The sequence below is a fragment of the Nocardioides sp. LML1-1-1.1 genome, from assembly GCF_040676175.1.
In the GTDB taxonomy this organism is placed as follows: domain Bacteria; phylum Actinomycetota; class Actinomycetes; order Propionibacteriales; family Nocardioidaceae; genus Nocardioides.
In genome coordinates, this window is record NZ_JBEGHK010000004.1 from 220,944 (window position 1) to 277,063 (window position 56,120).

General features: G+C 72.7%; 53 protein-coding genes (2 of these 53 cut by a window edge). 20 read left to right on the plus strand and 33 right to left on the minus strand.

Translation table 11 applies throughout. The features are described 5' to 3' along the window. From MRBLML1_RS16185 to MRBLML1_RS16200, 4 genes are all read right to left on the minus strand, one after another. On the minus strand, window positions 1-645 hold the 5' portion of the coding sequence (locus MRBLML1_RS16185; protein ID WP_364517757.1) for a septum formation family protein. 54 nt of this gene lie to the left of the window's left edge; only the first 645 of its 699 coding nucleotides appear in the window; it begins with the start codon at window positions 643-645; its stop codon lies off the left edge, out of view. Next, window positions 642-1,286 (minus strand): hypothetical protein, encoded by a 645-nt coding sequence (locus tag MRBLML1_RS16190; RefSeq protein WP_364517759.1) that lies wholly within the window; start codon window positions 1,284-1,286, stop codon window positions 642-644. The genes MRBLML1_RS16185 and MRBLML1_RS16190 overlap by 4 nt, the downstream gene beginning before the upstream one ends. Before the next feature lie 102 nt (window positions 1,287-1,388). Continuing rightward, window positions 1,389-1,799, minus strand: a complete 411-nt coding sequence (ndk, locus tag MRBLML1_RS16195; protein WP_364517761.1) for a nucleoside-diphosphate kinase — start codon at window positions 1,797-1,799, stop codon at window positions 1,389-1,391. Between the two features lie 19 nt (window positions 1,800-1,818). Then, window positions 1,819-2,592, minus strand: coding sequence for a MerR family transcriptional regulator (locus MRBLML1_RS16200; protein WP_364517763.1), 774 nt, complete (start codon window positions 2,590-2,592; stop codon window positions 1,819-1,821). 189 nt (window positions 2,593-2,781) lie between these two features. Here MRBLML1_RS16200 and MRBLML1_RS16205 point away from each other — a divergent pair, with 189 nt between their 5' ends. Genes MRBLML1_RS16205 through MRBLML1_RS16250 form a run of 10 tightly spaced genes read left to right on the plus strand, consistent with a single transcriptional unit; the run spans window position 2,782 to window position 14,305 of the window. After that, the gene (locus MRBLML1_RS16205) at window positions 2,782-3,591 is read left to right on the plus strand and encodes an MlaE family ABC transporter permease (RefSeq protein WP_364517765.1); all 810 of its coding nucleotides are present in this window, start codon (window positions 2,782-2,784) and stop codon (window positions 3,589-3,591) included. Then, the gene (locus MRBLML1_RS16210; RefSeq protein WP_364517767.1) at window positions 3,588-4,430 is read left to right on the plus strand and encodes an MlaE family ABC transporter permease; all 843 of its coding nucleotides are present in this window, start codon (window positions 3,588-3,590) and stop codon (window positions 4,428-4,430) included. Before MRBLML1_RS16205 ends, MRBLML1_RS16210 begins: the two co-directional genes overlap by 4 nt. A gap of 3 nt (window positions 4,431-4,433) precedes the next feature. Further along, window positions 4,434-5,546: an MCE family protein gene (locus MRBLML1_RS16215; RefSeq protein ID WP_364517769.1), complete on the plus strand. Its 1,113-nt coding sequence runs from the start codon at window positions 4,434-4,436 to the stop codon at window positions 5,544-5,546. After that, entirely contained in the window at window positions 5,543-6,598 is a 1,056-nt protein-coding gene (locus MRBLML1_RS16220) for an MlaD family protein (RefSeq protein WP_364517772.1), read from the plus strand. The genes MRBLML1_RS16215 and MRBLML1_RS16220 overlap by 4 nt, the downstream gene beginning before the upstream one ends. Then, window positions 6,598-7,569 carry an MCE family protein gene (locus MRBLML1_RS16225; RefSeq protein WP_364517774.1) on the plus strand — a complete coding sequence of 324 codons (972 nt, stop codon included), beginning with the start codon at window positions 6,598-6,600 and terminating at the stop codon, window positions 7,567-7,569. The genes MRBLML1_RS16220 and MRBLML1_RS16225 overlap by 1 nt, the downstream gene beginning before the upstream one ends. 11 nt (window positions 7,570-7,580) lie before the next feature. Next, window positions 7,581-8,699 carry an MCE family protein gene (locus MRBLML1_RS16230; RefSeq protein WP_364517776.1) on the plus strand — a complete coding sequence of 373 codons (1,119 nt, stop codon included), beginning with the start codon at window positions 7,581-7,583 and terminating at the stop codon, window positions 8,697-8,699. Beyond that, entirely contained in the window at window positions 8,696-9,673 is a 978-nt protein-coding gene (locus MRBLML1_RS16235) for an MlaD family protein (RefSeq protein ID WP_364517778.1), read from the plus strand. The genes MRBLML1_RS16230 and MRBLML1_RS16235 overlap by 4 nt, the downstream gene beginning before the upstream one ends. Beyond that, complete coding sequence (locus tag MRBLML1_RS16240) at window positions 9,670-10,797, plus strand: MlaD family protein (RefSeq protein ID WP_364517780.1); 1,128 nt, start codon at window positions 9,670-9,672, stop codon at window positions 10,795-10,797. The genes MRBLML1_RS16235 and MRBLML1_RS16240 overlap by 4 nt, the downstream gene beginning before the upstream one ends. A gap of 23 nt (window positions 10,798-10,820) precedes the next feature. Continuing rightward, window positions 10,821-12,704: an AMP-dependent synthetase/ligase gene (locus MRBLML1_RS16245; RefSeq protein ID WP_364517782.1), complete on the plus strand. Its 1,884-nt coding sequence runs from the start codon at window positions 10,821-10,823 to the stop codon at window positions 12,702-12,704. Then, window positions 12,701-14,305 (plus strand): succinic semialdehyde dehydrogenase, encoded by a 1,605-nt coding sequence (locus tag MRBLML1_RS16250; RefSeq protein ID WP_364517784.1) that lies wholly within the window; start codon window positions 12,701-12,703, stop codon window positions 14,303-14,305. Before MRBLML1_RS16245 ends, MRBLML1_RS16250 begins: the two co-directional genes overlap by 4 nt. A gap of 78 nt (window positions 14,306-14,383) precedes the next feature. Here the strand turns inward: MRBLML1_RS16250 and MRBLML1_RS16255 are convergent, their stop codons facing one another. Continuing rightward, window positions 14,384-14,869, minus strand: coding sequence for a PPOX class F420-dependent oxidoreductase (locus MRBLML1_RS16255; RefSeq protein WP_364517786.1), 486 nt, complete (start codon window positions 14,867-14,869; stop codon window positions 14,384-14,386). Window positions 14,870-14,952: 83 nt separating this feature from the next. On the opposite strand from MRBLML1_RS16255, the gene MRBLML1_RS16260 reads away from it, so the two are divergent. Further along, window positions 14,953-15,516 carry a TetR/AcrR family transcriptional regulator gene (locus MRBLML1_RS16260; RefSeq protein WP_364517788.1) on the plus strand — a complete coding sequence of 188 codons (564 nt, stop codon included), beginning with the start codon at window positions 14,953-14,955 and terminating at the stop codon, window positions 15,514-15,516. On the opposite strand, the gene MRBLML1_RS16265 is transcribed toward MRBLML1_RS16260, so the two are convergent. From MRBLML1_RS16265 to ahcY, 8 genes are all read right to left on the minus strand, one after another. After that, window positions 15,513-16,721 (minus strand): winged helix-turn-helix domain-containing protein, encoded by a 1,209-nt coding sequence (locus MRBLML1_RS16265; RefSeq protein ID WP_364517790.1) that lies wholly within the window; start codon window positions 16,719-16,721, stop codon window positions 15,513-15,515. The two genes, MRBLML1_RS16260 and MRBLML1_RS16265, sit on opposite strands and share 4 nt — an antisense overlap. A 324-nt stretch (window positions 16,722-17,045) precedes the next feature. Further along, a complete protein-coding gene (locus MRBLML1_RS16270; RefSeq protein ID WP_364517792.1) occupies window positions 17,046-17,705 on the minus strand; it encodes a response regulator transcription factor in 660 nt (219 codons plus the stop codon). A 153-nt stretch (window positions 17,706-17,858) separates the two neighbouring features. After that, window positions 17,859-18,494, minus strand: coding sequence for a ribosome hibernation-promoting factor, HPF/YfiA family (hpf, locus tag MRBLML1_RS16275; protein WP_364517794.1), 636 nt, complete (start codon window positions 18,492-18,494; stop codon window positions 17,859-17,861). A 552-nt stretch (window positions 18,495-19,046) separates the two neighbouring features. After that, entirely contained in the window at window positions 19,047-19,766 is a 720-nt protein-coding gene (locus MRBLML1_RS16280; RefSeq protein ID WP_364517796.1) for a ComF family protein, read from the minus strand. Between the two features lie 78 nt (window positions 19,767-19,844). Then, on the minus strand, window positions 19,845-21,578 hold the full coding sequence (locus MRBLML1_RS16285) for an LpqB family beta-propeller domain-containing protein (RefSeq protein ID WP_364517798.1): 1,734 nt from the start codon (window positions 21,576-21,578) through the stop codon (window positions 19,845-19,847). Beyond that, complete coding sequence (mtrB, locus tag MRBLML1_RS16290) at window positions 21,575-23,236, minus strand: MtrAB system histidine kinase MtrB (RefSeq protein WP_364517800.1); 1,662 nt, start codon at window positions 23,234-23,236, stop codon at window positions 21,575-21,577. Before mtrB ends, MRBLML1_RS16285 begins: the two co-directional genes overlap by 4 nt. A gap of 1 nt (window position 23,237) precedes the next feature. Then, the gene (mtrA, locus tag MRBLML1_RS16295; RefSeq protein ID WP_364517803.1) at window positions 23,238-23,942 is read right to left on the minus strand and encodes an MtrAB system response regulator MtrA; all 705 of its coding nucleotides are present in this window, start codon (window positions 23,940-23,942) and stop codon (window positions 23,238-23,240) included. Between the two features lie 73 nt (window positions 23,943-24,015). Continuing rightward, complete coding sequence (ahcY, locus tag MRBLML1_RS16300) at window positions 24,016-25,455, minus strand: adenosylhomocysteinase (RefSeq protein WP_364517805.1); 1,440 nt, start codon at window positions 25,453-25,455, stop codon at window positions 24,016-24,018. A gap of 502 nt (window positions 25,456-25,957) precedes the next feature. On the opposite strand from ahcY, the gene MRBLML1_RS16305 reads away from it, so the two are divergent. Next, complete coding sequence (locus MRBLML1_RS16305) at window positions 25,958-26,188, plus strand: DUF6234 family protein (protein WP_414691261.1); 231 nt, start codon at window positions 25,958-25,960, stop codon at window positions 26,186-26,188. Between the two features lie 8 nt (window positions 26,189-26,196). Here the strand turns inward: MRBLML1_RS16305 and MRBLML1_RS16310 are convergent, their stop codons facing one another. From MRBLML1_RS16310 to MRBLML1_RS16335, 6 genes are all read right to left on the minus strand, one after another. Beyond that, on the minus strand, window positions 26,197-27,174 hold the full coding sequence (locus MRBLML1_RS16310) for a DUF808 domain-containing protein (RefSeq protein WP_364517807.1): 978 nt from the start codon (window positions 27,172-27,174) through the stop codon (window positions 26,197-26,199). A gap of 10 nt (window positions 27,175-27,184) precedes the next feature. Then, a complete protein-coding gene (locus MRBLML1_RS16315) occupies window positions 27,185-28,252 on the minus strand; it encodes an acyltransferase family protein (protein ID WP_364517809.1) in 1,068 nt (355 codons plus the stop codon). 47 nt (window positions 28,253-28,299) lie between these two features. After that, complete coding sequence (locus MRBLML1_RS16320; RefSeq protein WP_364517811.1) at window positions 28,300-29,325, minus strand: SIS domain-containing protein; 1,026 nt, start codon at window positions 29,323-29,325, stop codon at window positions 28,300-28,302. 28 nt (window positions 29,326-29,353) lie between these two features. After that, on the minus strand, window positions 29,354-29,539 hold the full coding sequence (locus MRBLML1_RS16325; protein ID WP_364517813.1) for a Trm112 family protein: 186 nt from the start codon (window positions 29,537-29,539) through the stop codon (window positions 29,354-29,356). Then, a complete protein-coding gene (locus MRBLML1_RS16330; protein ID WP_364517815.1) occupies window positions 29,536-30,915 on the minus strand; it encodes a phosphomannomutase/phosphoglucomutase in 1,380 nt (459 codons plus the stop codon). The genes MRBLML1_RS16325 and MRBLML1_RS16330 overlap by 4 nt, the downstream gene beginning before the upstream one ends. A gap of 349 nt (window positions 30,916-31,264) precedes the next feature. Then, on the minus strand, window positions 31,265-31,633 hold the full coding sequence (locus MRBLML1_RS16335) for a DUF3499 domain-containing protein (RefSeq protein WP_364518186.1): 369 nt from the start codon (window positions 31,631-31,633) through the stop codon (window positions 31,265-31,267). A 60-nt stretch (window positions 31,634-31,693) separates the two neighbouring features. On the opposite strand from MRBLML1_RS16335, the gene MRBLML1_RS16340 reads away from it, so the two are divergent. Then, on the plus strand, window positions 31,694-32,158 hold the full coding sequence (locus MRBLML1_RS16340) for a metallopeptidase family protein (RefSeq protein ID WP_364517817.1): 465 nt from the start codon (window positions 31,694-31,696) through the stop codon (window positions 32,156-32,158). Window positions 32,159-32,170: 12 nt separating this feature from the next. Here the strand turns inward: MRBLML1_RS16340 and MRBLML1_RS16345 are convergent, their stop codons facing one another. From MRBLML1_RS16345 to MRBLML1_RS16355, 3 genes are all read right to left on the minus strand, one after another. Next, window positions 32,171-33,556: a DUF5719 family protein gene (locus MRBLML1_RS16345; protein ID WP_364517819.1), complete on the minus strand. Its 1,386-nt coding sequence runs from the start codon at window positions 33,554-33,556 to the stop codon at window positions 32,171-32,173. Beyond that, entirely contained in the window at window positions 33,549-36,440 is a 2,892-nt protein-coding gene (locus tag MRBLML1_RS16350) for a glycosyltransferase family 2 protein (RefSeq protein WP_364517821.1), read from the minus strand. Before MRBLML1_RS16350 ends, MRBLML1_RS16345 begins: the two co-directional genes overlap by 8 nt. A 77-nt stretch (window positions 36,441-36,517) precedes the next feature. Next, window positions 36,518-36,772 carry a WhiB family transcriptional regulator gene (locus MRBLML1_RS16355; protein ID WP_364517823.1) on the minus strand — a complete coding sequence of 85 codons (255 nt, stop codon included), beginning with the start codon at window positions 36,770-36,772 and terminating at the stop codon, window positions 36,518-36,520. Between the two features lie 144 nt (window positions 36,773-36,916). Here MRBLML1_RS16355 and cofD point away from each other — a divergent pair, with 144 nt between their 5' ends. Genes cofD through MRBLML1_RS16370 form a run of 3 tightly spaced genes read left to right on the plus strand, consistent with a single transcriptional unit; the run spans window position 36,917 to window position 39,707 of the window. Next, on the plus strand, window positions 36,917-37,957 hold the full coding sequence (gene cofD, locus MRBLML1_RS16360) for a 2-phospho-L-lactate transferase (protein WP_364517825.1): 1,041 nt from the start codon (window positions 36,917-36,919) through the stop codon (window positions 37,955-37,957). Beyond that, entirely contained in the window at window positions 37,957-38,901 is a 945-nt protein-coding gene (locus MRBLML1_RS16365) for a coenzyme F420-0:L-glutamate ligase (protein ID WP_364517827.1), read from the plus strand. The genes cofD and MRBLML1_RS16365 overlap by 1 nt, the downstream gene beginning before the upstream one ends. Before the next feature lie 44 nt (window positions 38,902-38,945). Continuing rightward, complete coding sequence (locus MRBLML1_RS16370; RefSeq protein WP_364517829.1) at window positions 38,946-39,707, plus strand: DUF3105 domain-containing protein; 762 nt, start codon at window positions 38,946-38,948, stop codon at window positions 39,705-39,707. A 269-nt stretch (window positions 39,708-39,976) separates the two neighbouring features. On the opposite strand, the gene MRBLML1_RS16375 is transcribed toward MRBLML1_RS16370, so the two are convergent. Continuing rightward, window positions 39,977-41,056 carry a mannose-1-phosphate guanylyltransferase gene (locus MRBLML1_RS16375; RefSeq protein ID WP_364517831.1) on the minus strand — a complete coding sequence of 360 codons (1,080 nt, stop codon included), beginning with the start codon at window positions 41,054-41,056 and terminating at the stop codon, window positions 39,977-39,979. 23 nt (window positions 41,057-41,079) lie between these two features. Here MRBLML1_RS16375 and MRBLML1_RS16380 point away from each other — a divergent pair, with 23 nt between their 5' ends. After that, window positions 41,080-41,811 (plus strand): TIGR03089 family protein, encoded by a 732-nt coding sequence (locus MRBLML1_RS16380; RefSeq protein WP_364517833.1) that lies wholly within the window; start codon window positions 41,080-41,082, stop codon window positions 41,809-41,811. 27 nt (window positions 41,812-41,838) lie between these two features. Here the strand turns inward: MRBLML1_RS16380 and MRBLML1_RS16385 are convergent, their stop codons facing one another. The 5 genes from MRBLML1_RS16385 to glf all read right to left on the minus strand — a co-directional run bounded on the left by MRBLML1_RS16385 (window position 41,839) and on the right by glf (window position 49,316). After that, the gene (locus MRBLML1_RS16385; protein WP_364517835.1) at window positions 41,839-44,007 is read right to left on the minus strand and encodes an N-acetylmuramoyl-L-alanine amidase; all 2,169 of its coding nucleotides are present in this window, start codon (window positions 44,005-44,007) and stop codon (window positions 41,839-41,841) included. Window positions 44,008-44,399: 392 nt separating this feature from the next. Beyond that, on the minus strand, window positions 44,400-45,173 hold the full coding sequence (locus MRBLML1_RS16390) for an ABC transporter ATP-binding protein (protein ID WP_364517837.1): 774 nt from the start codon (window positions 45,171-45,173) through the stop codon (window positions 44,400-44,402). Next, window positions 45,173-46,084 (minus strand): ABC transporter permease, encoded by a 912-nt coding sequence (locus MRBLML1_RS16395; RefSeq protein ID WP_364517839.1) that lies wholly within the window; start codon window positions 46,082-46,084, stop codon window positions 45,173-45,175. Before MRBLML1_RS16395 ends, MRBLML1_RS16390 begins: the two co-directional genes overlap by 1 nt. After that, on the minus strand, window positions 46,081-48,126 hold the full coding sequence (locus MRBLML1_RS16400; protein ID WP_364517841.1) for a glycosyltransferase: 2,046 nt from the start codon (window positions 48,124-48,126) through the stop codon (window positions 46,081-46,083). The genes MRBLML1_RS16395 and MRBLML1_RS16400 overlap by 4 nt, the downstream gene beginning before the upstream one ends. Further along, window positions 48,123-49,316 (minus strand): UDP-galactopyranose mutase, encoded by a 1,194-nt coding sequence (gene glf / locus MRBLML1_RS16405; RefSeq protein WP_364517843.1) that lies wholly within the window; start codon window positions 49,314-49,316, stop codon window positions 48,123-48,125. Before glf ends, MRBLML1_RS16400 begins: the two co-directional genes overlap by 4 nt. 86 nt (window positions 49,317-49,402) lie before the next feature. On the opposite strand from glf, the gene MRBLML1_RS16410 reads away from it, so the two are divergent. Next, window positions 49,403-50,536 carry a phosphatase PAP2 family protein gene (locus tag MRBLML1_RS16410; RefSeq protein ID WP_364517845.1) on the plus strand — a complete coding sequence of 378 codons (1,134 nt, stop codon included), beginning with the start codon at window positions 49,403-49,405 and terminating at the stop codon, window positions 50,534-50,536. Here the strand turns inward: MRBLML1_RS16410 and MRBLML1_RS16415 are convergent. From MRBLML1_RS16415 to MRBLML1_RS16425, 3 genes are read right to left on the minus strand one after another with little or no spacing between them, the layout of a single operon-like run. Beyond that, a complete protein-coding gene (locus MRBLML1_RS16415; RefSeq protein WP_364517847.1) occupies window positions 50,445-51,335 on the minus strand; it encodes a glycosyltransferase family 2 protein in 891 nt (296 codons plus the stop codon). The genes MRBLML1_RS16410 and MRBLML1_RS16415 overlap by 92 nt on opposite strands. Continuing rightward, on the minus strand, window positions 51,332-52,240 hold the full coding sequence (locus tag MRBLML1_RS16420; protein ID WP_364517849.1) for a glycosyltransferase family 2 protein: 909 nt from the start codon (window positions 52,238-52,240) through the stop codon (window positions 51,332-51,334). Before MRBLML1_RS16420 ends, MRBLML1_RS16415 begins: the two co-directional genes overlap by 4 nt. A 10-nt stretch (window positions 52,241-52,250) precedes the next feature. Beyond that, window positions 52,251-52,640, minus strand: coding sequence for a hypothetical protein (locus tag MRBLML1_RS16425; RefSeq protein ID WP_364517851.1), 390 nt, complete (start codon window positions 52,638-52,640; stop codon window positions 52,251-52,253). A 47-nt stretch (window positions 52,641-52,687) separates the two neighbouring features. On the opposite strand from MRBLML1_RS16425, the gene MRBLML1_RS16430 reads away from it, so the two are divergent. Continuing rightward, complete coding sequence (locus tag MRBLML1_RS16430; protein WP_364517853.1) at window positions 52,688-53,452, plus strand: inositol monophosphatase family protein; 765 nt, start codon at window positions 52,688-52,690, stop codon at window positions 53,450-53,452. A gap of 12 nt (window positions 53,453-53,464) precedes the next feature. Here the strand turns inward: MRBLML1_RS16430 and MRBLML1_RS16435 are convergent, their stop codons facing one another. Further along, window positions 53,465-54,880: an LCP family protein gene (locus MRBLML1_RS16435; protein ID WP_364517855.1), complete on the minus strand. Its 1,416-nt coding sequence runs from the start codon at window positions 54,878-54,880 to the stop codon at window positions 53,465-53,467. A gap of 50 nt (window positions 54,881-54,930) precedes the next feature. Then, window positions 54,931-55,905: a threonine ammonia-lyase gene (locus MRBLML1_RS16440; RefSeq protein ID WP_364517857.1), complete on the minus strand. Its 975-nt coding sequence runs from the start codon at window positions 55,903-55,905 to the stop codon at window positions 54,931-54,933. 75 nt (window positions 55,906-55,980) lie between these two features. On the opposite strand from MRBLML1_RS16440, the gene MRBLML1_RS16445 reads away from it, so the two are divergent. After that, on the plus strand, window positions 55,981-56,120 hold the beginning of the coding sequence (locus MRBLML1_RS16445) for a LysR family transcriptional regulator (RefSeq protein WP_364517860.1). 748 nt of this gene lie beyond the right edge of the window; 140 of the gene's 888 nt are visible here — the first part of the coding sequence; it begins with the start codon at window positions 55,981-55,983; its stop codon lies off the right edge, out of view.

Genomic DNA, 56,120 nt, shown 5'->3' on the forward strand with positions numbered 1-56,120 from the left:
GAGGCAGATCAGCAGTCGGTCGCTGTACTCCCACTCCTCGGCCGTGGGTGCCACCCAGACGACCCCCAGCCCGGACCTGCGCAGCGGGAGCCCGACGAACCGCTCGAACGCCTTGCCCTGGCACAACGCCTTGCCACGGCGCTCCAGGACCTTCTCGCCCGGGAACTCGGCGTCCTCGACCCACTCCCGCTCGTAGGCCTCCCAGTCGTGGGGCTCGTCGCAGGGGACGACGCGGGTCAGCTGCTCCTCGTCGCTCCCGCCCGACAGGGCGAGGCAGTCGTCGTCGAACCCCATCTCCATCAGGCTGGCGACGACCGTGCGGTCCCCGTTGACGCGCCGCAGCGCGTCGTGCGCCGCGGCGGAGGGGCCGGGGTCCCCGACGCCGTCGAAGACCACCGCGGCGTAGGCCACGAGCGCCAGGACGCCGACCGTCACGGCGTTGACCGCGAGGGCCGCGATCGCCAAGCCGTGGTTGTTGTCCTCGCCCGTCCGCCGGCGGTGGGCGAGGACCCGCAGCGCGAGGACCGTCGAGACGATGTTGCCGACGAGCAGGCAGCCCACCAGCGCCAGGCCCAGGGCCCAGCCCGCCGTGGCCGAGCCGACCGGCGGCGGCCGGTGGCCACCGACCGGCGGACCGGCGTTCACGCCGACACCCCGATCGCAGCGCGCAGCGGGTCGCCGCCCGCGTCGCCGGCCAGGCACACGAACTCGTCGCCGTCCTCGGCCACCCACGGCTCACCGACCAGGAGCACGCCCACCGAGTAGCGCCCGGTCGCCATCTCGTCGCGATAGCCCTCCGACATCACCTGGTAGCACAGCTCGGCTGCCGAGTCCTGGAAGAACAACGACGCCTGGACGCCGTCGAGGCGACCGCGGAAGACGACCTCGGCGTCGTGCGGCTCGGTGCACGGACGGCCCGCGACCCGCGACTCGTAGTCCTGGTCGTCGAGCAGCTGGACGTCGACGCAGTCGCCGGTCGCCACGCCGTCGAGCGGGTCGCTGAGCCGCAGCAGCGGTCCGCGCAGCAGCAGGCCGCCGGCCAGCAGGCTCACGACGAGCAGTCCCCCGACGATCGCGAGCACCGCGCACCAGCGGCCGCGGCGCCGGCCCCCGGTCGTGGCGCGGATGCCGAGGATGCCGAGCACGACCGACACCGGCGCGGCGACGACGGTGCCGAGCAGCACCAGCGCGGTCACCGACCTGCCGTCGTAGGGCGGACGGGGCGGCGGTGGGTACGGGTGCGGGTACGCGTGCGCGCTCGTCGGGAAGTACGGGTTCGTGCTCACGAGGCCCCCCAGCCGCTCGCCGAGTCGAGCGGGCGGGCGGGGTGCCCGGCTGCTCCGCGGGGATCCTAGGCGATTCGGGTCAGGAACGCCGTGACTTTCTTGTCAGGCGAGCCCGGGGAACCAGAGCGCGATCTCGCGCTCCGCCGACTCCGGGGAGTCCGAGCCGTGCACCAGGTTCTCCCGGTTCGACAGCGACAGGTCGCCGCGGATGGTGCCCGGAGCGGCCTTGCGGCCGTCGGTGGCGCCGTTCAGCGCACGGACGACCTCGATCGCCTCGTCACCCTCGAGGACCGCCGCGACGAGCGGGCCGCTGGTCACGAAGTCGCGCAGCGGCGGGTAGAAGTCCCGCTCCACGTGCTCGGCGTAGTGGGCGTCGGCCTGCGCGGCGTCGATGTGGCGCTGCTCCAGGGCGACGATGCCCAGGCCCTTGGCCTCGAAGCGGGCGAGCACGTTGCCGACCAGGCCGCGCCGTACGGCATCGGGCTTGAGGAGGACGAGAGTGCGTTGGGTCACGTGCGTGACCCTAGCGGGCTCAGCCGCGGTCGAGCGAACGGGTGATCACCTTGTTGGCCGAGCGCTGGAAGCCGCGCACGATCGCCTCCAGGGTGAGCCGGCGCAGGGTGCCGATGGTGTTCTCCAGCTGGGCGGCGTCCTCGCGGGAGTGCTGGGAGTGGCTGCGCTCGCGGCGCCAGGGCTCGACGACCTCGTGGTGGAGGACGGAGGTGAGCTCCTCGGCGAGGGCCGACATGTGCTTCTCGATCGCCTCGCCGGCGGCGCGCATGCCGGCGACCGGGATGTCGACCTGGAGCAGCTCGACGGCGACGTCGAAGCCGTGGACCGGCACGAACCGGGTGACGCCGCGCTCGTCGGCGACCCGGCGGAGCAGGCCGAACTCCTCGATCAGCGCGACCTCGTCGTCGGTCAGCCTGCGGCCCGCGTGCTGGTCGAGCTGGCGGCGGGTGAGCTCGACGGGCTCCCCCACCGTCCAGGAGGTGAGCATCGCGCGCTGGACGGCGAGGTCCTCGACCCCGGCGTCGGCGGGCAGGGAGGCGAGGTACTTCTCGATCGCCTGGAGGGTGAAGCCGTGGTCCTGCAGCGCGCGGATCATCTCCAGACGCGCTAGGTGGTTGTCGTCGTACCAGGCCATCCGGCCGCGGCGCGCGGGCGGCGGGAGCAGGCCGAGGCTGGCGTAGTAGCGGGTCGTCCGGACGGTCAGGCCCGCGGCCGCGGCGAGCTCGTCGACGGTGCGCAGCGCGCCTCCCTCGTCGGGCTCTCCGCCGGGCTGGAACCCCGCTGCTGCACTCATGACTGTCACAGTACGACTGTCAAACAATTCCCGCAACGCAGACGCGCAGCGCCCGATCAGGCGCACCTGAGCGGGTTTCGGGATCTTCAACGATCGGGGTTGACGTAGGTCACACGAGCAGGGACAGTTCGGGTGTGACAGTTCTACTGTCATTCTCAGCGAGAATCCCGACGAGCGACCAGGAGCACCATGTCGGCCACCAGCCCGCCGCGCGCCCTCGTCGCGCTCGGCAAGCCGCTGGCCGAGCTGTTCGCGCTGCTCCGCTTCACCCGCCGGGTCCTCGGCGCCGTGCTCAGCACGATCACCGGTCGGCGCTTCCCCCTGGCAGAGACCGTCGTGCAGACCTGGTACGCGATCCGCGTCTGCACGCTGCCCGCCCTCGCGGTCTCGGTGCCCTTCGGCATCATCCTGGCGCTCCAGGTCGGGGTGCTGGCCCAGGAGGTGGGCGCGGTGGCGTTCACCGGCGCGGGCAACACCCTGGCCGTCGTACGGCAGGCCTCGCCGCTGATCACCGCGCTCATGCTGAGCGGGGTGGCGGGCTCGGCGATCTGCGCCGACCTCGGCTCGCGCCGGATCCGCGAGGAGATCGACGCGATGGAGGTGATGGGCCTGTCGGTGATGGAGCGGCTCGTCGTGCCCCGGATGTTCGCGATCGTCGCGGTGGCCGTGCTCCTCAACGGGGTCGTCATGTTCTTCACCATCCTCACCACGCTCTCGATCAGCGTGGTGATCCAGGACCTGCCACCGGGCAGCTACCTCGCCTCGGTCACCACGCTGGCCCAGATCTCCGACCTGTGGCTGTCGCTGGCGAAGGCCGCGATCTTCGCGGTGATCTGCGCGATCGTCGCGTCGTACAAGGGCCTGGGCGCGAGCCGCGGCCCGACCGGCGTCGGCGAGGCGGTCACCAGCGCGGTCGTCACCAACTTCGTGATGCTCTTCGCCGCGAACTTCGTGATCTCGCAGGTCTACAGCACCTTCGCGGGCGGGCCGATCGGATGAGCACCGCACGGGTCGACCCCGTCGAGGTCGTCGACAAGGCCGTGGTCGGCCCGCTGGCCGGCATCGGGCTGCAGCTCGTCCTCGCCTGGCGCGCGATCGCGGCGCTGCCGGTGGCGCTGACCCGCTACCGCGGCGAGATCGCACGGGTGCTCGCCGAGGTCACCCTGGGCTCGGGCATCTTCCTGGTCGGCGGCGGCGTCGTCGGCGTCGTCCTGCTCCTCTCGACGCTGACCGGCACCGAGGTCGGGCTGGAGGGCTACCAGGGACTCGACGTGATCGGGCTGGCCCCGCTCACCGGCTTCATCTCCGGCTACGCCAACACCCGCGAGCTGGCGCCGATGGTGGCCGCGCTCGGGTTCGCGGCGCGGATCGGCTGCGGGTTCACCTCGAGGATCGGCGCGATGCGGATCAGCGAGGAGATCGACGCCCTGGAGGCGATGGCGATCCGGCCCATCCCCTACCTGGTCAGCACCCGCCTGGTCGCGGCCTGGGTCGTGGTGCTGCCGCTCTACCTGATCGGCCTCGTCGGGACGTACGTCGCCACGGACTTCATGGTGACGACCTTCTACAACCAGTCGGCCGGCACCTACGACCACTACTTCCGGACCTTCGTCGCCCCGGTGGACGTCTTCTACTCCGCGATCAAGGTAGTGGTCCTGACCACCGTCGTCACGCTCATCCACTGCTACCACGGCTTCACGGCCAGCGGTGGCCCCGAGGGCGTGGGCCGCGCGACCGGGCGCGCGATCCGGGCCAGCATCATCTCCCTGACCGTCGTCGACATCCTGCTGACGCTGCTGCTGTGGGGCGCGGACCAGCAGGTGCAGATCTCGGGGTAGGCGATGAGCGAGTACCTCTTCCCGCACGCGCGCACCGGCCGCGCCGCGCTCCGCCTGCGCCTGGCCCTGGTCGGCCTGGCGGGCTTCGCCGCGCTCGGGCTGGTGGCGGGCGTGCTCGCGCTGCAGACGCTCGGCGTGCTGAGCGGCGACGTGCGGGTGACCGTGCGGCTCGCCACCGTCGGCGACACCCTCGGCATCAACTCCGACGTGAAGTACAACGGCCTGCGGGTGGGCCGGGTGACCGAGGTCGACCCGGTCGCGCGCCAGGCCGAGACCGGCTGGGACGGACCGACCGCGACCGTGCTGGTCGCGCCCGAGCACGCGGGGCTGATCCCCGCCACCGTCCGGGCCCGGGTGCTGCCCGGCACCCTCTTCGGCAACGAGTACGTCGACCTGGTGGCCTCCTCGACGACCACCCCCGTGGCGGCGACCGCCCGTGCGCACCTGAGCGACGGCGACGTCGTACCGGCGGACACCTCGCGGGCGACCCTGCGCCTGATGGACACCTTCTCCGCGACCCAGCGGCTGCTCGCCGCGGTCGACCCCGCGCAGTGGGACGTCGCGCTCTCCCAGCTCGCCGACTCCCTCGACGGCCGCGGCGCGCGGCTGGCCCAGCTGGTGCGCGACGGTGACGCCTTCCTGGGCCGCTGGGCCACCCTCCACCCCCAGGTACGACGCGACCTGGACCTGCTCGCCCAGGACAGCGACCTGCTGGCCGACGTCGAGCCCGCGCTGGTCGCGGCGCTGCGCGACTCCCGTCCGCTGGCCCGCACGCTGGTGCAGCAGCGGACGGCGACGACCACGCTGCTGCAGGGGGTGAGCCGCCTGCTCGACGGCAAGGACGGCGTGACCACCTTCCTGCGCACCCACGGAGCCGACACCGCGCGGATGCTCAACGCCACGGCCGCCAACCTGGAGGTCTTCGCCCAGCGCTACCCCGCGTTCGCCTCGCTGCTGCGCAAGGTGCCGCAGCTGCTGCGCAACGGCGCGGCCGCGGTCGAGGACGGCAAGATCCAGATGGAGGGCGTGCTGGCGCCCCAGCTCCTCGACCCCTACGACGCGACCGACCCGGCCGACTGCCCGACGTACCGGGGGCTGCGGGGTGCATGTCGATGAGCCGTCAGCTCAGCGAGCTCGCCCGCCACAAGGGCGCGGTGCTCGGCGTCACGCTGTTCACGCTGCTGGCCGTGGTGCTGACCGCGATGGTCGCCGGCACGCTGTCCCGTGCCCAGCGCGGCGACGCGATCACGGTGACCGCGGTGTTCCGCGACGCGACCGGGCTGCGGGCTGGCGACGACGTACGGGTGGCCGGGGTGCGGGTCGGCCGGGTCACCGGCACCCGGGTGGGCACCGGCGAGGAGACCGGGCTCGCGGTCGTCACGATGAGCGTCGGCGCCGACCAGGTGCTCCACGACGACGTCACCGCCACGATCGACTACCTCAACCTGATGGGCCAGCGGTACGTCGCCCTGGGCCGCCCCGACGCGGCCGGCGACACGCAGCGGCTGCGCGACGGCGCCCGGATCCCGCTGGCCCGGACCCGGCCGGCGCTGGACCTGACGGCGATGTTCAACGCGTTCAAGCCGGTCTTCGACCTGCTGCAGCCGGGCGACATCAACCAGCTCGCCACCAACATCGTTCAGGTGCTGCAGGGGCAGGGACCGACGATCCAGCACCTGCTGGAGCAGACCGCACGCCTCACCACCGGCATCACCGACCGCGAGGACACCCTCGCGCGGGTGGTCGACAACGTCACCCTGGTGCTGCGCACGACCGACGCGCACCGCACCGAGATCACCCGCCTGGTGCGGGGCCTGGACTCGCTGACCGCCGGGCTGGCCCGGGACCGCGACCGGATCTCCACCAGCCTCGACGGCATCGCCCGGCTCTCCGCGACGGCGGCCGGCGTGGTGGAGGAGGCTCGCGGACCGCTCGTCGACGTGGCCCGCCTGAGCCGCCCGTGGTTCGCCTACCTCGCGAGCCGCGGCGACCTGCTCGCCCGCACCGGAGCCGCGGTGCCGCAGCAGCTGGAGACCTACCTGCGCACCCTCGGCTACGGCAGCTACCTCAACGTCTACGTCTGCACGCTGGCCGCGGGCTTCGCGGGCGTGCCGACGACCCTCGACCTGGGTGTCACCGGCGACCGGCACTCGAAGAGGTGTCGCTGATGACGCGACTGGGCTGGCCGCTGCGGATCATCGCGGCGTTGGTGGTGCTCGGGCTGGTGCTGCTGGGTGTGCGCGCCCTGAGTGGTGCACCGGAGTACCACGTGCGGCTGCGCCATGCCGCCGGGCTGGAGCCCGGCGACGACGTACGGGTCGCGGGGTTGAAGGTCGGCAAGGTCACGGCCGTCGAGGCCGACCGCGACCAGGTCGACGTGTCCTTCGCGCTCGACCAGGCGCCTGCTGACCTCGGGGTCACCGACGACAGCGCAGTGGAGGTGAAGCTGCTCTCGATCCTCGGCCAGCGCTTCCTCTCGCTCACTCCGGGCAAGGGCGGCGCGCTCGCCGACGGCGGCACGATCGCGGTGGAGCACGCCGTCGACAGCTACACCATCGAGCGGTTCTGGCTGGACTCCACGCCCCAGGTGGAGTCGCTGGACCTGCGGCGCATCCAGCAGGCCGTGGACGTGCTCGCGACCGACCTGAAGGTCACTCCCGACGCGCTGCGCGACGCGGTGGACGGGATCGCCGGCGTCTCCGCGATGGTGACCGGCCGCGAGCAGCAGATCGACGACCTGCTCACCTCCACCCGCGCGGTCACCTCGCTGGTGCTCCAGCAGACCGACGCGCTGGACCGGGTGATGACCAACGGCACCGCGGTGATGCTGATGATCCAGCAGCGCAAGGAGACCCTGCGCGTGCTGCTGCGCGACGCCCACCGCTTCGTGACCGGCCTGAGCGCCGTCGTGCGGCAGAGCGCTCCGCAGCTGGCGCCCGCGCTGCGCGACCTCCGGACCGTGCTGAAGGTGCTCCAGCAGCACCGCAAGGACCTCGACCGCACGATGGCGCTGGCCGGCCCGACGATGCGGGTCTTCACGAACGCCACCGGCGACGGCCCGTGGCTCGGCGTCAACGCGCCGTGGGCGATCGTCCCCGACGACCTCGTCTGCTCGATCACGCCGGAGGACTGCAGGTGAGGCGGCGGACGGTGCTGAGTGCCCTGGGTGGCGTGCTGGTGCTCGCGCTGGCCCTGTCCGGCGTACGTCTCGCCGGCTGGCTCGGCGGCGAGGACCCCGACGACCTCGTGGTCAGCGCCGACTTCGCCGACACCACCGGCGTCTACGTCGGCAACGACGTCACCTACCTCGGCGTCAAGGTCGGCGAGATCGTCGAGGTCCAGCCCCGCGGTACGACGATGCGGGTCGTCATGCACCTGGCGCCCGGCACCCGGGTCCCCCGCGACGCCGGCGCCGAGATCCTGCAGGGCTCGCTGGTCACGGACCGGTTCGTCGAGATCGGGCCGGCCTGGGACGGCGGCCCGACCCTGGCCTCCGGTGCGCACATCGACGTCCGGCACACCCGCTCCCCCGCCACCGTCGACGAGATCGCGAAGGCCATCGACGACCTGGTGCTCGCGCTCGACGCCGGGCTCGGCAAGGGCAAGGGCGGCGCCGGTCTCGGCGACATGCTCGCGACCACCGCGAGCGCGCTGAAGGGCAACGGCGCCCACCTGCGGCGGGCGCTGGCGGAGAGCCGCGACGCGCTGGCCGTCGTGAACGCCAAGGACGCCGACCTCACCGCCGTGTCGAAGAACCTGGTCCGGCTCGTCACCGAGCTGTCCCGGCGCGACCGCAGCATCCGCGACTTCACCACCGCCACCGCCGACACCACCGGCGTGCTCGCCGAGCAGCGCCAGGAGCTGGTCGCCACGCTCGGCAGCCTGGACCGGTTGACCCGGCTGACCACCGACTTCCTGAAGCAGAACGGCGACGTCCTGGGCGCCGACCTCGCCGGCCTGGCGGACGTCGTCGACGTCGTACGGACGCACCAGGACTCGCTGGGCGAGGCCTTCGACGTGATGCCGACGATGGCGGAGAACTTCTCCCGCGCCTACGACTGGGAGCTGGGCCGGCTGCGGGTGCAGTTCGCGTTCAGCGCCGGGCCGTTCTCGTCGGCCTTCCGCAGCCACACCTGCCGGACCCTCGCGGGCGGCCTGGGCGAGAACGGCATCCGGATGTGCAACGTGCTCTTCAGCCAGGACGGCACGGGCGTGCTGGACCCCCTCCTCGACGGCCTCTACGACGGCCTGCCGGGCGGCATCCCGTGACCGGCGTGCGCGGCGCGATCGCCGCAGTGCTGCTGGCGCTCGGCCTCACCACCGCCGGGTGCGGGCTGAGCCTGGAGGACGTGCCGCTGCCGTCGCTGGTGGACGGGCCGACGTACGCGGTGACGGTGGAGTTCGCCGACGCCCTCAACCTGCCCGTGGACGCACCGGTGAAGCTCGAGGGCGCCACGGTCGGGCAGGTGACCTCGGTCGAGGCGGGCGAGTACGTCGCCGAGGTCGGCCTCGCGCTGTCCACCTCCGTGCGGCTGCGGGCCAGCTCGCGTGCGGAGATCCGGCTGACCTCGCCGATGGGCACGGCGTTCGTCCAGCTGTTCCCCGGGACGACCGGCAAGGCCCTCGTGGCCGGCGACACGCTGCCGGTGGGCGCGACCGGCTCCGCACCCGACGTGACCGACCTGCTGTCGTCGCTGTCGACGGTGGTGACCGGCGGCAGCTTCACCGACATCTCCACGATCATCACCCAGCTGAACACCGCGCTGACCGGCAACGCGGGCGACGTACGACGGCTGCTCGCCAGGCTCGACGTCGCCGTCACCGACCTCAACGCCGACTTCCCCCGGGTGGACCGTCTGACGGTGGCCCTGGACCGGCTGACGAAACGGCTGGCCGGCGACCTGCCGGAGGTCACCCGCTCGCTGACCGACCTGACCGACCTGGTGACCTCCTTCGACGCCCAGCGCCGGGACCTGGTGCTCGCGATGGAGGCCCTGAGCCGTTTCGACGCCGTCGCCACCCCGCTCACCACGGCCGTCCGGCAGGACCTCGTGGCGCAGCTGAAGGACATGCGGCCCGTGGTCGGCACGCTGCTGCGCGGACGTGCCGACATCGACGGCGTGATGCGGGGCCTGATCGCCTTCGCCGACGGCAGCGACCGGGCCGCGCCCGGCGACTTCGCGAACTTCGACCTGACCTTCCTCCTCGACCCCGAGGCCCTGGGCGACACGGGGGGACGATGACCGACGCCGAGCTCCACAGCAGCGCCCGCCAGTGGCGGCGCCGGATCCACACGGCCCAGACGCTGATCCTGGTGATCCTGGTCGCCGGTGTGCTGTACGTCGCCGACACGGTCGTCGGCGGATCGCTCTTCCGCAACCCGTACCACCTCACCGTCGAGCTGCCGCAGGCCGCCGGGCTGCACGAAGGCTCCGTCGTGACCTACCGCGGCCAGCGGATCGGCGAGGTGGTCGACGTCCGGCTCAGCGACGCTCCCGGCGTCGGCGCGGTCGCCGACCTCGAGATCGAGTCCGGGGTGGAGATCCCCACCGACAGCGCGCTGGAGGTGCGCAACCTGTCGGCCGTCGGCGAGCAGTACCTCGACGTCCGGCCGCGCACCGACGACGGGCCCTACCTCGCCGACGGCGCCACCGTGCCGGTCGCCGCGGCCTCGGTGCCGGTCAGCGTGCCCGAGGTGCTCGCCCACGCGCAGGGCCTGATGGCGCACCTCGACATCGGCGACATCCGCACGATCGCCACCGAGACGCAGGCGATCTTCGGCGCCGGCGAGGGCGACGTCGACCTGCGGGCGCTCGCCATCGAGATGGAGACCGCCTTCGCGATGCTGCGCCGGCTCGAGCCCGACCTCACCACGCTCGCGCAGCGCGCGGAGCGCCCGCTCGCCACGGTCGCCGACCTCTCCCCCGAGATCCGCCGCATGTCCGCCGACCTGGAGGCGATCGCGCGGTCGCTGGCCGCGGCGACACCCTCGGTACGACGCACGGTGGTGACCTCGCTCGACCTGCTGCCCCGGCTGGAGCGCTGGTGGCGGCAGGCCTCGCCCGAGCTGCGGCGGATGCTGCGCTCCGGCGTACCGCTGACCGAGATGGCGGCCCGTCACCTGCGCGGCCTCCAGCACTGGCTGGACTGGGCGCCCGCGCAGGCCGACGTGATGGCCGGCAGCACCCGCGGTGGCAGCGGCCGGGTGGTGCTGGTGCCGCGGATCCTCAAGAACTGCGTCTACGACCGCTCCGTCCAGCGCGACATCCAGGACACCACCCGGCGCACGCCGGTCACGACCGTGCGCTGCACCGACCCGCCGCCCGGCACCCAGGGCCGCGGCTCCGCGAACGTCCCCCGGCAATGACCCCCACCCGAGAGGAACCCCCGATGACCACCGACACCCAGGCCGCCACCTTGGCCGTGCGCGCCGAGATCGAGGCGGAGATCGCCGGCCTGACGCTGCCGGTCGCCTTCGCCCGGACCGTGGCCGCGGAGGGCGAGCGTCCGGCGTACTCGGACAAGGTCGGGATCGACCTGTCCGGCGGCTACGCACCGGGCTGGCGCACGCTGTCGTGGAGCGACCTGTGCGAGCAGGCCCTCGACGCGGCGGGTGCGCTGATGGCCGCCGGCGTCGCCCGCGGCGACCGGGTCGCGCTGATGGCGAGCAACCGGACCGAGCACGTCGTCGCCGACCTCGGTGCCGTGCACGCGGGCGCGGTCTCGATGTCGGTCTACAACACGCTCTCCCCCGAGCAGGTCGCGTACGTCGCCGGCCACGCCGAGCCCACGGTCGTCGTCCTCGAGACGGCCGACCACCTGGCCCGCTGGACGAAGGCGCTCGAGGAGAGCAGCTCGATCCGCCAGGTCGTCCTGCTCGACGCCGAGGCGCCCGCGGGCGACCACCGCTTCGCCACCTGGGACGCCTTCCTCGCCGCCGGGGCCGCCTGGCGCGCCGAGCACGCCGCCGCGCTGGACGCCCGCACCGCGGAGATCACGCCGGACGACCCGCTGACGATCCTCTACACCTCCGGCACCACCGGGAACCCCAAGGGCGTCGTGCTGACCCACCACGCGGTGCTCTACGAGTGCGCCTGCTCGTTGCGGGTGGCCGCCCCCACGCAGCACAACGACTTCATCTCCTACCTCCCCTTCGCGCACATCGCCGAGCGCACGCTGGGGATGTACATCCCGCAGGTCAACGGCGCGCACATCCACCTCGTCGCCGACCCCGCACACCTGCTGGGCGCGCTCGGCGAGGTGCACCCGACGCGCTTCTTCGGCGTGCCGCGGGTGTGGGAGAAGATCAAGACCGGCATCTCCGCCAAGCTCGCCGCGGAGACCGACCCGGAGAAGAGGGCCCAGGTCGAGGGCGCGCTCGCCATCGGCCTGGAGTACGTCGAGGCGTTGCAGTCCGGCGGCACGGTCTCCCCCGAGCTGGAGGCCCGCTACCAGGCCGCCGACGCCGGCCTCCTCGCCTTCCTGCGGGCCCTGCTCGGCCTCGACCGCTGCGAGTGGGCCGCGTCGGCCGCTGCCCCGATGCCGTTGGAGGTGGCGCGCTTCTTCGCCGGCCTCGGCATGCGGATCTACGACGTCTACGGGATGACCGAGACCTGCGCGGCCGTCACCGCCTGCGGCCCCGACCAGTTCCGGCTCGGCACGGTCGGCCGGGCGCTGCCCGGCATCGAGATCTCGCTGGCCGAGGACGGCGAGATCCTGGCCCGCGGCCCGGTCGCGTCGCAGGGCTACTACCGGCAGGAGTCCGCCACCGCCGAGCTGATCGACGCCGACGGGTGGGTGCACACCGGCGACATCGGCGAGCTCGACGCCGACGGCTTCCTCAAGGTGGTCGACCGCAAGAAGGAGATCATCGTGACCTCCTCCGGCAAGAACATCGCGCCCTCCAACATCGAGAACTACCTGAAGGAGAGCCCGATCGTCGGGCACGCCTTGGTCTTCGGCGAGGGCAGGCCGTACGTCGTCGCGGTGCTCACCCTCGACGCCGAGATCGCCCCGCTGGTGGCCGCCCAGCTCGGCATCCCCGCCGGCACCTCGCTCGCCGAGCTCGCCCAGCACCCCGCGATGCTGGCGGTGGCACAGCAGGCCGTCGACGCCGCGAACGAGCGGCTCTCGCGGCCCGAGCAGGTGAAGGCCTGGGAGCTGCTCCCCGTCGAGTGGACCGCCGAGTCCGAGGAGCTCACCCCGACGCTCAAGCTCAAGCGCCGGGTCGTGCACGCCAAGTACGCCGACGTCCTGGAGAGGCTCTACTCGTGACCGCCACCGTCGCCGCGACCACCTCGGTCCGCCCCGCCTGGGTGGACGACGAGCGCCTCGCCGAGTGGGACCGCTGGGTCTTCCGCGACCCGGCCGGCACCGCGACCAGCACCGCCACCGCGCCGTACGACGGCCTGCCGACCGCCACCGTCCCGGTGAGCAGCGCCGCGGACGTCGCCGACGCGATCGCCAGCGCCCGTGCCGCCCAGCGGCCGTGGGCACAGCTGCCGTGGGCGAACCGCGCGGCGATCGTGCTTCGCTTCCACGACCTGCTCGTCGAGCGCCAGGACGAGGTGATCGACCTCATCCAGTGGGAGATGGGCAAGGCCCGGTTCAGCGCCTGGCAGGAGATCCTGCAGGTCGCCACCATCGCCCGGCACTACGCGCGGCACGGGCAGCACTACCTCGGCACCGGCAAGGTCCGCGGCGCGATGCCCGGTCTGACGAAGGTCCGCGAGGTGCGCGTGCCCAAGGGCGTGATCGGGATGATCTCGCCGTGGAACTACCCGCTCTACCTCGCGGTGGGTGATGTGCTCCCCGCGCTGCTCGCGGGCAACGGCGTGGTCAGCAAGGCCGACTCGCAGACCCCGCTCACCCTGCTGTGGACACGGGCGCTGATGGCGGAGGCCGGGCTGCCGACGGACCTGTGGCACGTGGTCGTCGGTCCGGGCTCGGTGGTCGGGGACGCGTTGATCGGCTCCCCGGAGTCGGGGCCGGGTGTGGACCACATCTGCTTCACCGGCTCCACCGCGACCGGCCGCTCGGTCGGGCGCCGGGCCGGGGAGATGCTGATCGCCGCCTCCCTGGAGCTCGGCGGCAAGAACCCGCTTCTCGTGCTCGCCGACGCCGACGTCGAGAAGGCGGCGGCCGGCTGCGTCGCGTCGGCCTTCGCCAACACCGGGCAGATGTGCATCTCCATCGAGCGGGTCATCGTCCACGAGGCGGTCTACGACGCCTTCCGCACCGCGCTCGTCGCCGCCACCGAGGCGCTCACCCTGGGCCAGACCTTCGACTACTCCGTCGACGTCGGCTCCCTGGCCTCGCCCGCGCAGCTCGAGATCGTCACCGCGCACGTCGCCTCCGCCGTCGAGGCCGGCGCCACCGTGCTCGCCGGCGGCCGGGCCCGCCCGGACCTCGGCCCGCTCGTCCACGAGCCGACGGTCCTGGAGGGCGTGACGCCGCAGATGCCGGTCTGCCAGGAGGAGACCTTCGGGCCGGTCGTCTCGCTCTACCGGGTGACCTCCGAGCAGGAGGCCGTGCTGGCCGCGAACGAGGGGCGCTACGGCCTGTCGGCGAGCATCTGGTCGCGACGGACCGGCGCCGCCGCGGCGCTCGCCTCGCGGATCCGGGCCGGCTCGGTCAACATCAACGACGGCGCCGCCGCCGCGGCCGGCTCGATCGAGGCCGGCATGGGCGGGATGGGCGACAGCGGCCTGGGCCGGCGGCACGGCGCGGAGGGGATCCGGAAGTACACCGAGTCCCAGACCGTCGCCACCCAACGCCTGGTCCCGCTCGGCCCACCGTCCGGCATGGCGCTGGAGAAGTTCGTCGGCCTCGGCAACGCGCAGCTCCGGCTGCTCCGGCGGCTCCGGGTGCGCTGAGAACTCCCCGCCGCCGTCGTACCGGACATCCTTGTCGTGAAACGCACCGATCGACGACAGGAACGTCCGGTACGACGCTCAGGGTGCCGGCTCGAAGGCGAGGTAGTGCACCTCGGTCAGCGGCCGGCTCGCCCGCTCGAAGATCCGCTGGCCGAGGTTCCACTGCGCCTTGATCGCGCGCGCCGCCGCGGCCCGCTCCGCGTCGGTCTCCAGCACCCGGCCGACCGCCGCGACCGGGTCGCCGAGCGGCTTGCCGGTGACCGTGCAGGGGGCGACGAGGGCCCGCGGGTCGCGCCGGAGCCGCTTGGCCTTGTAGGCCTCGATCTCGGTCCAGACCACGATCCGCTCCCCCTGCCGGGCGAACCAGACCGGCGTCGGCACGGGCGTGCCGTCCTTGCGGTAGGTCACCAGCAGGCAGTGGTCGTGCCCGTCGAGCACGGAGAAGTCGCCGGCACGCACCGGGCGGTCGAGGACGTCGAAGGCCTCGTCGGAGCGGGCGGCCAGCATCGGCCGCTTGGCGGCGCGGACCAGCCGCCGGGCGAGGGTGTCGGGAAGCGCGACCATCGTGGTGCCTTTCAATAGACTGATCGGTCTATTGTCATCATGGACGCCGCCGCTGTCCAGCGCACCGACCTGAGGAGGTCACCGTGACCGGTCCGCGTGAGCGACTGCTCGCCACCGCCGTCACCCTGATCCGCGAGCGCGGTGTCGCCGGGACCGGGCTGGCCGAGCTGCTCAAGGAGAGCGGCACCGCCCGCGGCTCGATCTACCAGCACTTCCCGCGCGGCAAGGACGACCTGGTCGCCGCCGCCGTCGCCGAGGCCGGCACCGACGGGCGCGCCACCCTCGCCACCCTGCGCGCCCTGGGCGACCCGGCGGTCGTCGTCACCGCGATCATGCACGCCGCCCGCGACACGCTGGACGCCGACGGCTACGTCCACGGATGTCCCATCGCGGCCGGCGCCCTCGCCGGCCCGGACTACCCCGCGGTCGTCGGTACGGCGGGCGACGCCCTCGCCGGCTGGGTCGAGGAGCTCGCCGGCGTCCTCGCCGCCACCGGGATGGCCGCCGAGGCCGCCAGCCCCTTCGCCAGCCTGGTGATCAGCGTGTTCGAGGGTGCGCTCGTCCAGGCGCGCGCCAGCCGCTCCCCCGCACCCTTCGACGCCGCGGCCGACCAGCTCGCGCTGCTCGCCCGGGCCCAGCTCGCCTAGGCCGCGCGCGCGACCTCGGCCAGCAGCGCCGGCGCCAGGTCACCGCGCGGGGCCACCTCGATCGCGTCCAGCCCGAGCCAGCCCGCGAGCCGGCGCAGCTCGACCGCCAGCTCGGCCGCGGTGTCGGCCGGGGCGTGCGGCTCCGCCCACGCCGACTGCACCAGCAGCCGCCCGGTCGCCCGGTCCGCCTTCAGGTCCACCCGGCCCACGATCCGGTCGCCCAGCAGGAACGGCAGCACGTAGTAGCCGTGCACCCGCTGCGCCGCCGGCACGTAGATCTCGATCCGGTAGAAGAAGTCGAACAACGCCAGCGCCCGGTCCCGCTCCCACACCACCGGGTCGAACGGGCTCAGCAAGGACCGGGCCCCCACCCGGCGCGGCAACCGCGCCCCGACGTGGAGGTAGGCCGGGCGCTTCCAGCCCTGCACGCTCACCGGCTCCAGCTCGCCGGCCGCGACCAGGGCGTCGATCGCCGGACGGGCCTCACCGACCTTGAGCCGGTAGTAGTCGGCCAGGCACTGCGCGCTCGCGACCCCGTGGGACCGGGCGGCCCGGCGGACCAGCTCGACATGGGCCTCGGGCGCGGAGAGGGCGGGCGCGTCGACGTAGCGGGCCGGGAGGACGCGCTCGGGCAGGTCGTAGCGGATCTCGAACTGGCTGTTGCGCCCGGCGATCGCCAGGTCCCCGACGGTGAAGAGGTAGTCGAGCACCCGCCGGGTGCGCGACCAGTTCCAGCCCCAGTGGTCCTTGCTGCGCGGCAGCCCGTCGTCGAGCTCACGCGCCGTGCTCGCTCCGCGTTCCGCGATCTCGGCGAGCAGCGCCGCCTCCAGCGCGTCGTCCTCGGCCACGAAGGACCACTTGCCGCGCCGCGCCCGGTAGTGGTCCATCCGGTGCCTCATCACCGGCCACAGCTCCACCGGCATGAACGCCTGCACGTGCGCCCAGAACTCCACCACCCGTCGCTGCCGGCCGCTCGACGCACGGCGGAGCAGGTCGACGTCGTAGGGGCCCATCCGGGAGTAGAGCGGCATCAGGTGGGCCCGCTGCAGCACGTTGACGCTGTCGACCTGGAGCACGCCGGTGCGCGCGAGCGTGCGGTCGAAGGTCCGCAGGGTCGGGACGGCGTGCGCCGGGTCCAGGAAGCCCTGGGCCGCCAGCGCGACCCGTCGCGCCTGGGCGAGCGACAGGGACTGCGTGCTGCTCACCCGGCGAGCCTACGGACGCCCGCCGACAGCCGGCCGGGCGCCGGCGGCCTGAGGCCGGCGGCCGCGGGACGAAGCCGGCCGAAGCCGGAGGAAGCGAGGAACGAGCGACGCGCTCGCGCCATCAGGCAGCGAAAGGTGGTGGCAGCCGCGGAGCGCCGCCGGCCCGGAGCCGGAGGAAGCGAGGAACGAGCGACCGCAGGCGCAGGGAGGCGCCGCTCCGCGCGCCACCAGTCTTGCCGCCAGACGAACGCCACCACCTACCGGACGCGACCGCGGCGCGGCAGCGCGGCGCGAGGAACGAGCGACGCGCTCGCGCCATTCCAGCTAGTCGAGGTCGACGAGCTTGGCGCGCACGGCGTACATGACCGCCTCCATGCGCGAGTGCAGCTGCAGCTTCTCCAAGATGTTGCGCACGTGGTTCTTGACGGTGTTCTCGCTGATCGCGAGCTGGGAGGCGACGTCGCGGTTGCTCAGGCCCTTGGCGACCAGGCGCAACACCTCGAGCTCGCGCTCGGTGAGCTTGAGCGCCGGCCCGGCGGTGCGCTCCGGCTTCGACATCGTCTTGAACTCGTCGATCAGCTTGGCCGCCATGGACGGGCTGATCAGGGACTGGCCGTCGGCGACGACCCGGATGCCCTGGGCGACCTCCTCGATGGAGGAGTCCTTGAGGAGGTAGCCCGACGCCCCGCTCTTGACCGCCTCGTAGAGGTCGGCCTCGTCGTCGGACATCGTCAGCATGATGATCTTGGTGGTCGGCACCGCCTCCTTGATCGCGACGCACGCCTCGATCCCGGACTGCTTCGGCATCCGGACGTCGAGCAGCACCACGTCGGGCACGGTGCCGACGACCAGCGCCACACCCTCCGCCCCGCTGCTCGCCTCACCGACGACGTCGATGCCCTGCTCGATGCCCAGGAGCATCGTCAGGCCGCGCCTGAACAGCTCCTGGTCGTCGACAACGACCACGCGTACCGGTTCGCTCACCAGGTTCCCCAGCCCTGCGGCTCCCGACGGATTCCCACTCGCCACATCGGCATCATGGCACGTCTCGGCGGCAGGGGCGGGCACGTACCATCCCCGCCGCGCCCGGCCGGGCGCCGGAGCGGCATCCCGGCCGGTCCTCGCAGCATGCGCCGGTCACTCTCCCCCGGCGTCCACCTCGAGGGAGATGACGCCGTAGTCGTAGCCGCGCCGGCGGTAGACCACCGCGGGGCGCTCGCTCTCCTTGTCGACGTAGAGGTAGAAGTCGTGCCCGACGAGCTCCATCTCGTACAGGGCCTGGTCGAGGGTCATCGGACTGGCCGGGTGGGTCTTCTCGCGCACGACGAGGGGCCCGTCCCCGGTGACGGTGATCGGGCCGACCTGGCGCTCGATGGCCACGTCGTCCTCGCTCGACCCGGTGTCGTCGTAGCCGTCCACCGGGACGTCGGACAGTGCCTTGCCTACCGAGACCGGCGTACGACGGCCGCGGTGCACCCGCCGCCGGTCGGCGGCCCGCCGCATCTGCGCCGCCATCTTGTCGAGGGCGAGGTCGAGCGCCGCCATCTTGTCGTCGGCAGCCGCCTCGGCCCGGATGACGGGCCCCTTGGAGTAGGCGGTGAGCTCCACGTGGATGGAGGAATCGTGCTGACGGGGATTGGGCTCGCAATCGACCTCGACGTGCACCCGGATGATCCGGTGATCGTGCTTCTCCAGCTTCGCGAGCTTCTCCGTGGCGTGCTCGCGGAACCGGTCAGAGATCTCGCAGTGCCTTCCGGTGACCACAACATCCATCAGTTACCTCCAAGGGATTCGGTGATGGGTTCTCCCGCCGACTCTGGACGGGACGTGTGAACAAACTCGTGGGAGCGGGCACAGCCGGCGCACGAAACGGTGGTGCGACAACGCGCTACGCAGGGTCGGCCGCCAGGCGGACCCAGCCACGTGCCCAGGCCAACTGCGGCGCGGCAGCGCGGCGAGAGCCGCGCGCCCAGCAGCTTGCTGCCGACCGCCGCGGCGAAGCCGCGCTCGCGCCATAGAAGGAGTCCGCCCGGCCGACCTGGTCTTCGTCCCCACACCCGCCTGCTGAGGCTTCCGCAGCTTGGTGCCACTACCGGCCTTCTCCCGGGGGCGGACGTATCTGACGTCCGTCCCGAGGCAGGACTTACGACTAAGCCGCACCGTGATCACCGGCCCGGAGGCCGGCTTACGTGGACCGTTTCGCCTGCGACTGGCATCGGCTAGCCGCACCCGGCCGAGCGCGTGCTCCGCCGGTGCGGCGCAACCACGGACCCGGACGGACTCCATGCAGAGACGTTAGTCCGTCGCGATGGCCGACGAAAGGCTTCACCCGAAGTTGGCCGCCCGGACCTTGCGCCGGGTGGCGGCCACGGCCGCCGCGGCGTGCACCTGCAGGCCGCTGGCCTGCAGCGCGCGCTGGGCCTCGCGCAGGGTCGCGCCCGTCGTCACGACGTCGTCGCAGAGCACGAGGTGGGCGCGCGGCACCCGCCCCGCCAGCCGTCGTACGGCGGCCGAGGAGACCGCCATCGAGCCGGCGAGGTTGGCCGCGCGGGCCGCCGCGTCCAGGCCCGCCTGGTCGCGCACACCCGGCCGCACCCGCAGCAGCCGCGCGACGAGGACCGGAGCGTCGCCGCCGGTGAGCAGGCGGGCCGCCGCCCGGGTCATGGCGAGGGTGGGGTCGTGCCCGCGCTGCCGCACCGCCCGGGACCGGGAGGGCACGGGGACGAGCACGAGCGGGTGCCCGGGGCCGGCCCGGGCCTCGACGACGGAGCGGGCCAGGAGCGCGCCGAGCGGCCGGGTGAGCGCGAGCACCCGGTGCTCCTTGTGGGCCAGCACGAGGGCGCGCAGGAGGTCGTCGTAGTCGCCCACGGCGTACGGCGGCACCAACCCCGGCGGCGTCGGGCTCGGCCACCGCGGCACCGCGTCGACGGGCAGCCGGTCCGCGCAGGGCCGGCACAGCGCCCGCCCGGGCCGTCCGCAGCCGACACAGGCGGCGCCGAGGACCAGGTCGCCGAACCCGTCGGCGAGCTCGGAGGAGACCGTCACGGTCCCACCTCACCAACCCGTCGGCGCTGCGCCAAGGGCCCGCGGCGGATCTGTGGACAAGGTGGGCCGGGAAGTGGCTCAGCCGACGAAGTCCAGCTGGGTGAGGGGCGTCGCGCCGGCGGGGTACTCGTGCTGGTCGACCATGCTGACGTACCGGTCCGGGTAGACCGCGAACATCGCGGTGCCCTCCCCCGGCTCGGCCGCGAGGCCGACCAACCGGCCCGAGACGATCGGCGAGAGCGAGTCCACACCGACCGAGGCGCCGTCGACCGCGACCACCTCGACCTCGTACAGCACCCCGGGTGCCGTCGTCGTGAGCAGGGCGACCCGGACCGGCGTGGTCCAGGCGAGGTCGTCGATCTGGGTGCCCTCGGCGGCCCGGACCAGCAGGGGCACCCTGATCCCGGCGACCCGCCCGCGGCCGTTGATCAGTACCCGCGCGCTGCGCACCTCGTCGCCGCCGGCCGTCCGGACGACGGCGACGAGCCGCGTCCCGTCCCGCGACACGATGAGCGAGCGCGTCGCGCGACCGGTGATCCCCCGGACGGCCACCTGCCGGGCCCGGTCGCCCTCGACCAGCCAGACCCGCGCCCCGCCGCGGCCCTGGTCGAGGACCCACAGCCGGCCGGCGACGTCCCAGGACAGGTGGGTGTAGGTGCCACCGGTCAGCACGGTGCGGGCCTCGGCGGACGTGCCCTCGGCGCGCACGGGCCCGACCCGGACCCGGCGCCCGCCGTCGTCGACGCCCGCGGCCTGTCGCCCGTCGGGGCGGACGGCCATCGTGACGAGTCCGGCGTCGGTCTGCCCGAAGGGTCCCGAGGCGACGCTCAGGTCGCCCGCGCCGCCGGCCACGAGCTGCCCCCGGCTGATGCCGAAGAGCGTGCTGGCGGCGGAGCTGCCGGCCGGGTCGAAGGCCTCTCCACCGGTCACCGGGAACTGCGACGCACCGCCCGGGATGGGCAGGTCGCGCCCGCCCATGGTCACCCGCAGCGCTCGGATGCTCGGGTCCTGGCGCAGCGTCCAGGCGAGCTGAGCGAGCATCAGCTCGGACTCCTCCGCCGTCAGCCGCGGCGCGTCCCCGACCAGGTTGATCTCGGCCACGCCCTTGTCGTCGACCGGCACCGACAGCGCGACCGCGAGCCCGCGCGGCACGAACGAGCGCACGATCCCGCGCGCCCGCGGCGGCGGCCCCTCCATCAGGCCGGTCACCAGGCTGGTCGCGAGCTGGTCGCCCTGCGGCACGAAGACCGGCTCGGGGACGAGGATCTGGGCGATCGGGTCGAAGTAGTAGAGCGAGACCTGGCGGTAGCGCTGCTGGAACCAGGTGACCGGTACGACGAGCGCGTCCATCGGGTCGACGATGCGGTACTCGCCGTCCTCCACCGTCAGCCGGAAGTCGAGCTGGAGGTCGGAGCCCGACAGCGCCCCCGTCCACGCCCCCGCCTCGTCGAGCGCGTCCGCCGCGCTGAGCCGGACCTGGACGGTGCCGCCGGACTCCCGCACCGGCTGGGCGTCGGTGTAGACGATCGTCCGCCGCTCGGGGTTCCAGCCGGTGGCGGCCTCGTCGGTGAGGTACTTCTTCGCCACGTTGATCTGCACCGGCCACGCCGTCATCGCGTCGAGGAAGCCGCCGACGATGTCCGAGCGCGAGGCGCCCTCGCCGGGCGGCCGGGCGTCGATGTCGCTGGCGCGGCGGGTGTCGCCGCCCCCGATCACCGGTACGTCGACGACCGGGCCGTCGCTCGGCATCGACACGCAGCCGGCCAGCAGCAGCGCGAGCGCCACGAGGGCGGCCGGGAGCACTCGTCTCATCGTTCCCCCTCCGGAGCCGGTACGACGGCGCCGAGCGCCGCGTCGGAGGACACCGCGTCCTCCGGGATCAGCGGCAGCGGGCTGTGCCGCAGGGTGACCCCCGCGCGCCGCGGCAGGGTGAGCCGGAACTGCGCGCCCTGTCCCGAGCGCCCCCACGCCTGCAACCAGCCGCCGTGCAGGTGCGCGTCCTCCTGGGCGATCGCCAGGCCGAGGCCGGTGCCGCCGCTGATCCGCGCCCGCGCCGGGTCCGAGCGCCAGAACCGGTTGAACACCATCGCCGCCTCGCCGGGTGCGAGCCCCACGCCGTGGTCGCGCACGGTGATCGCCGCAGCCTCCTCGTCGGAGGCGAGCCGGACCTGGACCACCTCGGTGGGGTCGTCGGCCATGGCGTGGTCGATGGCGTTGGTGACCAGGTTGCGCAGGACCCGCTCGACGCGGCGGCTGTCCACCTCCGCGCGCACCTCCTCCTCGGGGTGCTCCACCACCACCCGGATGCCGCGCTGGTCGGCCAGCGGCTGGGCGGCGGCGACGACCCGGTCGACCACCTCGCCGAGGTCGACGTCCTCCGGCGCGAGCACGGCGGCGCCGGCGTCGAAGCGGCTGATCTCCAGCAGGTCGATGAGCAGGTTCTCGAAGCGGTCGAGCTCGGCCTGCAGCAGCTCGGCGGCCCGCGCGGTGGCGGGGTCGAAGTCCTCGCGCGCGTCGTGGAGGACGTACGACGCCATCCGCACCGTGGTCAGCGGGGTCCGCAGCTCGTGGGAGACGTCGGAGACGAACCGCCGCTGCACCCAGCTCAGCTCCTCCAGCTGCCGGATCTGGCGCTGGAGGCTGGTGGCCATCTGGTTGAAGGAGTAGGCCAGCCGCGCGATGTCGTCCTCACCGGTGACCTGCAACCGCTCCTGCAGCCGGCCCGCCGCGAGCCGCTCGGCCACCCGCCGGGCCAGCCGGATCGGGGTGACCACCTGCCGGGTGACCAGCCAGGTCAGCCCGGCGACCAGCGCGATGAGCAGTCCGGCGGCCGTCAGCAGCGCCCGGGTGACCAGGGCCAGGGTCTCCTGGTCCTCGGTCAGCGGGAAGAGGAAGTAGAGCGTGTAGGTCTTGCCGTCGGAGGGCAGCTGCACCTGCGAGCCGACGATCAGCCCGGGGACCGAGGAGGCCTCGCCGTCGCGCTTGCTGACGATGTCGGTGTAGGTCCACGCCGCCTCCCGGTTGGCGCCGTCGAAGTGCGCCTCCAGGCTCTGCGGGATGCTGACGAGGTCCAGGCCGCTGGTGTACTCCCCGCCGCCCTCGCGCAGCGGGATGTCCTCACCCTCCGGGCCGGCGAGCACCACGCTGTAGCCCCGGCTGTCGCCACGCTCGATGATCGGGTCGACCAGGTCGCGCTGCTGCCGGCTGACGTTGACCTCACGCCCCGAGGCCGCCTCCAGCCGGTCGGTCGCGTCGGAGACCTCCGCGTCGACCTCGCCGAGCACCACGTCGACCCGGTGGTCGAGCAGGCCGTCGCGGGTCTGCTGCAGCAGGATCCAGCCGACGGCGCCGACCACCACCGTGGAGAGCACCACGGTGCTGACCACGACGCGCGCCTGGATGGACCGGCGCCAGAACGTGAGCGCTCGTCGTACCGCGGGGGCGACGCGGGTCCACAGGTCGCGCAGCACGCTACGCCGAGCCGGCCTTGTAGCCGACCCCCCGGACGGTCAGCACGATCTCCGGGTGCTCGGGGTCGTGCTCCACCTTCGAGCGCAGCCGCTGGACGTGCACGTTGACCAGCCGGGTGTCGGCGGCGTGGTGGTAGCCCCAGACCTCCTCCAGCAGCACCTGCCGGCTGAGCACCTGGCCGGGACGGCGCGCGAGGCAGAGCAGGAGGTCGAACTCCAGCGGCGTCAACGGGATCTCCTGCCCGTCGCGCGAGACCGAGTGACCGGCCACGTCGATCTGGAGGTCGCGGATCGCGAGGGTCTCCGGCGCGACCGGCTCGGTGCGTCGTACCCGCGCGCGGATCCGGGCCACCAGCTCCTTGGGCTTGAACGGCTTCACGACGTAGTCGTCGGCGCCGGACTCCAGCCCGACCACCACGTCGACGGTGTCGCCCTTGGCGGTCAGCATGACGATCGGTACGACGGACTCGGCCCGGATCTCCTTGCACACGTCGATGCCGTCCTTGCCCGGCAGCATCAGGTCGAGCAGCACCAGGTCGGGGCGGTAGTCGCGGAACTCGGCGAGCGCGCTGTCGCCGCGCGGGCAGACCCGGCTCTCGAAGCCCTCCTGGCCGAGCACGATGCTGAGCATCTCCGCGAGCGGGGCGTCGTCGTCGACGACGAGCACCCGACCCCGGGTGGGGTACGACGCGGCGGACGATGTCATGTCCACCATCCTAGGGGCGGACACAGCGGAGCCCCCGCACCCGAGGTGGGTGCGGGGGCTCGCGCCGAACAGCTCAGTAGCGGTAGTGGTCGCTCTTGTACGGGCCCTCGACCGGGACGCCGAGGTAGTCGGCCTGCGCCTGGTTGAGCTCGGTCAGCTCGACACCGATGGCGTCGAGGTGCAGCCGGGCGACCTCCTCGTCGAGGTGCTTCGGGAGCACGTAGACCCCGATCGGGTACTCCTCGAGCTTGGTGAAGATCTCGATCTGCGCCAGCACCTGGTTGGTGAAGGAGTTCGACATGACGAACGACGGGTGGCCGGTCGCGTTGCCGAGGTTGAGCAGGCGGCCCTCGGACAGCACGATGATCTTCTTGCCGTCGGGGAAGATCCACTGGTGGACCTGGGGCTTGATCTCGTCCTTGACGATGCCCTCGATCTTGGCGAGGCCGGCCATGTCGATCTCGTTGTCGAAGTGGCCGATGTTGCCGACGATGGCCTGGTTCTTCATCTTCTCGAAGTGCTCGACCCGGATGATGTCGAAGTTGCCCGTGGTCGTGATGAAGATGTCGGCGAACTCGACGACCGACTCCAGGCGCTTGACCTCGTAGCCGTCCATCGCCGCCTGCAGCGCGCAGATCGGGTCGATCTCGGTGACGATGACGCGAGCGCCCTGGCCACGCAGCGACTCCGCGGAGCCCTTGCCCACGTCTCCGTAGCCGCAGACGACGGCGGTCTTGCCGGCGATCATCACGTCGGTGCCGCGGTTGATGCCGTCGATGAGCGAGTGGCGGCAGCCGTACTTGTTGTCGAACTTCGACTTGGTGACCGAGTCGTTGACGTTGATCGCCGGGAACAGCAGCGAGCCGTCCTTGAACCGGTCGTAGAGGCGGAGCACACCGGTGGTGGTCTCCTCGGTGACGCCCTTGATGCCGGCACCGATGTTGGTCCAGTACGTCGGGTCGTTGTCGAGGGAGCGCGCGAGGACCCGGAGGACCTCCTTGTACTCCTCGTTGTCGGTGGTGTCCTGGCCAGGCACGGCGCCGGCCTTCTCGAACTCGGTGCCCTTGTGGACCAGCAGCGTGATGTCGCCGCCGTCGTCGAGGATCATGTTCGGACCGATGGCGTTGCCGTCGGCGTCCTTGAACTGGAAGACCTTCTCGGCCTCGTCCCAGTACTCCGCCAGGGTCTCGCCCTTCCAGGCGAAGACGGGCGTGCCCTGCGGGTCCTCGACGGTGCCCTTGCCCACGACGACAGCGGCGGCCGCGTGGTCCTGGGTGGAGAAGATGTTGCAGGTGGCCCAGCGGACGTCGGCGCCGAGCGCCGTCAGCGTCTCGATCAGCACGCCGGTCTGGATCGTCATGTGCAGCGAGCCGGCGATGCGGGCACCCTTGAGGGGCTGCGTGGCGCCGTAGCGGCGACGCATCTCCATCAGGCCCGGCATCTCGTGCTCGGCGAGGGTGAGCTCCTTGCGGCCGAACTCGGCCAGGCTCAGGTCAGCAACCTTGTAGTCCATGAAAAGTGATCCTCGAGGTTCGAGTGTCGTCCGTCCTGCGGCGCATCTGCGCTACGTCGGGATCTCCCGCGCATGACACCCGACACCTTACAAGCGGGGTCCGACGCGCGGGCAATCACAGCAGAAACCGTCACGTTCTCTCCCGGGCGCGGTTCCGGCCGTCGTTCTCCACAGGCCGGGGCCGGCCCGGGGCGGGTTCGCGGACGTCGGCGCTGGACTGCCGCCATGGACCTGCTCGGCCGCCTCGGGCACAGAGGACGGGGACGCGTCGCGCTCGCGTCGTTGAGCCCGCGTGCTCAGGCACGACACTCCGGCACGCGGCGACCATCACAGCGTGACCCCGACCCCGACCCGACCTCTGCACGCCCTCTTCCTCGGGGAGGCACTCGCATCGAGTGCGGCCCTCGCGCTCATGGCGCTCACCGCAGTCGACTGTCTAGGCGTCTACTTCTGCTTCGGCCGGTGTCCTGGGCCGACCGACGATGACATCCGGAGGCACGCGATGATCGTCGGGGCCCTGGCCGCGGCGGTGCTGCTCGCACCGGCCCTGGCTGCGGCGCGTCGAGCGCGGTGGCAGGTGCACGTCTGGCACGGGGCGGTGGGAGCCGCCGCGCTGGCGACGGCGATGGTCTTCGCGGTGCCGCGGGCCGAGGTCAGGCAGCCGGAGCCGGTGTCGCCCGGTCCCTCCTACGTGCCGTGCTACTCCGGGTCCAACGACTGCCCGGGCGGCTGAGGGGCGCGTCAGGCGGCGGGCTCGTCGGCGTCGTACCGCTCGATCGGGTCCTTGTCGCCCGTGAACGGCAGCACCCGTACGACGACCACGACCACCGAGCCGACGACGAGGCCCACGACGGCCGAGATGCCGGTGTTGGCGAGCCAGGCGAGGACGCTGCCGAGGAAGCCGTGGACGGCGTGCTCGATGTCGTGCTCGATGTCGTGGACCCACTCGTAGGGGGCGCTCCACCAGCCTGCCTCGTCGAGGTTGGCGAGCAGGATGTGGCCGCCGACCCAGAGCATGGCGACGGTGCCGACGACGGAGATGATCGCGAGCAGGCGCGGCATGGCGGCGACGAGGCCGCGGCCGACCTTCTGGGCGAGCGCGGAGTCGCGCTGGGCGAGCACGAGGCCGGTGTCGTCCATCTTCACGATCAGCGCGACCACGCCGTAGACCGCGATGGTGATCACGATGGCGACCACGACGAGGATCGCGAGCCGCGCGAGGAAGCTCTCGTCCTCGACGGAGGCGAGGGCGATCACCATGATCTCGGCGGAGAGGATGAGGTCGGTGCGGATGGCGCCGGCGATCATCGTCTTCTCGGCCTCGGGGCTGACCTCGGTGACCGGGGCGTCGTGGTGCTCGCCGCGGGAGAAGAGGTGCCAGACCTTGTGCGCGCCCTCGTAGGCGAGGAAGGTGCCGCCGGCCATCAGGATGATCGGCAGCAGGCCGGCGGCGAACTCGCTGAGCAGCAGCGCCGCGGGCAGGATGATCAGCAGCTTGTTGCGGATCGAGCCGATCGCGATCTGCTTGACGATGGGCAGCTCGCGCTCGGCGGCGACGCCGTGGACGTACTGCGGGGTGACGGCGGTGTCGTCGATGACGACCCCGGCAGCCTTCGTGGTCGCCTTGCCGGCGGCGGCGCCGACGTCGTCGATCGAGGCGGCGGCCATCTTCGCGATGGCAGCGACGTCGTCGAGGAGTCCGAAGAGGCCAGCGCTCATGGGCCGAAGGCTACCGGGAGGCGAGCTGAGGCTCGCCCGCCTCCTCCTGCTCCCGTACGACGACCGCCAGGTCCACCGCGGCGCCGACCCGGCGCTGGGCGATCCCGAACGGGTCCACGACGTGCTGCAGGAGCCGCTGCACCGGCGGCGCGGCCAGGCCGAGCGCGACGCTCAGCGCGAGGACGGTCGCGGCGAGCAGGCCTAGCCACGGGTGGCCCTCGGTCCAGGCCGGGAAGCCGGCGTACTCCAGGCCCTTCACCGCGAAGCCGTGGAAGAGGTAGACCGTCATCGTGGCCGCGCCCATCCGGGCGAACCAGCCGCCGACGCGCGGGGTGAGCGCGAGCCAGGCGAAGGTGCCGGCGAGACCGATGCCGATGACCAGCAGGCGGGTCAGGATCGCGGTCGAGTCGGAGACGTCCATGGCCTCGAAGGGCCGGGCGTAGAGGTAGGAACGGGCGCCCCAGTCCTCGATGTTGACGGCGAGCACCGCGATCACGGCGAAGGTGAGCGCGCCGAGGAGCATCGGGAACCGCCCGCGCACCCACTCCAGCGACTCCGGGGTGGCCTTGAGGCCGAGCACGAAGAAGGGCAGGAAGCCGAGGATCCGCGGCAGGTCGAGCCAGGCCATCCACTCACCGGTCAGGAAGCCGCTGGCGACGGCGATGCCGACCGCGACCAGGAAGGCGCCGGGCAGCGGGCGGAACAGCGGGGTGAGGAGGCGCCACACGACGAGCGCGAGGAGGTACCACATCGGGAAGTGCGGGTCGAGCCACAGGTCCTGCAGCCGCTCCCCACCGAACTGGAGGCGGAACCACCCCAGTGCCCCTTCGAACAGGACGTAGGGCACGAGCAGCGTGGTGACCAGCTGCCACAGGCGCGTCGGGGCGTAGGTGAACCCGCGGGAGAGGTAGCCGGACAGGAACACGAAGGCCGGCATGTGCCACAGGTAGACGAAGTCGTACAGGTGCCAGGCCACCACCGCGTCCGAGGGCAGCAGCGCCCACGTGTGTCCGAGGACCACGAGGACGATGAGCCCCATCTTCGCGTTGTCGAGCCAGGGGTCGCGGGAAACGGCCATCCACCGTTGGTACCCGACGATCCTGAGGAAAGACCGTGAGGAGCCTCTCAGTCCGCGACGAGCCCCAGGCGGAGGTACTCCGCGGCGTAGGTGCCGTGCAGCAGCAGCGAGGCGTAGCGGCCGACGTCGCCCGCCGCCTCGCTGGAGACCTGCTCGACGCGTACGTCGTGCCCGCGGGCCGCCTCCTCGAGCCGGATCCGCTGGTCGTGGACGACCGGGTCGTCCGCTCCGTCGTCGAGCACGACGAGCACCGGGCGCCGCTCCCCCGCGTCGTCGGCGAACGGGTCGGCGAAGACGTTGCGCGGCCGGGCGGCCTCGATGACCGGCAGCAGGTGCTCGGCGTCGCCGGCGAGCGCCGTCCGTCCGGAGGTACGACGGATCGACTCCGCCACGCGCCGCGCCGCCCGGGCTGCGAGCACGGAGCCGCCCCAGATCAGCGGGCTGGCGTCGGCGAGGGAGATGGCGAGCATCTTGGCCGGGTTGATCGAGATGTCGCGGTGCGGCGAGCAGGCGATGGCGACCGCGTCGAGCGCCTCGGCGACGGCGTCGGGCTCGGCGGTTGGGCCGAGCTGGACCTGGTCGAGGAAGGAGAGCATGGCGACCGCGGTCGCGAGCTGGTCACCGGTGCTGGTCGGCAGCAACGTGGCCCACCGGCCGGTGGCGTGCTCGGCGACGACGGACTCGCGCGGGGTGGCGACGACGAGCTGGCAGCCGCGCCGTGCGGCCTCGGCGACGGCCAGCGCGGTGCCGGCGTCGCCGCCCTCGGGGGCGAGCACGACGACCAGGTCGAGGCTGCCGGCCCAGCCGGGCAGGGCGGGCGAGGGCCAGGCGACGAACGGCACCGGGCAGAACGGCTCCAGCACCGCCCGCAGCAGCCGGGAGTCGGGGCCGGCGGCGATGACGGCGCGCGGGCGGCTGTCGCTGACCCGGGAGACCGCCTCGGCGATCGCGTCGGCGGAGTCACCGACCTCGCGTCGTACTCGCGCCCCTGACTCGGCCAGGGTGCGCAGCCGCAGGTCGGCGGTGCCGAGGGCGACCTCGTCGTCCAGCCGGGACTCGTCGAACCAGACCATGGCGGCGCTCCCCCTGTCCTCGCCGGCCTCAGGCGGGCTTGCGGGCCTCGTCGACGAGCAGCACCGGGATGCCGTCGCGCACGGGGTAGGCCAGGCCGCAGCTGCCGCACACCAGCTCGCTGCCGTCGCCGGCCGGGGTGAGGGTGAGCTCGCCGCGGTCGTTCGGGCACACGATGATCGCCAGCAGCTCCGGCGAGAGCTCGGGGGCGCTCACTGCTCGCCCCGGATGGTGGCGAGGACCTCGTCGCGGACTCGGGCCATGGTGGGTTCGTCCTTCCCTTCGGCGTTGAGCCGCAGCAGCGGCTCGGTGTTGGAAGCGCGCACGTTGAACGCCCAGTCGGCGTGGCTGACGCTGAGCCCGTCGAGCTTGTCGATGCTGACGCCCTCGCGGGCACCCCAGCCGGACTCGATCGCGGCGAGCACGGCGTCCTGGTCGGCGACGGTGCTGTTGATCTCGCCGCTGAGCGGATAGCGCTCGTAGGTCGCCAGCAGCTCCGAGAGCGGTACGCCGGCCTCGGCCAGCGCCGCCATCGCGTGCAGCGCGGCGAGCATCCCGGAGTCGGCGCGCCAGAAGTCGCGGAAGTAGAAGTGCCCGCTGTGCTCGCCACCGAAGATGGCGTCGGTCTCGGCCATCCGGGCCTTGATGAAGGAGTGCCCGACGCGGGTGCGCACCGGGGTGCCGCCGAGCTCGGTGACGATCTCGGGGACCGCGCGCGAGGTGATCAGGTTGTGGATCACCGTGGCGCCGGGCTCCTTGGCGAGCTCGCGGGCGGCGATGAGGGCCGTCAGCGTCGAGGGCGAGACCAGCTCGCCGCGCTCGTCGACGAGGAAGCAGCGGTCGGCGTCGCCGTCGAAGGCGAGCCCGATGTCGGCACCCTCCGCGAGCACCCGCTTCTGCAGGTCGACCAGGTTGGCGGGCTCGATCGGGTTGGCCTCGTGGTTCGGGAAGGTGCCGTCGAGCTCGAAGTACATCGGGACCATCTCGACCCGCTCGGCCAGCCGGTCGAAGACGGCCGGCGCGGTGTGCCCCGCCATCCCGTTGCCGGCGTCGACCACGACCTTGATCCTGCGCCCCTCGACGGGCGCGAGCGCGAGCAGGTGCGCGGCGTAGGCCTGCAGCACGTCGTGGGAGCCGATCGAGCCGACCCGTCCGGCCGCGGCGGCCGGCGCGCCCGAGGCGACCCGGTCGCGGATCTCGGCGAGCCCGCTCTCCATGCCGACCGGCTGGGCGTGGGCGCGGCACATCTTGATGCCGTTGTACGGCGCCGGGTTGTGGCTGGCGGTGAACATCGCGCCGGGCAGGCCGAGGTGGCCGGAGGCGAAGTAGAGCTGGTCGGTCGAGGCCAGCCCGATCATCGTGACGTCGGCGCCCGCACTGGTCGCGCCGTCGGCGAAGGCACCGGCCAGGCTCGGCGAGCTCGGGCGCATGTCGTAGCCGATGACGAGCGCGTCGACGCCCAGCACCTCGACGTACGCCGCCCCGGTGGCCCGGGCGAGGTCCTCGTCGAGCTGTTCGCCGACGATGCCGCGCACGTCGTAGGCCTTGAAGACCTTGCTCAGGTTGTCCGGTGAGGTCGTGGCGTCGGCCATGACCCGAACCCTAGTGGACTCGCTCGCGGGCTCAACCGGCAGCGCGGCGGGAGCCGCGCGCACAGCAGCTTGCTGCCGACCGCCGCGGCGGAGACGCGCTCGGTCAGTCGGCTCAACCGGCAGCGCGGCGGGAGCCGCGCGCACAGCAGCTTGCTGCCGACCTGCCGCGGCGGAGACGCGCTCGGTCAGTCGGCTCAACCGGCAGCGCGGCGGGAGCCGCGCGCACAGCAGCTTGCTGCCGACTTGCCGCGGCGGAGACGCGCTCGGTCAGTCGGCTCAACCGGCAGCGCGGCGGGAGCCGCGCGCACAGCAGCTTGCTGCCGACTTGCCGCGGCGGAGACGCGCTCGGTCAATCAGTACTGAGCATGCGCAGGTGGCCCTTGCGGGCGACCTCTCGGCCGCTCTCGCGCTGCGGCTCGGGCGCTCGCGGCGGGACCGGGCGCGCGGCCTCGCGGACCGCGTCGGCGAGGGCGAGCAGGTCGTCCCCGCTGGGGCCGGACTGCTGGGTGCCGAGCGCGAGCCGGACCACCTCCCAGCCCCGGGGCGCGGAGAGCCGCTCGCTGTGCTGGTCGCACAGGTCGTAGGCGTGCGGCTCGGCGAAGGTGGCGAGCGGGCCGAGGACGGCCGTGGAGTCGGCGTAGACGTAGGTCAAGGTGGCCACCGCGCGGCGGGAGCACGCCGTGCGCGAGCAGGTCCGCAGGCCGTGCGGTGCCGGAATCGCGCTCACGGCGCCGACGGTACCGGTCCGGGCGGCCGGACCTGGCTAGGCTCGCTGATCATGAGTGCAGACGACGGCGCGGTGGTGCCCCGGCCCCGGCGCGACCGGCGCGGACGGGGGATGCGCGGCCCGGCGGTCCTCCCGCTGACCTGGCCCGCGTCCGGGCACCGGCCGCCGAGGCCCCGGGGCCGGCGCGAGGTGTTCGACCGGATCCTGCTCGACGTGGTGACCGAGCTGGACGAGCGGTGGTCGAGCCACCTGGGCCTGGTCGAGTACGCCGTCGAGGACATCCCGCAGCTGCCCGACGACTGGGACACGGCACGGGTGCCGCTGTCGTCGCTGGTGCGCGGCTCGGGCGGCACGCCGACCCGGCTGGTCGTCTTCCGGCGCCCGCTGGAGCACCGCGCGCAGGACCGGGCCGAGCTGGAGGCGATCATCCTCACCGTCGTGGTGGAGCAGGTCGCCGAGCTGCTCGGGATCGAGCCCGCCGACGTCGACCCGCGCTACCCGAGGGACGACGAGTAGGGGCTCCCGCGGCTACTCCGGCCGGACCGCCGGGATCTCCGCCTGGAGCTCGGCCGGCCGCAGCCGCAGGGTCGCGAGGCCCGGCTTCGCACCGCCGGCGGGCACGGACACGACCCCCCGGATCCGGGTGTTGCGCGCCTCCACGGTCACCGTGACCGCGGCGGCCGGCAGCCTCACCGGCACCCCGCGGTCCGGGCCGACCTCGACCTTCTGGTCGCCGAGCGAGGTGCCCGCGGCGTCGTACGAGACCACGTGGACCACGCCGGTGCGCTGTGCGCCGCCGAGGACGAGCGTCTTCGCCCCCGCCGGTACGACGAGCGCGCCCGGCTCGCGCAGCTCGGGGGCCGGCGCGAGCAGCACCAGGTCGTCCTTGACGAGCGCCTGGACGGACGAGGCGACCGGGGCGCTGGACTCCAGCTCGATGCCGACGACGCCCTGCGCCGCCGCGCCCTTGAGCAGCGTGGAGAGGTCGACGGCCCGGTAGGACTGCGGCGCGACCGTGATGTCCGGGGCGCCGGTCGGCGTGAAGACGGCGTCCTCGGTGACGAAGCGGACGGTCACCCGGACCTCGTCCTCGCCCGGGTTGGCGAGGTGGAGGGTGGGCTGGGACGGCTTGTCGGGCACGCCGAGGATCAGGCTGCTGGTCGACGGCTCGGCGTCGGCGGGCAGGAAGTCGGTGGTCACCCGGCCGCGGCCGAGCGGGTCCCAGGTGTTGCGCGCCGTGGCGGTGACCCGGCCGCGGACGACGGTGAGGTGGGCGGCGGTGACCTGCGCGTTCGGCGCGACGGTCGCGAGGTCGACCCGGCGCACGCCGTGCGGCGGCACCTCGAGGCCGCGCAGGGTGGGGGTGTCGACGGGGCCCGTCTCGCCCTGCAGGACCAGGTCGACCACGGCGTCGCCGTCGTCGGGGTTCACCAGCTCGACGGTGGTGGCGTAGCGGGCCGAGGCACCGACGCCGACCAGCCACTCGTCGTAGCCGGGCGCGCGGCACTCGGGCAGCGCCCGCTTGCCCTCGCGGCCGGCCGCGATGCCCGGTGCGGCCGCGCCCTTGCCCTCGACGACCACCGCCTCCGTGCCCGGTACGACGGCGCTGCGCCCCTGCTCGACCGAGATCTCCTTCTCCCCCACCGTCAGCGGCCCGCCCGGGACGTCGGGCGTGCGGGCGACCCGGACCGGCCCGTCGTCGCCGGTGAGCCCGGCGGGGCACACGACGGTGGCCGAGGTGAGCGCGGAGGTGGTCGGCGGCTGCGGGCCGGTGACCGGGTTGTCCTCGCCGCCGATCAGGCCGACGCTGAGCGCGACCACGGCGGGGGTGGCGATGGCGAGCGCGACGAGCACGTCGACCCGGCGCTTCGGGGCGATCGAGGCGCGCCGGCCGGCACGGGGGGTCTCAGTCATTGCGGCTCCTTCGCAGCGGCGGCAGGGCGAGCACGACGAGCACGGGGATGGCCAGCCCCTGGACGATGAGGAGCAGCAGCCGGGCCCAGGAGGAGTGCTCGGGGAGCGGGCCCGGCGGCGGGTCGACCTGCCAGGCGCGGGTGCCGCGGCTGGAGCTGGCCTGGTCGAGCCCGCTGGTCGCGTCGAGGCTGGCGGCCACGGCTCCGTCGGCGGGCGCGGCCTGGACGACGTAGAGGATCCCGCGCTTCGACAGCGCCGCCACGGCGTCGGCGTCGGGGGCGGTGACGAGGCTGCGGATGGCGGCGGTGACGTCGGCGTCCTCGGCGGTCAGGCCGGCGATCTCGTCCTCGCCGAGGGTGGTGCCGTCACCGCGGTGCACCTCGTAGCGGATGCCGTCGGCGACGCTGCCGCGCAGCACGAGGATCCCGTCCTGGTCGGCGGCCTCGGCACGCTGGGCCATGTAGACGGGGACGTCGGAGGGCGGGTCGCCGCTCAGGTCCTCCCCGCCCCAGCCCGCGAACCACACCAGTCCGACGACCGGCGCCACCAGCCCGGCGATGCCGGCGAGGGCCAGCCCGGCCTGGACCGGGCGGCGCTGGTCGCCGAGGTGGTGCAGGGCCAGGCCGCCGAGCACGGCGGCGGTGAGCCAGGCGCCTTGCAGGACGAGCAGCACGGCGCCGAGGCCGGGCTGCTGGCCGTCGCCGCCGGCGATGCCGACCGACGTCAGGGCGAGCGGTACGCCGACCACGGCCGTCACCGCGGCCACGATCCAGCACACGACGACCGGGATCCGGGTCGCCTTGGGCACGAGCGAGAGCAGCGCGAGCAGGGGCAGCACGAAGCCGACGGCGGCGGGCGCGCCGAGGTCGCCGAAGCGGCCGGCGAGCAGGTCCCAGCCGGAGCTGGCCGCGGTCGGCCAGCGGCCCACGTCGAGCAGCAGGCCGCGGCCTGCGCCCTCGAAGACGGCGGGCAGCCACCACGGGACGAGCACGAGCAGGGGCACGACCAGGGCCGCGACCGGCGGTCCCCACACCGAGCGCTCGCGCACCTCGCTGGGCACCAGCCGCACCGCGAAGCCGAGCAGCACCGCGACCAGCACGGCGACCAGCAGCCAGGCCGGCGGGGCGACGGCGGTCAGCAGCGCGAGCAGCAGCCCGGTGCGCCAGCCGGCGCGCCACCGGTGGGCGGCGTCCGGGTCGGCGAAGCCCAGCGCGGCGTGCGCCATCCACGGCAGGACGGCCGCGGCGACCACGATCCCCCAGCGGCCACCACCCCACGCGCCCGAGGCGAGCGGCACGAGGGCCCAGGTGACCGAGCCCCAGAGCAGCAGCCAGCGCGGGGCGCCGTACGGCGTGACGAGCCGGCCGACCACGCGCAGGAAGCGCCAGGCGCCCCACAGCGCGACCGGCGCGGCGAGCGCCATCAGCAGGCTGACGAGGGTGGCCGGGCCGAACGGCAGCCCGAGCACCGCCAGCGCCAGCACGTACGGCGGCGCGGGCACCTCGGAGCCGACGCCGATCGGGTGCCACGACTCGGTGTGCAGGCGCCACCAGTCGCCGGCCGAGCCCGGCGCGGGCGAGAGCGCGCCGCCGCTGAAGCCGCCGTAGACGTCGCGCACGCCGATCAGCAGCGCGACCACGACGAGCGCGGTGACCACGGCGTAGGGGTTGGTGAGGAAGCGGACCACCCAGCCGGTGTCGGCGTAGTCCTCGTCCTCGTCGCGGTGCCGGGCGGCCGGCGGTGCGGTGCCCGCGTCCCGCTCGGCGGCGGCCGCACGACGCCGCTCGGCGACGTCGGCGGCCTGGTTGGTCGCGGCGGCGAGCAGGTCGCCGAGCAGGTCCAGGCCGTGCCGGTAGGGCAGCCACCACGGCGCCAGCAGGCGGCGCACCCGGGCCCGGTCGGGACCCTCGCCGCCGCGCAGGGCCGCGACCGCCTCCTTGCGGGTGCGCCGCGCGGCGCGGACCCGGCCGGGGTGGCGCAGCACCGCGACCAGCGCCGCCGCCTCGTCGAGGGCCTCGCCGACCGCCCGCACGCAGAGCAGGCCGATCATCCGCAGCAGGGTGCCCAGGACCAGGCGGAGGACCTGGAACGGCAACGTCGCGCCGCGGGCGTTGGCGAGCAGGGTGAACAGCGCGGCCTGGCGCTCCTGGAAGTGCGTGTGCCGGCCGGTGAGCGGCGTGCGTCGTACGCCGCGGTGGGCCGCCTCGGCGTGGAAGACCACGGCCTGCGGCACGATCAGCGTGGTCCGCCCGGCGGCCGCGGCGCGCCAGCCCAGGTCGACGTCGTTGCCGAAGATCGGGAGCTCGGGGTCGAGGCCGCCCAGCTCCTCCAGCACGGTACGACGCACGAGCATCCCCGCGGTGTTGACCGCGAGCACCTCCCGGACCTCGTCGTGCTGGCCCTGGTCGTACTCCCCGCGCTCCAGGCCGGTCTCGCGCCGGCCGGTCCCGCTGATGGTGACCCCCAGCTCCAGGAGGCGGCGCAAGGAGGGCCACTCGCGCAGCTTGGGCCCGAGGATGTCGGCCTCCGGGCGCTGGGCGGCGACGGCGAGCAGCTCGCGCAGCGCGGTGGGCGCCGGGTTCGCGTCGTCGTGGAGGAGCCAGACCCACTCCGGCGCACGGCCGGCCTCGGCGAGGGCCTGCAGGCCGTCGGCGACGGCGTCGGGGAAGCCGGCACTGCCGGGGATCCGGCGCACGGCGAGCGGCACGTGGCCGTCGAGCGCGTCACGGACCAGCTCCGGGCTGCCGTCCTTGCTGCCGGTGTCGACGGCGACCACTGCGTCGAGCGCGGCGGTCTGGGCCTTGATGCCGTCGAGGACGGCCGGCAGCCACGAGGCGCCGTCGTGGCTCACGAGGAGGACGGCGACCCGAACTTCTTGCGACACGAGGTCAGACCCTACGTGGGACGGTCCGAAGGGGGCGAACCGTCAGACGTGGGCCTGACCCCAGCGTCAGGTGGGCCTCAGACGGCCCGCTTCTTCAGCTTGCGGCGCTCACGCTCCGACAGGCCTCCCCAGATGCCGAACCTCTCGTCGTTGCCCAACGCGGCCTCGAGGCACTCGTTGCGCACCTCGCACGTCAGGCAGACCTTCTTGGCCTCCCGCGTCGATCCCCCCTTCTCCGGGAAGAACGCCTCGGGATCGGTCTGCGCGCACAACGCGCGCTCCTGCCACCCCAGCTCATCGGTCTCTGCCTCGACCAGGAAGAGTTCTCTCACGATTCCGCCCCTTACAGCTCGACCCCGTGCCCGAACGACACACTTGGAATTACATATGTGTCATACCCCAGGAGTCAAGGCCGAATCTGCTATACGCAGCCCCGCAGGACGATCGTCCCTGCTTACAGGGCACAGTTGGCTCTCGTGGAATCCAGCACGACGACACCGGATCTGATCCGCGACATCACCGTCCTGTCCGGCGGCATGGGTGGGGCGAAGTTCCTCCAGGGCCTGCTGCACGGCATCTCCGCCGGCACCCTCCCGGGCGTCGCGGCCGACGCCCGGGTCACGGTCGTCGCCAACACCTGCGACGACTGGTACGTCCACGGGCTCAAGGTCTGCCCCGACCTCGACACCGTGATGTACACCCTCGGCGACGGGATCGACCTCGACCGCGGCTGGGGCCGGCGCGAGGAGACCTGGAGCGCCAAGGAGGAGCTGGCGAGGTACGGCGTGGAGCCCACCTGGTTCGGCCTCGGCGACCGCGACATCGCCACCCACCTGGTCCGCACCCAGCTGCTCGACGCGGGCTACCCGCTCTCCCAGGTCACCCAGGCGCTGTGCGAGCGCTGGCTCGCCCCGGCGTACGGCGACCGGCTCACCCTCCTGCCGATGACCGACGACCGCGCGGAGACCCACGTCGCGATCGCCGACCCCGAGGAGCCCAGCGGCAAGCGGGTCGTGCACTTCCAGGAGTACTGGGTGCGGCTGCGTGCCGAGGTGCCCGCCGAGACGGTCGTCTTCGTCGGCCTCGACCAGGCCACGCCCGCGCCCGGCGTGATCGAGGCGATCACCGGCGCCGACCTGGTCGTGCTGCCGCCGTCCAACCCGGTGGTCTCGGTCGGCACCATCCTCGGCGTGCCCGGCCTGCGCGACGCCGTCCGCGCCACCGGGGCCCGGGTCGTCGGCCTCTCCCCCATCGTCGGCTCCTCCCACGTGCGCGGGATGGCCGCGCAGATGCTGACCTCGATCGGCGTCGAGGTGAGCGCGGCCGGGGTCGGGCTCAACTACGGCGCCCGCGCGCAGGGCGGCGTCCTCGACGGCTGGCTCGTCGACGAGCGCGACGCCGACCAGGTCGCCCGGCTGGAGGCGGCCGGGATCGCGGCCGCCGCCGTCCCGCTGATGATGACCGACCACGACGCGACCGCCGCGATGGCCGCGGCCGCCGTCGCCCTGGTCCGCTGATGCCCGGCTCGCTCACCGTCCTCGCGCCCGACGGCGTCCCGGAGATCACCGCCGGCACCGACCTGGCCGCGGTGCTGCTGCCGCTGCTCGACCTCGCCGACGGCGACGTCCTCGTCGTCACCAGCAAGGTCGTCAGCAAGGCCGAGGGCCGGGTCGTCGCCGGCGAGCGAGACGACTGGATCGCCGCCGAGACGCTGCGCGTGGTCGCCCTGCGCGGCGCGACCCGGATCGTGCGCAACCGGCTCGGGCTGACCATGGCCGCGGCCGGGATCGACGCCTCGAACGTGGCCGCCGGGTCCGTCGTGCTCCTGCCGGAGGCCCCGGACGCCTCCGCCCGCGCGCTGCGCCGTGCCATCGCCGAGCGCACCGGCGCCAACGTCGCCGTGGTCGTCACCGACACCGCCGGCCGGGCCTGGCGCGAGGGCCAGACCGACATCGCGATCGGGGCAGCCGGGCTGCGGGTGCTGGAGTCCTTCGCCGGCCAGGTCGACGCGCACGGCAACGAGCTGGCCGTCACCGCACCCGCCGTCGCCGACGAGATCGCCGGCGCCGTCGAGCTGGCCCAGGGCAAGCTCGGCGCCCGGCCCTGCGCCGTGGTCCGCGGCCGCGCGGACCTCGTCCTGCCCGCCGGGGAGGCCGGCCCCGGTGCCGCCGCACTGATCCGTCCCGAGGGCGCCGACCTGTTCGGGTACGGCGCCCGCGAGGCAGTCGTGCGCGCCGTCGGCGGTGCGCCCGAGCACCGCGCCCCGTTCGGCTCCGCCGTCACCGCCGAGGAGCTCGCCGACGCGCTGCGCCGCGCCGGGCTCACGGCGCACGCGGATGCCGCGGACGTCGTACGGTGTGGCTCCGAGCGGCGCGCCGCGGTCGACATCGTCGCCTTCGCCCACGGCTGGTCGGTGGCCGAAGACGGTGCCGACCTGCGCCTTCGCCCACTCAGTACGTAGACTTCCCGCGTTCCGCGCACCCACCAAGACGAGGTACCCGACCCGTGGCCAAGTCCAGCAAGTCCGAGAAGTCGGACCGCCGTCAAGTCATCGACGAGATCCGGCGCAAGCAGAAGAGCGCCGAGAAGCGTCAGGGCAGGGCCATCGTCGGGGTGTGCGTGCTGGTCGCGCTGCTCATCGTGGGCGCCGCGGCGTACAGCCCGGTGAAGACCGCGATCGAGAAGGCGCGCTACTCCGGCAAGGACCTCGCCGACATCGGCGCGTCCGCCAGCGTGTGCGGCAAGATCACCGAGGAGGAGGCCACCGGCAGCGGTGAGCACGTCCCCTCCACCGAGCAGGTGAAGTACGACCACGCGCCGCCGGCCTTCGGCAAGCACTGGAACGAGGCCGGCCTCGCGCCCGCCCCCATCACCGACCGCTACTACACCGCCGGCAGCCGCCCCGAGCTCGAGTCCCTCGTGCACAACCTCGAGCACGGCTACACGATCCTCTGGTACGACGAGACCGCCGCCAAGGACTCCGGCGAGATCGCCGCGATCAAGGCCATGGCCGCCACCCTGGACGCCAACGACACCAACCAGCGGCTGAAGTTCAAGGCCGCCCCGTGGACCAAGGCCGACGCCAAGGAGACCGGCAAGGACTTCCCCAAGGGCCAGCACATCGCGTTCACGCACTGGCGCAACGACGCCGCCGCCAGCAAGTCCTACGGCGCGTGGCAGTACTGCTCCGAGGCCAGCGGCAAGGCGCTGAAGGACTTCATGCAGAAGTACCCGTTCACCGACGCTCCCGAGCCTTTCGTCTACTGAGTCGTCTGGCGCGAGCGCGGCTTCGCCGCGGCGGTCGGCAGCAAGCTGCTGGTCACGCGGCTCTCGCCGCGCTGCCGCGCGCGCGGTTGCCTTCCGTAGGTCCTACCTCCTCCTGGCGGCAAGACTGAGCCTTCTGGCGAGCGCGGCTCCGCCGCGGCGGTCGGCAGCAAGCTGCTGGTCACGCGGCTCTCGCCGCGCTGCCGCGCGCGCTGTTGTCCCCGGCAGGTGGTGCTGTCCGCCTGGCGGCAAGCCGGCGGAGGCTTGCCGCGCTACGTCAGGTGGGTGCGGCCCTGGTCCTTCAGGGCGGCGACGATCGCCTTGACCTCCTGGGCGCGGGCCCGGGTGGTGACCAGGAGCGCGTCGGGGGTGTCGACGACGACCACGTCGTCGAGGCCGATCACGGCGACCACCCGCCCCGAGCCCGGTACGACGATGCCGCTCGCCCCGCGCACCTGGGCCAGCGCCTCGTCGCCGAGCACGGTGAGCGTCTCCTGCTCCCCGAGCAGGGTCGCGAGGGAGTCGAAGTCACCGATGTCGTCCCAGCCGAAGGCGCCGGGGACGGTGGCCACCTTGCCGGCGGCGGCCGCGGGCTCGGCGATGGCGTGGTCGATGGCGATCCGCGGCAGCCGCTCCCACAGCTCGGCCAGTCGCTCCGGCTCCGCGGCGATGGCCCGCAGGTTCGCGGCGAACTCCGGGTCCTGCTCGGCCAGCAGGTCCAGCAGGACGGTGGGCCGGACCACGAACATGCCGGCGTTCCAGCGGTAGCGGCCGGAGGCGAGGTACTCCTCCGCGACCGAGACCGACGGCTTCTCCACGAACTCCACGACCCGGCGCACCGACGGGTGCCCGTCGAGCGGCTCGCCCTGGTGGATGTAGCCGAAGGCGGCGGAGGCGAACGTCGGCTGGATGCCGATCGTGACCAGCCAGCCGTCGCGCGCGGCCGCGACCGCGTCGGCGACGGCCGCGCCGAAGCGCTCGTTCTCGGCGATCACGTGGTCCGCGGCGAAGGAGCCCATCACCTCGGCGCCGCGCCGTTCGAGCACGGCGGCGGCGAGGCCGATCGCGGCCATCGAGTCGCGCGCCGAGGGCTCGGCGAGGACGGCGTCCTCGGGGAGCTGGTGCAGCTGGCGCCGTACGGCGTCGCGGTGGGCGGTGCCGGTGACGACGACGACCCGGTCGCCGACGTAGGGCTCCAGGCGGTCGCAGGTCTGCTCCAGCAGCGTCCGGCCGGAGCCCGTCAGGTCGTGCAGGAACTTCGGGGAGCCGGAGCGGGACAGCGGCCAGAGCCGGGTGCCGGCCCCGCCGGCGGGGACCACGGCCCAGAAGCCGGGGATCTCGTCAGCGACCATGGGGCGCACCCTATCTTTGGGACGTGACCACCGGGGTGCAGACCACATTTCCCGCCGTGCTCGCGCAGCGCCTGCGCCAGGACCCCGGCCAACCGCTGGTGACCTTCTACGACGACGCCACCGGCGAGCGGGTCGAGCTGTCGGTGACGACCTGGGCCAACTGGGTCGCCAAGGCCGGCTCGTTGCTCGTCGACGAGCTCGGCCTGGAGCGCGGGGACCGGGTCGGGATCGACCTGCCGCCGCACTGGCTGGGCACGGTCTTCCTGGGCGCGGCGTGGAGCGCGGGGCTGGTCGTCGTCCCGGCGCCGGAGCCGGGGACCGACCTGCACGCCGTCGTGTGCGGCCCGGACACGGTCGCCGCGTGGGCCGGGCAGGCTCCCGAAACGGCCGTGCTGGCGTGTGCGCTGCTGCCGCTGGGCGTGCGCTTCGCCGACCCGCTGCCGGCCGGGGTGCACGACGTCGGCGTGGAGATCTGGTCGCAGCCCGACGCCTTCCTCGCCTACGACCCGCCGACGGGCGAGGACCTCGCCCTCGACCCGGGCCCGTCCCAGGCCGAGCTGTGGAGGGAGGCAGCCGCCGGCACGCTGGTCGGCAGCGGCCGCCTCCTCTCGGTCGCGAACCCCGTCACGGAGCCCGCCACCTTCTGCGAGCCGCTCACCCAGGGCGGCTCGCTCGTCCTGGTCGCCCGGGCCGAGCAGGGCCGGCTCGAGACGACGTACGCCGCCGAGCGTGCCACTGCCCGCTTCCCCGCCTGAGCGACCAGGACGAGCCTGGTCCCGGCGCTAGCCGGCCAGGTCGTACCCCGCCTGCCGGCCGATCAGCTGGCCCTCGGAGAGGCCCGCGACCGTGCCACGCATCCAGTAGACGTTGTCGGTCGTCGCGTTGCGGCCCAGGAAGTCGGTGTGCCCGTCGCCGTCGACGCTGGACACCCCGAGCAGCCAGTCGAAGCCGGCGACGCTCTGCGGCAGCGCCCGGGCCGACGTCCAGCCACCCGGACCGTTGCCGGAGTAGACCGTCAGCTTGCCGCCCCGGCGGATGATGCTGTCCGGTGCACCGTCGGTGCCGTCCCAGCGGCCCACGCCGATGTGCGTCCCCGACGCCACCGCGGAGTACGCCGGGAAGCTGACCTTGAAGCCGCCCAGGGACCAGCCCGGGTAGATCCGCATCCCGCTCCCCGCGGGCTGGCCCATCATGTCCGGCCACCCGTCGCCGGTGACGTCACCGACCGGAGCCAGCAGGGCGAGCGTGCCGGCCTTGGCGAGCAGGTTGCGCGGCGCGGCGAGCTTGCCGCCGCCGAGCCCGCGGTAGATCACCAGCATGTTGTCGCTGGAGCGCAGGCCGAGCACGTCGACCTTGCCGTCGCGGTCCCAGTCGCCGGCCTTCCAGATCTTCTTCAGGCCCTTGAAGCTCTGGCCGGTGTCGATCGGGTTGGAGAAGACGTAGCGGCTGCCGCTCGGGCGGATCGGGAGCACGATGCCGCGGCCGTCGGAGATCCGGCGGGCGATGATGTCCGGCTGGACGACGCCGACCAGGTTGGACTCCAGGTTGCGCCCGGCCCAGCTGGCCTGGAGCGCCGCTGCCCGCTTGCGGATGTTCGGTATCTGGGCGTAGAGGTACTTGCCCGGGCAGGCGGTCTGCCCCGCGTCGCGGTGGCCGTTGATCGCCTGGAAGTTGCGGCTGCCGACCTTCTGCACCGTGCTCGACGCGCGGACCCCGTGGAGCGAGAGCTTCCAGGCGAAGAGCTGGGCGTAGGCGGTGATCATCGCGCTGCTCGGGGCCGCGACGTCGTAGTTGCCGATCGCCGACATGGCGAAGGAGTACTGGTTGTAGCCCTGGGTGTGCGCGCCGACGACGGGGCGGTCCACGCCGCCGTACCGGCCCTCCCAGATGCGGCCGAACTTGTCGACGAGGAAGTTGTAGCCGATGTCGCTCCAGCCCCGCGTCTTGACGTGGTAGTTGTAGATGCCGCGGATGATGCCGGGCACCTGGGCCGCGGTGTAGTTGTTGGCGTTCACCGTGTGGTGGACGAAGCCCGCGTGCACCTCGTAGAAGCTCAGCGACGGCTTGTCGCGGATCCGCTCGTCGGCGCCCCACTGGGCGCGGGAGTAGATCTTCGGGCGCGGGGTGTAGACGCCGGCCTGCAGCGAGAGGTCGCCGCCGTCGGTGGCGGGCGGCTCGGCCGGGGTCACCGGGTCGGTCGTCGTACCCGGGTCGGTCGCGGGGGTGCTCAGGTCGGTGGCCGCCGCCGTGGCGGACGCCGAGGGCAGCTTGCCGGTGTCGATCGCCGGCGCCTCCTTGGCGGTGCTGGTGGCCTTGCCCGGATCGATGACCGCGAGCTTCATGTCGGCCGGCGCGCCGTCCTGGGTGGTCACCTTGACCTGGACCGCGTCGACCTCGCCGACCAGCAGCGCGTCGGTGCCGGGCCGGGCCTTCTTGCCCTCCTCGGTGCGCGGGTCCGGGCCGTGCTCGTCGTGGTACTCCGCGTCGGTCCAGCCGGTCCAGGTGTCCCCGGTCTTGGTCCGCACCTTCACGTCGATGGCGTCGTCGGAGACCTGCGTGCCGGGCGCCCAGGTGACGCCGACCGTGCCGTAGCCCTCGACCGGCACGACGTCGCTGTCGACGACCTCGGCTCCGTTCGCCTTCACCCGGGTGTCCGCGCGCAGCGCCTTCTTGGCCCGCACCGAGGACCCCTCGCCCTGCGGCGTGGTCAGTGCGTACTGGTCGACCTCGGAGCTCACCGGCGCGGTGGGCACCTCGATCGGGGCCGCCTGCAGCGCCACCTGGCCGGGGACCACGTCCACCGGCTCGACGGGCCGCACGTCCATGCTCACCGTGCGCGCGGCCGGGGTCAGCACCGCGACCACGACGGCCAGGGCCAACAGCTGCTGGCTGAGCGTGATGAACCTCAGCCGATGCCCCTTCTCAGGGCTCTCCGGGGTGTACGTCGACATGCCTCTGCTCCAGACGTGTGTGCGGGGAAGTTGTCACACGAGTAGCAACTTTCACATGCGTCACAGCACCCTGGGAAGAGTCCGTGAGTAACTACAAGCCTGTAATTTCCACTCGACACGCCGAGCGCGCACAGATTTCTCGATCGACCGCAAACAATGTCACCTGAGGCCCCGCGCCTCCCTCGGAGAGTCGGGGAATGCGACGGGGCCGGCAGGGCGCGGAGCGCCGCCGGCCCGAAGCCGGAGGAAGCGAGGAACGAGCGCCCGGAGGCGCAGGGAGGCGCCGCTCCGCGCGCCGGCAGTCTTGCCGCCAGGCGGACGCAACCACCTACGCAAGACAACGGCGAGCGCGGCAGCGCGGCTGAGCGAAGCGAAGACGCGCTCGCGCAGTCCTAAATATCGTTGCCCATCTCGTCGTCGCTGAGCTCTTGGTCGTCGTCGGGCTTGTCGTACTCGAGGTAGTGGATCGCGGCCTTCGTCTCGCCGTCGAACCCGAGCTTGCCCTTCTCCAGCACGATCGTCCGGCTGCACATCCGCTCGACAGAGGCCGGCGAGTGGCTGACGTAGACGAGCGTGCGCCCGGAGTCGCGGATCTCGAGCATCTTCTTCATGCACTTGCTGCGGAAGGGCTTGTCGCCGACGGCGAGCACCTCGTCGGCGAGGAAGATGTCGGACTCGACGTGGATGGCGACGGCGAAGCCGAGCCGCGCGCGCTGGCCGGAGGAGAAGTGGCCGACCGGCGCCTCGATGGTGCGCCCGAGGTCGGCGAACTCGACGATCGAGTCGTACTTGCGCTTCAGCTCCTTCTCGCCCATGCCGAGGATCGCGGCGTTGAGGACGAGGTTCTCGGTGCCGCTGAGCTGGGGGTGGAAGCCGGCGCCGGTGGCGATCAGGCCGGCGATCCGGCCCCGGGTGAGCACCTGGCCCTTGTCGGGGCGCATGACGCCGTTGATCAGCTTGAGCAGGGTGGACTTGCCGGAGCCGTTGAGGCCCATCAGGCCGATCGACTCCCCCGCCTCGACCTTGAAGGAGACGTCCTCGAGGGCGTTGAACTTGTCACTGGTCTTCACCCCGCGCGCCTTGGCGACCGTGACCTCCTTGAAGGTCCGGTGGTAGCGGAGGGTGAACTCCTTGGTGATGTTGTCGACGACGATGGAGGTGGACATCAGAGGCGCTCCGGGATCTTGTTCTCCAGGCGGCTGAACACCCACTGCGAGAAAGCGAGCAGGACCAGGCTGCCCGCGAGGGCGAGGACGCCGTGCATGAGCAGGTGGTCGGGCAGGACCACCTTGCCGTTGGCGTCGAGCTTGGCGAGGTCCGCGTCGGTGAGCGTGGGGTACCAGAAGGCACGCTGGAAGATGATGACGGCGTCGGCGAGCGGGTTGAGCAGGTAGTAGTCGGCGAACCGGCCGAACCGCTCGTGGACCAGGGCGTAGGGGTACATCATCGGCACGCCGAAGCGGACGAAGTTCGTCAGCACGTTGACGATGTTGCCGAAGTCGCTGAAGAAGACGTTGGCGGCGCTGAAGAGCAGCGCGCCGGAGAGCCCGATCGCGGCGATGATGGCGATGGCGAGGACCAGGCAGACCACGCTGGTGAGGTCGGGCGAGAAGCCGGTGAACACGGCGGCGATGACGAGCACGACGACCTGCGGCACGACGTGGTAGAGCGAGACGAGCATGGTCGCCACCGGGAACATCTCCCGGGGCATCGCCATCTTCACCACCAGCGCCTTGTTGCGCATGATCGAGCGGGTGCCGGCGTTGAAGGTCTCGTTGAAGAAGTGGACCAGGATCAGCCCGGCGAAGAGGTGGATCGGGAAGTTCGGGGTGTCCTTGTGGGCCCCGAAGAGGTAGCCCATCACGAACCAGTAGATGAAGAACTGGCTCAACGGGTTGATGTAGGACCAGATCAGCCCGAGGAAGGAGCCCTGGTAGCGGGCGCTGATCTCGCGCTGCACCAGCAGCCGCAGCAGGTAGCGCTGCTTGAAGACGGCGATCAGCCCGCTCGGCGGCGACGGCGGGCTGAGCGGCTGTTCCTCCTGCGGCGTCGACGGGGTCGCGACGGTGTCGGTCACTCGGCACTTCCTTCGGTCCACGGCGCGAAGGTCTTGTCCCAGGCCTCCGGTGAGGTGATCTCCCCGAGAGCCTCACGGTACTGCTGGGCGAGCTGCGGCCACTGCTGGGCGAACCGGGCGTGCAGCTCGACGGTGCGCTTGAGCAGGGCCCGGTACGTCGCCGGGTCGCGGCGGTAGAGCGCGGCCGACGTGCCGTCGTTCATCGAGACGATGGCGGAGTCGAAGCCGGCGAGGCGGTACCACTTGGCGTCGATCGCCGGGATGACGACCTCGGGGTTGGTGCGCGACAGCCCGCGCGGCGCCTTGAGCTGGCGCAGCGGGGCGAGACCGGCACTGATGATCTGCGACTTGCGGCTGGGGACCTGGGTCAGGTCCTTCTTGATCGGCTTCTCGATCCGCGGCGGCGGCAGGCTGTCGACGTCGGCGACGAGCTGGGCGTCGCTGAACTCCTTGCGGGTCGCGTTGATCTCGCCGAGCCGGGTCGCGAGCATCTCGTGCAGCGCCTGCGGTCCGCGCAGCACGTCCTCCATCGCCTGCAGCCGCAGCTCGGCGGTGGAGTACTGCATGGCCACCAGGTGGGCGAGCTGGTTGTTGAACAGCTCGCGCATCACCCGGCCACCGCGCGGGAAGGTCGAGTGCAGCAGCGCCGCGACGATCCGGTTGCGCAGGTGGAAGTAGGACTGCCAGTCGAGGGCGTCGTTCTTGTCCGTCCACGGCACGTGCCACACGGCCGCCCCGGGGAAGGTGACGGTCGGGAAGCCGTGCGCGCGGGCGCGCAGGCCGTACTCCGCGTCGTCCCACTTGATGAACAGCGGCAGCGACAGGCCGATCCGGTCGATGACCTCACGCGGGATCAGGCAGGAGAACCAACCGTTGAAGTCGACGTCGACGCGCTTGTGCAGCCAGCGCGCGGAGCGGATGTTGCGGGTGGCGAAGTCCCACTGCTGGTAGCCGTCCTCGGGCGTCTTCCACCAGAACCGCCACGGGTGCACGATCTCGCCGAAGCTGTGCAGCCGCGAGCGGGAGTAGAGGCTGAACATGTGCGCCCCCACGATCGTGGGACGCCGGGCGAGGTCGCCGAAGACGACCTGGCGGATGATGCCCTCGGGCTCGCAGACGACGTCGTCGTCCATCATCAGGGCGTACGTCGCGGTGCCCTTGCGCAGCGACTCGAGCTGGCCGCGGGCGTAGCCGCCGGAGCCGCCCAGGTTGCCCTGCTCGATGATCCGCAGCTTGTCCCCCAGCGCGGCCTGCGCGGCGGGGAAGGCCTCGGCGTCGGCGACCTTCTGGGTGCCCTGCTCCATCACGAACACGGTGTCGAGGTAGGGCACGAGGTCCTCGGAGCCGAACTGCACGAGCAGCTCGGAGCAGAACTCCGGACGGTTCATCGTGGTGATCGCGACGTCGACGGTGCCGTGCTCGGCGCGGTCGGCGGGCACCTCGGCGCTCCACTCGGCGGAGACCACGACCGGCTGGTCGCCGGCCTGGACGTCGTACCAGTACCAGCCGCCGTCGATGAACGGGCGCAGGGTGAGGTCGAAGACGAAGGTCTGCGCGCCGTCCTCGGCGGAGTGCGCGGAGTCGACGCGCTGGCTGTTGCCGTTGGCGAGCGACTTGTTGACCACGATCGTGGCGCCGGCGCCCTCGACGGTCACCGCGAGGCGGACCTCGTCGACGATGGTCCAGCGGCGCCAGTAGCTGGCCGGGAAGGCGTTGAAGTACGACGCCAGGCTGATCGCCTGGCCGGCGTCGACCCGCAGCCGGGTGCGGTCGAGGATCTGCTCGGCGCGCAGCTTGTCACCGCCGGCGGTGCCCTGGCGGATCTTGGTGTTGTTGATCTCCTGGGCCGCGCGGCTGCCGCCGACGACGTACTTGTCCTCGTCGAGGTCGGGCTCGCCGAGGTCGGCGTAGAGCGCGAACACGTCGGGGTCCCGGTCGATCGGGAGGATCTGGCGCTGGAGCAGCCGGCGCACGGTGTCGCTGGTCGAGCCCGCCCCGCTGGTCGAGCCCGCTCCGCTGGTCGAGCCTGTCGAGACCGTCATGCGTCCACCCCACCGCTCTTGAGCTCCGCGCCGTCGGCGAAGTGCGGCTTGAGCTTGTTGTCGTACATCGAGAGCGCGGAGGCGATCGCCATGTGCATGTCGAGGTACTTGTAGGTGCCGAGGCGGCCGCCGAAGAGCACCATCGGCTCCCGCTCGGCGAGGTCGCGGTACTTCAGCAGCTTCTCGCGGTCCTCGGCCGTGTTGACCGGGTAGTAGGGCTCGTCGGTCTCCTCGGCGAACCGGCTGTACTCCCGCACGATGACGGTCTTGCCCTCGGGGTAGGACCGCTCGGGGTGGAAGTGCTTGAACTCGTGGATCCGGGTGTAGTCGACGTCCGGGTCGGGGTAGTTCATCACCGCGCAGCCCTGGAAGTCGTCGATCTCCAGCACCTCGGGGACCAGGTCGACGGTGCGCCAGGACAGCCGGCCCTCGACGTTGCCGAAGTACTCGTCGACAGGGCCGGTGTAGACGATCGGGACCTGGCCCTTGAACTCGTCGGCCACGCCGTCCGCGAGGAAGTCGGTGTCGAGGACGACCTCGATGTTGGGGTGGTCGGCCATCTTGGCCAGCCAGGCGGCGTAGCCGTCGGTGGGCAGGCCCTCGTACTTGTCGTTGAAGTAGCGGTTGTCGTAGGTGTAGCGCACCGGGAGGCGGCTGATGATGTCGGCCGACAGCTCCTCGGGGGCGGTCTGCCACTGCTTGGCGGTGTAGTGCGCGATGAACGCCTCGTAGAGCGGGCGGCCGATCAGCGAGACGCCCTTCTCGACGAAGTTCTCCGGCTCCTTGTCGCCGAGCTCGGCGGCCTGCTCCTTGATCAGCTCGCGCGCCTGGGCCGGGGTGTAGGCCGCGTCGAAGAACTGGTTGATCGTGCCGAGGTTGATCGGCAGCGGGTAGACCTGGTCGTGGTGCGTGGAGTAGACGCGGTGCTGGTAGCCGGTGAACGAGGTGAACCGGTTGACGTACTCCCAGACCCGCTCGTTGCTGGTGTGGAACAGGTGCGCGCCGTACTTGTGGACCTCGATGCCGGTCTCCGGCTCGGGCTCGCTGTAGGCGTTGCCACCCAGGTGCGAGCGGCGCTCGACGACGAGCACCCGGAGCCCCAGGTCGACGGCGCAGCGCTCGGCGACGGTGAGGCCGAAGAAGCCCGAGCCGACGACGACGAGATCGGGTTTCGACGAGGTGAGGGTCACGGAGGGTGAGTTTACGGATCAGTAGCCGCCCAGACACATCTGGCACGCGCCGTCGCGCCGGCGAACGTGACGAATATCCTGTTCTGGTGAATGACCACCAGGACGGACGCCGAGGAGCGCCGTCGTTCGCCCTGGCCTGGGTTGCCGGCCTCGGGCTCGCGGCGCTCACGGTCCTCTTCTCCCAGCTCGAGGACATCCCGATCAAGGACCCGGACAGCCTGGTCCCGGGCTACATCCGGTTCCCCGCCATCGTGCTCGGCGCGATCGCGATCGACGTCGTCCCCCGGATCCTGTACGCCGCCGGGCGGCCCGGCAGCGGCTGGGGCGCCCGCCTGCGCACCACCGCCCGCACGGTCATGCGCGAGCGCTGGCCGAGGTCGCACTGGAAGTTCGCCCTCAACGGGGTCGCCGCCTGGTACCTGTGCTACGCCGCGTTCCGCAACGTGAAGTCGGTGGCGCCCTTCGTCCACGAGAAGATCTACGACGCCCAGCTGGCCGACATCGACAAGTTCCTGTTCGCCGGCCACGACCCGGCCGCCACGCTGCACGCGTGGTTCGGCACCGGCCTCGCGGCGCACTTCTTCTCCTCGGTCTACATCGTGTGGATCGCCCTGGTCCCGGTCTCGATCGCGATCGCCCTGGTCTGGACCCGCCACACCCGGGCCGGCGAGTGGTACGTCACCGCGGTGGCCCTGGACTGGGCGCTCGGCGCGGTGCTCTACGTCGCGCTGCCGACGGTCGGCCCGATCTACTCCGACCGCGGCACCTTCGCCGACCTGCCGGAGACCTACGTCAGCCGGCTCGCGGCCTCGATGTGGGACGACCGGGTCAGCACGCTCGCCACCCACGGCGAGTCGGGGCTGCAGACGATCGCCGCCTTCGCCTCGCTGCACGTCGGGATCATGATGACGATCTGCCTCGTCGTGCAGGCGATCAAGCTGGCCCGCTGGATCCGGATCAGCGCCTGGACCTTCTTCGCGCTGACCGTGCTCGCCACGGTCTACCTGGGCTGGCACTTCTTCGTCGACGTGCTCGCCGGTGCCGCGCTGGGGGCCTTCGCGGTCTACGTCGCCGGCGTCGCGACGGGCAACCGGATCGGCTGGCGGGTCCAGCTGGTGCCGGACCCGGTCAGCGCGCCGGTAGCGCCCGCATCCCCCGAGCATCCCGGAGCGCTCGCCACACGTTCCGCGCCTCAGCCCGACCACCCCGCAGCGGACTGAGCAGGACCACCGCCAGCGCGACCAGCCACGGCTTGAGCCGGACCGCGGCGTTCTCGCCGTACCGGAAGTGGACGACGAAGAGGTTGCGGTACATGTAGTAGCCCTTCCACCCGGCCAGGTCGTGCTGCTGGTCGAAGGAGAGCTGGCGGACCAGCACGGCGTCACGCACCGCGCGGATCGCGAAACCGGCGCGACGGGCCCGGATGGCGAAGTCCACGTCGTCGTAGAAGATGAAGTACGACGGGTCGGGCAGCCCGATCCGCTCGACCACCTCACGGCGGACCAGGAAGCCCTCGAAGGCGACGTTCTCGACCTCCACGGTCTCCGGCATCTCCGCCCGGGTGGAGTACGTCGAGTCGATGCTCGCCGTCTTGGGCCGGATCGCCAGCGGGTTGCGCAGGTCGAAGCGCAGTGCGGCCTTCTCCACCAGCGCGCCGGTGAGGTCCTCGCGGACCGCGATCAGGCAGGAGCCCTCGGCGGCCAGCAGGCGGGTGAGGCAGTCGGGGGCGGGGACGACGTCGTCGTCCATCAGCCAGAGCACGTCGTAGCCCTGGTCGTAGGCGGTCTTGACGCCGAGGTGGAAGCCCCCGGCGCCGCCCAGGTTGTCGGTGGTGTGGATCGCGACGAGGCCGGGCAGGGTGCTGCGCTCGAGCACCTCCCGGGTGTGGTCGGTGCTCGCGTTGTTCACCACCAGCACCGCGTCGGGCGCGCGATCGAGGGCGGCCAGGCCCGCCAGCATCCGCTCCAGCAGGTCGGCCCGGTTGTAGGTGACGACGACGACGGCGACCTTCTCGCTCATCGCAGGTACCTCCGGTGGCCGGTGAAGTCGCCGCGCAGCCCCGCGACCGCGGCCCGGGCGCTGAGCGGGACCCGGGCCGGCTGCGGCTTGGTGAGCAGGTAGAACCAGACCGTCTTGAGCCAGAAGAGGAGCACGTGCACCCAGCCGCGGTACTCCCGCAGGTTGAGGGTGTTGTTGCGCGCCATGCAGTAGTGCTTGAGGTCGCTCGCGGTGTGGTTGTACGTCGTGCGGCCGAACATCATCGGCGTGCCGAGGTCGTCGGTCGCCGGGTGCAGGAAGTGGGCGTCGACGACCGTGGCGATCCGGGCGCCGGCCCGCTCCGCGCGCCACAGGTACTCCACGTCGTCGCCCCAGATGAAGAAGTCCTCGCGCGGCAGGCCGATCCGCTCGACCAGGTCGCGGGTGACCAGCACGCCGTTGAACGGGATCACGACGTCGTCGATCAACCCGTCCCGGGCGGCGGCCTCGACCGCGGCCATCTCGTGCACGACCGTGGTGCCGCCGGGCAGCCGGATCGGGAAGCACAGCCGGGCCGGGTCCTGCTCGGCGAGCACCGCCGGGCCGCAGAACTCCAGGCCGTCCCGCTCGACCCGCGCGAGCAGCACCTCCAGGCAGTCGGGGTCGGGCAGGCCGTCGTCGTCCATCAGCCAGACCAGGTCCGCGCCCTCGGAGATCGCCCAGCCCAGGCCGTGGTGGAAACCGCCCGCCCCACCGGTGTTGGTCGCCAGCGTCTCGTGCCGGACCAACGGCTCCTCGAGTCCCGCCAGCCACTCCCCCGTGCCGTCGGTCGAGGCGTTGTCGACGACCAGGATCCGCTCCAGGCCGGGGGTCGCGCGCAGCCGGGGGACGAGGCGCTGCAGCATCGCCAACCGGTTGAAGGTGACCACGACCGCCTGCACACGCACGGCGGTCACCCTACTGGTCGGTGATCAGGGCATCGGGGTCCAGGCGCGGAGGCACGCTCGCCAGCGCTGCCTGGACCAGCGCCGTGCGCGCGCGGACCTCGATCGTGCGCCGCACCCGGCCGAGGCCGTCGTCGACGAGGCCCTCGACCGTCGCGGCGACCGTCTTGTCGTCGTACGACGGGCGGGTGCCGGGCTCGACGTCCACGTCGGGCAGCGCGACGAGCACGGGCAGCACCTGGTCGCCGACCGCGTCGAGCACCTGGAACCGGGCGAAGCGGTCCATCTCGGCCCAGGTGGTCTCGGCGTCGACGCCCTTGCGGCGCCGTTTCCGGTCGGTGGCGAGGACCAGCTTCGCCGCTCCGGTGACCGCCGCCGTCAGCTCGTGCTCGGTGAACCGCATGGACCCAGCATGACGGACGACCGGCCGGCCCCACTAACGTGGACGCCGTGGACACCACCGCCGTGCTGACCCTCCTGCAGGACGTCGCCGCTGAGGTGATCAACCCCCGCTTCCGCGCGCTCTCCGACGAGCAGGTCTCCGAGAAGAACCCCGGCGACCTCGTCACCGTCGCCGACCACGAGTCGGAGGCGCTGATCACCGCGGCCCTGCTGGCGGCGTACCCGGACGCGGTGGTGCTGGGCGAGGAGGCGATGGCCGCGGACCCCAGCCTGCTCGACCGCTTCGCCGCCGCCGAGCACGGGTTCACGGTCGACCCCGTCGACGGCACCAAGAACTTCGTCCACGGCTCCCCCGACCACGCCGTGATGGTCGCCGAGGTGATCGGCGGCGAGGTGACCCGGGGCTGGATCTGGCAGCCCCAGCACGAGCGGTCCTACGTCGCCGAGCGCGGCGCCGGCGCGTGGCTCGACGGCGAGCGGTTGGACGTCACGACCGGCTCGGCGGCGCCGTACCGGACCGCGCGGCGGCAGTGGGTGGGCCGTGACCTCGGCACGCTCGGCACCCTGGAGCTGACCTGGGCGTGCTGCGGGGTCGACTACCCGCACCTGATCGCCGGGGACGCCGCGGCGCTGGTCTACAGCCGCTCGATGCCGTGGGACCACCTGCCGGGCGCGCTGATCCTCTCCGAGGCGGGCGGCGTGATCGGGCGCCACGACGGCGGCCCGCTGGAGCCGCGCCGGCTCGAGGGCGGGATCGTCGCGGCACCGGACCAGGGCACCTTCGACGCGGTCGTCGCAGCGCTGCCCGTCTGAGACTCCGTCAGGTCAGCAGGCCGCCGCGACGTCGTCGGTCTCGTTGGCGACGTAGCCGTCGTTGCGCGAGCCGACCGAGCCGCCGGTGACCTTGGCGGGCTTCTTCTTGGCCTTGGCCGGCTTCGGGGCCTTGCCCTCGGCGCGGTCGATGGCGGCCTTCACCATGGCGTGGATCTTGTCCATGTCCGGGTTCGCGGTGTTGACCTGCGGCGGGACCAGGGAGACGGTCGAGACCTTCTGGTCCCGGGCGCGCATCGCGAGCTGGGCGAAGTCGCCGAGCGCACCGCCCGGCACGTCGGTCTTGATCATCGCGCTGGAGGCGTCGGCGATCTCCTGGAAGTTGGTGAGCGCCTGCTTGGGGCTGACCTGGGTCAGCAGCGCGGTCATCACGCACTTCTGGCGGGCCATCCGCGAGTAGTCGTCGCTGCCCTCGCGGGAGCGGGCGAACCACAGCGCCTGGTAGCCGGTGAGCTTGCGCTCGCCCGGCTCGATGTAGCCGGTGACGTCCTTGCCGAGACCACCGACCGGGATCCGCTGGCGGACGTTGAGGGTGACCCCGCCGAAGGCGTCGACGAGGCGCCGGAAGCCCTTCATGTTGACCATCACCCAGTAGTTGATCCTCAGGTCGGTGATGCCCTCGATCGCCGAGACGGTCGCGTCGATGCCCGGGGTGTCGGAGTCGAAGAGGTCGGTGTGGTCCTCGGCCCAGGTGCTCACGCCGTTGAGGTAGCGACCCTCGCCGCCGAAGCCCTTGGGGAACTGCTCGTCCATCACCGAGCCCTTGCGGAAGGTGAAGTTCTGCATGTTCCGTGGCAGGCCGATCATCACGGTCTTGCCGGTGGTGGCGTCGATGGAGGCGACCGTCATGGAGTCGGGGCGCAGGCCCCAGCGGTCGGCGCCGGAGTCGCCACCGAGCAGCAGGATGTTGAACCGGCCGTCGTGGGCGGCGCCGAGCTCGCCGTCGGCGAACATCGTCAGCCAGTCGCGCTGCACCGCGGCCAGGTGTGCGCCGAAGAGCAGGGTGCCGGCGACCGAGAAGCACAGCACGCCGTTGACGCCGACGACCGCGCGACGGTGCGGCAGGCGCAGGCTGAGCGGCTGCCCGATCCGCCAGGCGTCCACGAAGAGCGCGGCCCAGGCGACGGCGCCGGTGATCAGGTAGAGCCGCAGCACCAGCAGGAAGGTCGGGTTGAGCGCGAGGCCCAGCGCGAACGACTTGTCGAGCAGCAGCCGGACGCCGAGGAAGGCCAGCACGGCGAGCGTCGCCAGCCAGACCCGTACGGCGATGCGGCCGACCCGGCGGTTGCCGGCCACCAGCTGCGCCGAGCCCGGCACGAGCAGGGTGAAGCCCATCAGGGTCAGCGCCCGGCGGAACCGCACCTGGGCGGCCCGCTCGTCGATGGCGATCCGGTCCGGAGCCTCAGGCACCCGCCCAGTATCACCAGTCACACGCGTCCCACCGGGCGCGACGCGCCGCGTCAGGCCGCTGCGAGCCGCGCGATCTCGTCCGCGGAGGCGTTCGCGCCGGTGCACATCACCACGGCCGGGCCGGCGGACCGCCCCGGCCGGCCCTCGCTCTGGGGGGTGAGCAGACCGGCCAGGGCGGCGGCTCCGGCGCCCTCGGCGAGGGTGTGCGCACGGGTGGCGAGCAGACGGGCGGCGGCGTCGATCGCGTCGTCGAGCACCAGCACGAAGTCGTCGAGCCGATCGCGCAGGATCCGCTGCGGCAGCAGGTAGCCGGTCGTCGTGGCCAGCCCGGAGGCGCGGGTGGCGGCCGGCGCCGTCTCGAGGGTGCCGCTGCGCCACGAGCGCCAGCCGGCGGGCGCGGCGGCCGACTGCACGCCGATCACCTGGCACCCCGGCGCCAGCGCGTCGCGGACCAGGCACGCCCCGGCGGCACCGGTGCCGCTGCCGATCGGCACGTAGACCGCGCTCGGCGTGGCCTGCCCGAACAGCTCCAGGTACGCCGTCGCGTGGCCCAGCACGATCCGCGGGTCCGTCGGGCAGATGAACGAGCCCCCGGTCGTCGCCGCCAGCGCCCGGGCGGCCTCGCCGGCCTCCCCCAGCGTGGTGCCGCGGACCAGCACGTCGGCCCCGAGCGCGGCGACTGCGTCCTGCTTGACCGCGGGGGCGCTCGACGGCATCACGATGGTGACGCGCACCCCGGCCAGCCGGGCGCCGTACGCGACGGACTGGGCGTGGTTGCCGGTCGAGCAGGTGACCAGCCCGTGCCGGCGCTCCTCGTCGGTGAGGGTGGCGGCCAGGTGCACCCCGCCGCGGACCTTGAACGACCCGGTCGGCAGCACGTGCTCGTGCTTGACCAGCACCTCGGTGCCCACCGCCGTGTCGAGCAGCGGGTGGGACTGCAGCGGGGTGGCCGGCAGCTCACGGGCCACCAGCGCGGCGGCGCGCACCACGTCGTCGTACGTCGGGTCGGGCGCCGGGGAGCACATGGCTCCATGGTCGCGGGCCGAGCACTCATCGGTCCAATAGTTCTTGTCGCGCCAATCCATCGATATCATCGATCCGTGATCGACCTACGCCGCCTGGAGGCCCTCGTCGCGCTGCACCGGACCGGCTCGGTCTCGGCCGCCGCGGCCGCGCTGCACTACGGCCAGCCGACCATCTCCCACCACCTGCGCCGGCTGGAGGCCGAGACCGGAGCGGT

What these genes read in the sequence shown, in the direction of transcription:
- MRBLML1_RS16385 (WP_364517835.1), bottom strand. Translation starts at nt 44,007, where the DNA reads ATGTCGACGTACACCCCGGAGAGCCCTGAGAAGGGGCATCGGCTGAGG.
- MRBLML1_RS16240 (WP_364517780.1), top strand. Translation starts at nt 9,670, where the DNA reads ATGACCGACGCCGAGCTCCACAGCAGCGCCCGCCAGTGGCGGCGCCGG.
- MRBLML1_RS16320 (WP_364517811.1), bottom strand. Translation starts at nt 29,325, where the DNA reads ATGGTCTGGTTCGACGAGTCCCGGCTGGACGACGAGGTCGCCCTCGGC.
- MRBLML1_RS16440 (WP_364517857.1), bottom strand. Translation starts at nt 55,905, where the DNA reads ATGTGCTCCCCGGCGCCCGACCCGACGTACGACGACGTGGTGCGCGCC.
- MRBLML1_RS16315 (WP_364517809.1), bottom strand. Translation starts at nt 28,252, where the DNA reads ATGGCCGTTTCCCGCGACCCCTGGCTCGACAACGCGAAGATGGGGCTC.
- MRBLML1_RS16245 (WP_364517782.1), top strand. Translation starts at nt 10,821, where the DNA reads ATGACCACCGACACCCAGGCCGCCACCTTGGCCGTGCGCGCCGAGATC.
- hpf (WP_364517794.1), bottom strand. Translation starts at nt 18,494, where the DNA reads ATGGATGTTGTGGTCACCGGAAGGCACTGCGAGATCTCTGACCGGTTC.
- MRBLML1_RS16310 (WP_364517807.1), bottom strand. Translation starts at nt 27,174, where the DNA reads ATGAGCGCTGGCCTCTTCGGACTCCTCGACGACGTCGCTGCCATCGCG.
- MRBLML1_RS16400 (WP_364517841.1), bottom strand. Translation starts at nt 48,126, where the DNA reads ATGACGGTCTCGACAGGCTCGACCAGCGGAGCGGGCTCGACCAGCGGG.
- mtrA (WP_364517803.1), bottom strand. Translation starts at nt 23,942, where the DNA reads ATGACATCGTCCGCCGCGTCGTACCCCACCCGGGGTCGGGTGCTCGTC.
- MRBLML1_RS16330 (WP_364517815.1), bottom strand. Translation starts at nt 30,915, where the DNA reads ATGGCCGACGCCACGACCTCACCGGACAACCTGAGCAAGGTCTTCAAG.
- MRBLML1_RS16200 (WP_364517763.1), bottom strand. Translation starts at nt 2,592, where the DNA reads ATGAGTGCAGCAGCGGGGTTCCAGCCCGGCGGAGAGCCCGACGAGGGA.
- MRBLML1_RS16225 (WP_364517774.1), top strand. Translation starts at nt 6,598, where the DNA reads ATGACGCGACTGGGCTGGCCGCTGCGGATCATCGCGGCGTTGGTGGTG.
- MRBLML1_RS16340 (WP_364517817.1), top strand. Translation starts at nt 31,694, where the DNA reads ATGAGTGCAGACGACGGCGCGGTGGTGCCCCGGCCCCGGCGCGACCGG.
- ahcY (WP_364517805.1), bottom strand. Translation starts at nt 25,455, where the DNA reads ATGGACTACAAGGTTGCTGACCTGAGCCTGGCCGAGTTCGGCCGCAAG.
- MRBLML1_RS16305 (WP_414691261.1), top strand. Translation starts at nt 25,958, where the DNA reads ATGATCGTCGGGGCCCTGGCCGCGGCGGTGCTGCTCGCACCGGCCCTG.
- MRBLML1_RS16345 (WP_364517819.1), bottom strand. Translation starts at nt 33,556, where the DNA reads ATGACTGAGACCCCCCGTGCCGGCCGGCGCGCCTCGATCGCCCCGAAG.
- MRBLML1_RS16215 (WP_364517769.1), top strand. Translation starts at nt 4,434, where the DNA reads ATGAGCGAGTACCTCTTCCCGCACGCGCGCACCGGCCGCGCCGCGCTC.
- MRBLML1_RS16375 (WP_364517831.1), bottom strand. Translation starts at nt 41,056, where the DNA reads ATGGTCGCTGACGAGATCCCCGGCTTCTGGGCCGTGGTCCCCGCCGGC.
- MRBLML1_RS16220 (WP_364517772.1), top strand. Translation starts at nt 5,543, where the DNA reads ATGAGCCGTCAGCTCAGCGAGCTCGCCCGCCACAAGGGCGCGGTGCTC.
- MRBLML1_RS16255 (WP_364517786.1), bottom strand. Translation starts at nt 14,869, where the DNA reads ATGGTCGCGCTTCCCGACACCCTCGCCCGGCGGCTGGTCCGCGCCGCC.
- MRBLML1_RS16210 (WP_364517767.1), top strand. Translation starts at nt 3,588, where the DNA reads ATGAGCACCGCACGGGTCGACCCCGTCGAGGTCGTCGACAAGGCCGTG.
- MRBLML1_RS16365 (WP_364517827.1), top strand. Translation starts at nt 37,957, where the DNA reads ATGCCCGGCTCGCTCACCGTCCTCGCGCCCGACGGCGTCCCGGAGATC.
- MRBLML1_RS16390 (WP_364517837.1), bottom strand. Translation starts at nt 45,173, where the DNA reads ATGTCCACCTCCATCGTCGTCGACAACATCACCAAGGAGTTCACCCTC.
- MRBLML1_RS16425 (WP_364517851.1), bottom strand. Translation starts at nt 52,640, where the DNA reads ATGCGGTTCACCGAGCACGAGCTGACGGCGGCGGTCACCGGAGCGGCG.
- MRBLML1_RS16415 (WP_364517847.1), bottom strand. Translation starts at nt 51,335, where the DNA reads ATGAGCGAGAAGGTCGCCGTCGTCGTCGTCACCTACAACCGGGCCGAC.
- MRBLML1_RS16205 (WP_364517765.1), top strand. Translation starts at nt 2,782, where the DNA reads ATGTCGGCCACCAGCCCGCCGCGCGCCCTCGTCGCGCTCGGCAAGCCG.
- MRBLML1_RS16285 (WP_364517798.1), bottom strand. Translation starts at nt 21,578, where the DNA reads ATGAGACGAGTGCTCCCGGCCGCCCTCGTGGCGCTCGCGCTGCTGCTG.